Raw genomic sequence first — 57,671 nt, 5'->3', positions numbered from 1 at the left:
CTCGGCCTGTCCGGCGGCCAGCAGCAACGCCTGGTGATCGCGCGCACCATCGCCGTGGAACCGGAAGTGCTGCTGCTCGACGAACCGTGCTCGGCACTCGACCCGATCTCGACGCTGAAAGTCGAAGAACTGATCTACGAGCTCAAGTCCAAGTTCACCATCGTTATCGTGACCCACAACATGCAACAGGCGGCGCGGGTTTCCGACTACACCGCGTTCATGTACATGGGCAAGCTGGTGGAGTTCGGCGATACCGACACCCTGTTCACCAATCCGGCGAAGAAGCAGACCGAAGACTACATCACCGGTCGCTACGGCTAGGAAGCTGTGGTTCTGATTGCACTGACGCTGCGGTTCTCCGCACCTTACCGGACGCTCCAAGGACGCCAACATGATTAGCAAAGAAGGCCTTACCCACCATATCTCCGCGCAGTTCAACGCCGAGCTCGAGGAAGTGCGCAGCCACCTCTTGGCGATGGGCGGGCTGGTGGAGAAGCAAGTCAACGATGCCGTTACTGCGCTGATCGAGGCCGACTCGGGCCTGGCCCAGCAAGTGCGCGAGATCGACGACCAGATCAACCAGATGGAACGCAACATCGACGAAGAATGCCTGCGCATTCTCGCCCGTCGCCAGCCGGCAGCCTCCGACCTGCGCTTGATCATCAGTATTTCCAAGTCGGTGATCGACCTCGAGCGGATCGGCGACGAAGCCACCAAGATTGCCCGCCGCGCCATCCAGCTGTGCGAAGAGGGTGAAGCGCCGCGCGGTTATGTGGAAGTGCGTCATATCGGCGACCAGGTGCGCAACATGGTCCGGGATGCCCTGGATGCCTTTGCGCGCTTTGACGCCGAGCTGGCATTGTCGGTAGCGCAGTACGACAAGGTCATCGACCGTGAATACAAGACCGCCCTGCGTGAGCTGGCCACCTACATGATGGAAGACCCGCGTTCTATCTCGCGGGTCTTGAGCATCATCTGGGTGCTGCGCTCCCTGGAGCGGATCGGTGATCACGCGCGCAATATCTCGGAACTGGTGATCTACCTGGTGCGCGGTACCGACGTACGGCACATGGGCCTCAAGCGCATGAAGGCCGAAGTTGAGGGTTCAGCCGATCAAATCCCTAATGTTCCGGGCGAATCTGACGATAAGTAAGGTTGCCCGAGAAATTAACGCCCGGCCTCTGGTCGGGCGTTTTCGTTTGTGGCGCCTGAATTTTTTGCGAATCGGGTAAAAGAAAGTCCGAACGTGACTACAGAGTTTTGGCAAAATGCCATTAGTCAGGCGTTTTGCGTGCCGAAGTTTTTATAGGATGAAGGGTCGATGAGTAAAGTCAGTGTATTGGTGGTGGATGACGCCTCGTTTATCCGCGACCTGGTGAAGAAGTGCCTGCGCAACTACTTCCCCGGGATCAAGCTTGAAGATGCGGTAAACGGCAAGAAGGCCCAGACCATCCTGATGCGCGAGAGCTTCGACCTGGTGCTGTGCGACTGGGAAATGCCGGAGATGTCCGGCCTGGAGTTGTTGACCTGGTGCCGCGAGCAACCGCACCTCAAGGCCATGCCGTTTGTGATGGTGACCAGCCGTGGCGACAAAGAGAACGTGGTCCAGGCGATCCAGGCCGGGGTTTCCGGTTACGTCAGCAAACCGTTCACCAACGAGCAACTGCTGAACAAGGTCAAGCAAGCCCTGCACAAGGTCGGTCGCCTCGACGCCCTGGTCGCCAGCGCGCCGACCAAGATGAACTCGGCCTTTGGCAATGATTCCCTGAGCGCCCTGACCGGTGGCAAGCCTGAAGCCGTACGTGCAGCCCCCGTTGCTGCGGCTGCGGCTGCGCCAAGCAAAGGCCTGCTTAACAACGCCCCGCCGGTCCAAGCGCCAGGCGCTGCGCCCGCTGGCGGCCGTGGCCAGGGCCAGTTGCGCCTGTCCAGCGGCACCCAGCAATGCGTGATCAAGGCACTGAGCATCAAGGAAGCGCTGCTGGTGGTGCGTCGAGGTGAGGTCCTGCCTCAGGTACTGGAAAGTGCCGTGCTCGACCTGGAACAGGGCGACAACGCCGAGGTGGCGCGTCTGAACGGCTACCTGCACGCCATCGTCGCCTTCGAACCCAAGCCGGACAGTGACTGGCTGCAACTGACCTTCCGCTTTATCGACCAGGATGCGCAGAAGCTCGACTACATCTCTCGCCTGATTGCGCGCGGTACGGCGCAGAAGCATTTTGTGCCGGGGGCCTGACCTTCAGTCCGAAGGGGCGTGCCCCGGGATTGTCATGATCCCTTGCTAGCTTGCTGTTCATTCACTCCGGCAGGTTCGCGCCATGCTCCTTCGCCTTTTGCTGTCCTGCATGTTGGCCCTGGTCGCCAATTCGACCCAGGCCATGACCCTGTACAAATCCACCGATGCCAATGGCATGGTGTTTTTCAGCGATCGGCAAACCCCCGGCGCCCAGGCGTTCGTGATCCAGGAACGTAGGGTCGAGCGCGTACAGCCGCCGGTACTCTACAGGCCAAAACCCGTTTACCCGCAACAAGCCTACCGTTACCCCTTGCCCTGGCGTGGCGGTCCGTTCCGCCTGACCCAAGGCCCCAACGGCAGTTTCAGTCACACCGACGCCAAAAGCCGCTACGCCATGGACATCGCCATGCCCGAAGGCACGCCGATCATCGCGGCACGCAGCGGTGTGGTGGTGAAAATCGAGAATAGCCAGATCGGACGCGGCAACGATGCGTCAGGCAATTTCGTGCGCGTGCAGCACGATGACGGCACCCAGGGTGTGTACCTGCACCTCAAGCAAGGCTCGGTCAGTGTCAGGCCGGGGCAGCGTGTGGCGGTGGGCAGCGCGCTGGGGTTGTCGGGCAATACCGGCAACAGCAGCGGGCCGCACCTGCACTTTGTGGTGCAACAGAGTACCGCGGCCGGGCTGGTGTCGATTCCTTACGAATTCAACCAGCCGGTCGGGACATTGCCCAATTTTGCATTGGGCAATTGAGGGTCAATCCAGCAGCAGGACCTTGGCCAGCACGATCTTCGGCCCTTTCATCTTCTTGATGATGATCCGCAAGCCTTCAACCTCCAGCACTTCTTCCTCTTCCGGCACCCGTTTGAGGGTGTCGTAGATCAGCCCTGCGAGGGTTTCGGCCTCGATGTGGTCCAGGTCGACGCCCAGCAGGCGCTCCACCTTGAACAGCGGCGTATCGCCCCGTACCAGCAGTTTGCCAGGCTGGTAGGCGAGGATGCCGCGCTCGGCCTTGCGGTGTTCGTCCTGGATATCGCCTACCAGCACTTCCAGCACGTCTTCCATGGTCAGGTAGCCGATGATCTTGCCGTCGGCTTCTTCCACCAGGGCAAAGTGCGCGCCGCCTTTGCGGAACTGCTCCAGCAACTGCGACAACGGCATGTGCCGCGACACACGTTCCAGCGGGCGGGTCAGCTCGGCCAGGTTGAACGATTCGGGGATGTGGTCCAGGGCCGCCAGTTCCAGCAGCAGGTCCTTGATGTGCAAAAGCCCGACAAATTCGTTGCGCACCGCGTCATACACCGGATAGCGGCTGAATTTATGGCGACGGAACAGCGCGAGGATTTCCTTGAGCGGGGCGTTGAAGTCCAGGGTCACCAGGTCTTCACGGGAGTTGGCCCAGTCCACCACTTCCAGCTCGCCCATCTCCACGGCCGAGGCCAGTACGCGCATTCCTTGGTCGCTCGGGTCCTGGCCACGGCTGGAGTGCAGGATCAGCTTGAGCTCTTCGCGGCTGTAATGGTGCTCGTGGTGCGGGCCGGGTTCGCCTTGGCCGGCGATGCGCAGGATCGCGTTGGCGCTGGCGTTGAGCAGGTAGATCGCCGGGTACATGGCCCAGTAGAACAGGTACAGCGGCACCGCCGTCCACAGCGACAGCAGTTCGGGCTTGCGAATGGCCCAGGACTTGGGCGCCAGTTCACCCACCACGATGTGCAGGTAGGAAATCACGAAGAACGCGGCAAAGAACGACACGCCCTTGATCACTTCCGGCGATTCGACGCCTGCGGCGCCCAGCAGCGGTTCGAGGATGTGCGCGAACGCCGGCTCACCGACCCAGCCCAGGCCCAGGGAGGCCAGGGTGATACCCAGCTGGCAGGCCGACAGGTAGGCGTCGAGCTGGCTGTGCACGGTGCGCAGGATCTGCCCGCGCCAGCCGTTGGTGTGGGCGATGGCCTCGACCCGGGTCGAGCGCAGCTTGACCATGGCAAATTCCGCCGCAACGAAAAAACCGTTGAGCAGTACCAGGATCAGAGCAAAAAGAATCATGCCGAAATCGGCGAAGAGTGTGGCGAGGGTGATACCAGGGGAAGGGTCCATGATTGGGTTTTGCAGGTTCCGTGTGTTCAATAAGGGGTGACAGAAGGGCCTGAAAGGCAGGCACAAGTCGGCCAATGTAGCGGCTGACGGGGCGCTTGCCTAGTGGTTGCCGCCGGGTGGGGTGTGGAATGCTTTATTCGAAACAGCACAATTCCAATTGTGGGAGGGGGCTTGCTCCCGATAGCAGTGTGTCAGTCAGCATATCTGATACTGATGCACCGCCATCGGGAGCAAGCCCCCTCCCACATTTGGTTTTGTGCTGTGTTTGAGTTATTCGTCATTTCCGACGAGCCGCGAACGGGTCATCTGCCCTGGCGGAAAGTGGCAGGTGAACGTACTGCCATGCCCCAGCACACTGCTGATTTCCAGGCGTGCGCGGTGGCGCAGCAGCACATGCTTGACGATGGCCAGGCCCAGCCCGGTGCCGCCGGTGTTGGAGTTGCGGCTGGAATCGACGCGGTAGAAACGCTCGGTCAGGCGCGGCAGATGCTTGGCGTCGATGCCGATGCCGGAGTCCTGCACGCTCAGGTGTGCGCCTTGCTCGTCGGCCCACCAGCGGATGCGGATAGTGCCCTTGTCCTGGGTGTACTTCACCGCGTTGAACACCAGGTTGGAGAACGCGCTGCGCAATTCGCCCTCGCTGCCTTTGAGCAATACCTGTGGGTCGGCATCCAGGCTGATCTGCTGCCCGCGCTCGCCCGACAGGGCCTTGGCGTCATTCTTGATGGTCTGCAACAGGCTCTGGACGGCCACCGGTTGGTTGTCCGACGGATAATCCGTGGCCTCGAGCTTGGCCAGCAACAGCAAGTCGTTGAGCAGGGTCTGCATGCGTGAACCCTGCTGCTGCATTTGCTGCAGGGCACGGCTCCAGCGTGGGTTGATCTCCTCGACGTTGTCCAGCAGCGTCTCCAGGTAGCCGCAGATCACCGTCAACGGCGTGCGCAGTTCGTGGGACACGTTGGCAACGAAGTCTTTGCGCATCTGCTCCAGCTGATGGATGCGGGTTACGTCGCGCACCAGCATCAGGTGTTCGTTGTTGCCGTAGCGGGTCAGGTACAGCTGGATGCGCACGCGGTCGTTGGTGGGCGAGGGGATCTCCAGGGCTTCTTCGTAGTTGTCCTGCTCGAAGTATTCCTTGAAGCGCGGGTGACGCACCAGGTTGGTTACTGGCTGGCCGCTGTCCTGGGGCGTCTTGAGGCCCAGCAGGGTCTCGGCGGCGCGGTTCCACCATTCCAGGTTGCCGTCGCTGTCGAGCATGATCACCGCGTCCTTGAGCGCAGCGGTGGACTCCTGCACCCGGTCGATCACCGCTTGCAGGCGCCCGCGTACCCGTTGGTCGCGGCGTTGCAGGTGGTAGATGCTGTCGAACACCTCACCCCACAGGCCGTAGCCATCGGGCGGTGCTTCATCGGGTTTGTGCTGGCGCAGCCATTCATGCAGGCGCAGCAATTGCTTGAGGGTCCAGCCCAGGTACAGGCCGATACCGATGGCCAGGCTCCAGCCGTAATAGCCGCTGACCAGGCCCACCAACAGGCAGGCGGTGATCAACAGGAGCATGTGGCGGATCAGGGTGCCATGCCAGTTCTGGTTCACTTAAACATGCGTCCTTGTCAGCTGTTAAGGAAGGAAAGTGACTGGCTCAGCCCTTGGTGGAGAACCGGTAGCCGGTGCCGCGCACGGTTTGTACCAGATTCTCGTAGGCATCGCCCAAGGCTTTGCGCAGGCGACGGATATGCACGTCGACGGTGCGTTCCTCGACATACACGTTGCCGCCCCACACCTGGTCCAGCAACTGGCCACGGGTATAGGCACGCTCCTGGTGGGTCATGAAGAACTGCAGCAGGCGGTATTCGGTCGGGCCCATCTCGGCCGGCTTGCCGTCGATGGTCACGCGGTGGCTGATCGGGTCCAGCAGCAGGCCACCGACTTCGATAGGCGCTTCGCCATCGGTCGGGCCGGCACGGCGCAGCACGGCTTTCAGGCGCGCTACCAGTTCCCGTGGGGAAAACGGCTTGGTGATGTAGTCATCGGCGCCGACTTCCAGGCCCTGGATCTTGTTGTCCTCTTCGCCCTTGGCAGTGAGCATGATGATCGGGATATCCCCGGTCAGCTCATCGCGCTTGAGGCGGCGGGCCAGTTCGATGCCGGAGGTGCCGGGCAGCATCCAGTCCAGCAGGATCAGGTCCGGCTTGCGGTCGACGATAATGGCATGGGCCTGCTGGGAGTTCTCCGCCTCCAGGCAGTCATAGCCGGCCATTTCCAACGCAACGGCGATCATCTCGCGGATGGGCGCTTCGTCGTCAACAATCAGAATGCTCCTGCCAACCATGCTCGAAAATCCTCTTGTCATTTAACTGTCTTGCGCCGCATTAGATAACGGAATTATTGCAGTCGTGTGACAGTAATTTAGTCGCTCGGGCAATTCGGGGCACTCTGGACTACGCTTTGGGTCCGAATCCTGACAACCACAAAAGGAAGGTTCCGATGACTCACAGTACTTTTTCCTGGAAGGCCCTGCTGGTCACGGCGGCATTGACGCTGCCGACACTGGCATTCGCGGCGGAGCCGGCGATGACCCAGAAGGGCCTGTTAGTGGATCACAGCGGGAAGACCCTTTACACCTTCGACAAGGACGCCGATGGCAAGTCAGTGTGCAAGGACCAGTGCGCGACCAACTGGCCGCCGCTGAAAGCGGAGTCTACTGACAAATCAATGGGCGATTGGACCGTGATCACCCGTGATGACCAGACCAGTCAATGGGCCTACAAAGGCAAACCTGTCTACACCTACAAGGATGACCACAAGGCCGGTGACAAGAGCGGTGATGGCAAGGGTGGGGCATGGCATGTGATCAAGCCCTGATTTCGCGGCGTTGCTGAAACCATCGGGGGCAAGCCCCCTCCCACATTTGAATGTGTTCACACATCAAAAGGTGGGAGGGGGCTTGCCCCCGATGATGCCCGACCAGACACCGCAAAAACCTCAGCGAAACGCGTAATCCGCCACAATCCCGACAAAAATCGCCAACCCGGCCCAGTGGTTGTGCAAAAACGCCTTGAAGCATTTCATCCGGTCCCGGTCGCGGGTGTACCAGAACTCCCAGGCAAAGCAGCCTGCCGCCGCCAGCAGGCCCAGGTGGAACCACCCCCCCAGCTCAAACCGTGAGCCGGCCAGCAACAGGCACAGCAGCGCCAGGCCTTGCAGGGTCAGGATGATCACACGGTCGGCATCGCCGAACAGAATGGCGGTGGACTTGACGCCGATCTTCAAGTCGTCGTCGCGATCGGTCATCGCGTAATAGGTGTCGTAGGCCACTGTCCACAGCAGATTGGCTATATAGAGCAGCCAGGCGATAGCGGGCAGGTGGCCGGTTTCGGCGGTGAACGCCATCGGCATGCCCCAGGAAAACGCCGCGCCCAACACCACCTGGGGGTAATAGGTGTAGCGCTTCATGAACGGGTAGCTGACCGCCAGTGCCAGGCCGCCCAGCGATAACCAGATGGTGGTGGCGTTGGTCAGCAGCACCAGCAGGAAGCTGATCAGCATCAGTACCGCAAAGAACACCAGGGCCTCTTTCGAACGGATCCTGCCGCTGGCCAGCGGGCGTTGCGCGGTGCGTTTCACGTGGCCATCGACCTTGCGGTCTGCCCAGTCATTGATGACACAACCGGCAGCGCGAGTCAGCGTCACGCCCAGCACAAAAATCACGATGTTGGCCAGGGACGGCGAGCCCTTGCCGGCGATCCACAGCGCCCACAGCGTCGGCCACAGCAGCAGGTAGATGCCGATGGGCTTGTCCATGCGGGTCAACTGAATGAAATCCCAGGCCCTGGGGTGCAGGCGGTTCAAGGATTTGAGCAGACGTTGATACATCAGCAGTTCTCCGGATGGTCATGCAGCGCGTGCCAGAAAGCCGGCAGGAAGACTTCCGCCACCAGCACGCTCAGCGGCCCGCGATCGAAGCGTGAGCGGCGCGCCCACAGCTCGTCGGCCTGGTCCGTGGTGGGCAACCATTGGCGAGGGTAATGGCACACCTCGATGGCCTGGCGGGTGAACGCGCGGTCGCAAAACAGCAGTTCGCCGAGGGAGCGGCTGCCCAATTCGTCCATCTGCAAGCCGTCGCCCTGCAATGCACTGCGCGCCGCCACACTGCGGGCGAACACCCAGGGTTGGCCATGCCCGCGCAAATACACCTCGCGCACCCAACCGATACTGGCCGGGGGCATGCGCAGCGCCGCGCATTCATCATCGCGCAGCGGCAGCCAGCCTTCGAACAGCGGCGTCACGCTGAAGCCATCGTGGGACAGCCACGTCAGCCGGCGGGTCAGCGAGCCTTCGTCGAACAGCCAGTTCAGGGTCAAGGGCGCGGGCGCAGGGCTCAGGAGGCTCTGGGTCAACCATTGGCAAGCATCGGGAAGGGCGATTGAGTGCGGCACGGTGCGTCAGTATTGGCAGCAAAAGAGGCGGCGAGCTTACCATGGCGTCCTGATCTTTTGCCGGGCCGACCCGGCGCCTTGCGTCGATCGAGCTTGCATCTGTCGGCCCTGATCAGTACAAAACGCCCTGAGCTGCGCGGCAACGCTGGATCCATCGACCGCCGGCCAACCTGCCTGGACCCTGAGGAAGCAAGTAAATGAAGAAGTGGCAATGTGTAGTCTGCGGCCTGATCTATGACGAAAAAGACGGCTGGCCGGATGATGGTATCGCTCCGGGCACCCTGTGGCAGGACGTACCGGAAGACTGGCTGTGCCCGGACTGCGGCGTCGGCAAAATGGATTTCGAAATGATCGAAATCGGCTAATTTTCAGTTTCAGAGACGTACTACAAGGAGAACGGAATGAACGCACCTGTCGTGATCATCGGCACAGGATTGGCCGGTTACAACGTGGCCCGGGAGTTTCGCAAGCTCGACAGCGAGACCCCATTGCTGCTGATCACCGCGGATGACGGGCGCTCCTACTCCAAGCCCATGCTCTCCACCGGCTTTGGCAAGAACAAGGAAGCCGATGGCCTGAGCATGGCCGAACCCGGCGCCATGGCCGAGCAACTCAAGGCCGAAGTGCGCACCCACACCCGTGTCAGCGGCATCGACCCCGGCCACAAGCGCCTGTGGATCGGTGAAGAAGCGGTGGCTTATCGTGATCTGGTCCTGGCCTGGGGCGCAGAAACCGTGCGGGTACCGGTCGAAGGCGATGCGGCTGAGCTGGTTTTCCCGATCAATGACCTCGAAGATTACGCCCGCTTTCGCGCCGCCGCGGCCGGCAAGCGCCGCGTGCTGCTGCTCGGCGCCGGCCTGATCGGCTGTGAATTCGCCAACGACCTGATCCTCGGCGGTTATGAAATCGACCTGGTGGCGCCGTGCGAGCAAGTCATGCCGACCCTGCTGCACCCGGCGGCGGCCGCAGCGGTACAGGCCGGCTTGGAAGGGCTGGGCGCGCGTTTCCACCTGGGCCCGGTGCTCAACCGCCTGCAACGCAGCGCTGACGGCCTCGAAGCGCACCTGTCGGACGGTGAAGTGGTGCACTGCGACCTGGTGGTCTCGGCCATCGGCCTGCGCCCGCGTGTCGACCTGGCCGCCGCCGCCGGTCTGCAGACCAACCGTGGGATCATGGTGGACCGCCACCTCAAGACCTCCCACGCCAATATCTACGCCCTGGGCGACTGCGCCGAGGTCGATGGCCTCAACCTGCTGTACGTCATGCCGCTGATGAGCTGCGCCCGTGCCCTGGCCCAGACCCTGGCCGGCAACGCCACAGCTGTCAGCTATGGCCCGATGCCGGTCACCGTGAAAACCCCGGTCTGCCCGCTGGTGGTTTCCCCGCCGCCTCGGGGCACCGAAGGGGTGTGGAGCGTCGAAGGCCAGGGCGCCGACATCAAGGCCCTGTGCCGCGACGCCAGCGGTCGCCTGCTGGGTTACGCGCTGACCGGCAGCGCCGTGATGGAAAAACTCGCCCTCAACAAAGAACTTCCGCCGTTGCTGGCGTAAATACCGGTCGTTCTGTCGGAATAAGCACGTTTTTCCCCCGAGAAAGGTCGCCGCGAGACTGGCGGAGCGTGCGAGGGCATGCCATCCTCACTCCCGTCTGCCGCAGAGTAGAGCCTGCGGCGCTTTGGGCGCTGCTCCACAGACGAGCAGCACGGACATAACAACAAAAAACCGTCAAAGAGGCTTCACATATGCGTAAACCAGAACTCGCAGCCGCCATCGCTGAAAAAGCGGATCTCACCAAAGAACAGGCCAACCGCGTCCTCAACGCCGTTCTCGAAGAAATCACCGGCGCCCTGCACCGCAAGGACAGCGTCACCCTGGTGGGCTTCGGCACCTTCCTGCAACGCCACCGTGGCGCCCGCACCGGCAAAAACCCGCAAACCGGTGAGCCTGTGAAGATCAAGGCGAGCAACACTGTTGCGTTCAAGCCGGGCAAGTCGCTTAAAGACACCGTTAACGCGTAAGCAGTGCCGTCTCGACAGGGGGCGGGGTGGTAGGAAAATGGGCACGCCGACTGGGTCGGGTGCCCTTTTTTTGTGGACGGATATTGTGTGGTGGGGCAGCCAACCCCTGTTTTTTATCTTTATCTTAACTAATCAAAAAGTGATGGTGGCTGGTGATAGTGACCGGTCTGTTTTTCAGCAGATCGTTAATGATCGAGTGCTGAGCGTCGAATTCTTCCTTTAGCGTACGCTCCCAGACGGGGTCATCTTCTGTTTGCGCGTAGTGATCAATCAGATTAATGATCACCTCAAGGGCGTAGGCAAGGTTCTCCGTGTCGGTTGCGCTGTTAAGTGCAGAATTGAAACCCGCCAACGAATAGGTTTCGTGTGCCTCGGGTTCCTCATAGTTGGCAGCATACTCATCCATTGTGTCCAGCAGGTGTTGAAGTTTGTGCTGATAGGACGAGATGTTGCCTTGAAGAATAGAATCAACAATAGTTTCTTTGCTGTCGCTGATACCCAGTTTTTGCTGAATAACAGCCAGGGTATTTGGCAAGCTGAATAAGCCATTGACACACCAGGCCGATAAAAAAATAGTTTGCTTATCGGACAATTTTTTAAGGCTGTTCTGAATGAAGGCCTGATAGTTGTCTATCTCGTCGACGATATTAAACATCATGATTGTCCTGTAAGTTTTTAATCGAAAATGCCGCCGGAAGCATCCACATGAGGCTGGCAATTTGAACAGGATGCGTTGGTTTGTTTACCACCCCACGACACGCCCCATTTTTCGACTTTTGCACCTTCTGGCAGGTTTCTGATGATAACCCGTTCAGCATGGTTTTCCAGTTTCGCCTGTGTCGGGTCCGCATTACTGCTTCGTACCTTCGTGCCTGACAATATGTTTTCAGGTGGTATACCCATTTCAGCGGCGAGTTTTCTTTGCGCGGGGAGAGTGTGCCGCCGCTGCCAGCCACGTAATGTGTAGTTTTTCCATTGATCGTGACCTCCGCGATGGCGACGGTTGAATTCCGTTTGGCGAACGGATCTCTCGCCACGTCATGTATTTTTCGAGCCTTGGCACTGAGGGAGCAACTTAATCCCAGCGGGTCGATCCAGCCAATCGGATTGGGCGCGTACTGGTAAAGATTGAGTCCGCCTGCCAGCCCGATAGGGTCCCGGGTGGTAAACCGCCCTACATCAGGGTCGTAAAAGCGGAACGTGTTGTAGTGCAGACCGGTTTCTCTATCGAGGTACTGGCCTTGGTATCTCAGGTTTTGCCCTTCGATGTAATACGGTTCTTGCACTTCTTGGAGGGTATTGCCCCAGACTTTATAAGTGGCCTCCCAGACAGGGCTTCCGTCCGCTTCAGTCAGTTGTAGGGGCGATCCATTAACGTCGTTATGGTAATACCTGATTTTTTGCTGGTGACCGCGCCCATCGACACGTGCCAAAGGCTCGTATCCGCTGGTGGCATACAGGTATAAGCTTTTCTGACTGTTATGTTGCTCCTCGAGTAGTTTTAAACCGTCCCATACGAACGTGGTTTTGTTTGTCTGAAACCCATTGCGCCACTCACATTTTTCCTGACGCCTGCCCAAAGGGTCATACTTCATGCAAATCACGGAGTCCCCAGCAGTACCGTGATTTCGAACTTCAATCAGGCGATGCTCAGCGTCGTATCTGAAGCTCTGGAGACCGCGTTGGCTGCTTCTTTTTTCGATCACCCGGCCAAATCCGTCGTAACGGAAGCGCTTGTCTTGATAAGTGATTAATTTGTTGTGTACGACCAGGCCCGCTCCTTGTTGCGACCCATCCAGCAGATTTGCCGCCGCGTCATAAGCAAATATTTCTGCTTGTCCTTGGATATCGCCCTGGCTGGCAATAATCCGCCCCGTAGCGTCGTAATGCAGAAGCTGGTGGCGCTGTCCCTTGGCGTGTTGATCTCGCTTTACGACCAGGTTGTTTGCGAGGTCGTATTCGAAGTTGCTTTGCTCTGCACTGGGCAACAGCGACGCCTGTTGCGTGTATCTGCGTTGACGAGACCTTAACCTGCCACTGCGGTCATACCCCAAGTAAGTACTGATCTGCCCCTGGGTACGCATGACTTCGCGATGCAAGCGGTCGCGCTCAAAGTCACTGATGATGACGCCGTCTAAGTTGATTTGATGGAGGTGGCCACTGCCGTAGAACAATCGATTTAACCAGCGCCCGTCGGGCAATTGGGTTTGTGTCAGGTTACCCAACTCATCGTAATGATGGCGCAAACTCCCAGCTGGGCTGGCCTCCTCCAGAAGTTGGCCGAGTGCATCATACGAAAAGCCCAGCGCTTGCGAATTGCCTTGGTGATCTGTAAACGTCACTGCGAGCAATTGGTTGAGTACGTCATAAACGTATTCGGTCCGGCCATCGTCGGTAACTTTAGCTGTCAGGCGCCCGATTGCATCCCGCTCCAGCCGGTGAACAATAGGTTTAGCCCTGGTGGGCGGTACAACTGAAAGCCCTGTGCCATAAAGTGCGGGCACAGATTCCACGCTGGCCAAGTTATCCAGCGCATCGTAGGCGTAGTACTTGGCACTGCCGTCGAGATCCTGCTGTTTCTCAAGCCGGTCACCGGCGTCCCAGGTAAACAGATAACGTTCGCCATTTTCATTGGTCAGCGCCTGCAGCCTCCCGAAGGCATCGTAGCCAAACTCGACCGTACGACCGTGGGCATCTGTGCGCTGTGACACCTGCCCGCGACGGTTGCGTCGATAGTGCGTGGTATGGCCGGCAGCGTTGGTGTGGCTGACCAATTGCCCGTTTGCATTGCGCTGAAAATAGTCCATCTGCCCGTCGGGTGATTGGCTGGTTAGCAGCCGTCCTTTGGCATCAACACTGAAATGGGAGCGTTCTCCCAGCGCATCGGTAATCGTCTGCAAAAAGCCACGTTCGTCATAGCTGAACCGTGTCGGGTAGCCCGAGCAGTCAATGTACTCAATGAGCTGGCCGAATTGATTCCAGCGCATTCGTTTGCTTTTGCCCGCGGCATCAATGATTTCTACGATCTGCCCATGAGCGTCATAACGGTACTGCGTGCTATAGCCCAATGGGTCAGTTTCTCGGATGCAGTTTCCGCGTGAGTCGTATTGATACGTCCAACTATTGCCCGCCGCATCAATTTGAAATCGAGGCAGCGCCCAATGCGGCAGCCACACGGTAGAGTCACTGCGTCCCAAGGGGTCGTGTTCGCCAATCAGGTTTCCCGAATCGTCATAGCTGAACGCATATCGCCCCCCTTTCGGATCGGTTGCACTGAGTAACTGACGCTCGTCATTCCACTCAAACAGCCACGTCTGGCCCAAGTTGTCGGTGTAAGAGACAATTTGATGTTGGCTATTCCACAACCGGGTGCTGACACGCTGCAGGCTGTCGGTGATCCGAGTAATGCCCGCTTGCAGGTCATATTCAAATCTGTACTCGTCCCCTTCATCCGTCCAATGCCGGATAACCCTCCACTCCATCTGGTCAATCAACGCCCACTCATAGAAACAACGCAACCCTGTGGGCAACTGGTGTTCGACCATTCGCTGGCTGCTGTCATAAGCGAAACGTCTTTGAGTCTGGCCGGTAGCATCGCTGACGTGCGCCAGATCACCGGCTGCATCGAAGCTATAAAGGGCAAGGGGTTCTCGCCGGTGGTCGGGGTACACGCGGACAATCTGACAGACACGATTACGTTCGCGCGTCAGTTCAATCTGTATCAAGTCAAAGGTATCTCGCAGCCGAACCAGTTGACCTCGCTCGTCATAATCAAGATAAATCCGGTTGTCATTGCGGTCGCCCAATTGACTCAGGCGCAGAAATGCCGAGTCTCCAGGGGCGCTGTCGAACAGGCGGTACAGCCCGTCTTCACTCTCGATCAGCACCTGCCCGTTACGGTGACGTCGAATGCTCAAGCCCTCGCCGGCACTGAACATCGCAGTACCCAGCGGCATAGCCCCCAGATGGATGCGTCGTGCCTGTTCGTCGGTGTAGACCAGGTCTTCGCCGCCATCTGGGTGAGGCAAGATTTCGATGCAGACCTCATACGAAACGCTCCATCCTGCGCCAAACATCCCGTTGCGACGTTTATCCCGGCTGTTGTAAAAGCGTTGCCAAGTGATCGGCAGTATCCCTGGCAGTACGAAATCCATTTCGGTATTACCGCCCAGCACCTTTGCTCCCGTCGCCGCATGTACCGGATTGGGCGAGCCCATCGTTGCATTTGCCGCTGCCCCCATAGCCTGGCTGACCGCATAGGACGTGACTCCGCTAAGCAACATGCAAGGCAGGTCGCTCAGCGTCTTGCCCTTCGCTCCCTTGAGCATCATCAGCACTTCAATCGCCAACCCAACGCCTGGGGTTTTCCCGCTGCGAATCTCCTGTACCACCACCGTACCGCCGCCAATCGTGACATTCGGCGAGATCAGGCCCGAGGACACTACCGTCGCGTCGCACATGCTGCGGTCACCACTGCGCACGGCGGGCTGGCCGTTGATGGTGACTTTGTCGGAACCCTCCGCCAGAAGTTGCGGGGGCATCGGCGGATGACGGGCGCACAGGACCATATCGGTGAGGGCTGGAACGACACCAGGCGCGGGCGTGGCGACGGTCGGCCGCCATAGCTGCGAGAAGAAGCCCTCGGCCATATCCAGGAAGCCAGGCTCGGCTTGTGGCGCGGTGTCGGGTTCCGGCGGCGGGAGTTCAAGCTCCGTGCCTGCGGGCGCCACATGCGAGGGAATGGAGCCTGCCGCACGCGCAGCGGGGATGCTATTGACGAAAGTGTCGGCCGAGCCTACCGCAATCGTGGCTTCCACCACCGGAGGAAACAGCGCGTTGGCGAAACTCTCGCACATTTTACTGAGGCCCTTGTCGGCCCCCGTCTTGCTCATGGCCATGCCGACGACAATGCCGACTACCGCGCCGAGGATGCAGCCACCAATGCCGGCAGTAGCGACCGTCACACCAATCGCCGCCGCCACCGCAGCAGTCGCCAGAGCAGTGATCGCCACGTTGGCCGCCACCTCCAGCACACCGCCAAGAATGTCGGCCATCATGGAGGTGTGGGTCAGCGCATCGCCCATCCGGGCAGCCCATAACGCGTCAGACATACAAGCAACTCATCAGGAAATAGCGTCGAACGACAGCGAATTTTTAATCAACGCCCAATGCGCCGCCTCGGCATCCCCAAGCTTCTCCGCCTTCACATAACTCAAGGCGATCATCTTGCGCGTGCCCGGTATCACCAAGGCCAGCTGGTACTGAAATACCTTGTCATTGCCCTTGTTGAATTGGCTGCGCAGCTCGATGCCTTCCACCTCCTGCGCGGCGCCCAAACGCACGTCCACACCCGGTTGATAGCGTAAATCCTGCACCTGTTTTTCCAGGCGCTGGAGCTGGTCGTTGAAGTTGCTGTGCAGGGTTTCGCCGTCAGCCAACAGGCTGCGGCTGACGATCAGGGATGTGCCCAACTCCGGGAACTTGAGGATATTGATCGTCGCGTCCTGCAACTCACTGGCGGGCAATTGGAACTGGAATTCGTTGATTCGGTACGTCATGGCAAACGGGTCTCGTCAGGAGCTTTTAGGCGCGGGGAAGGCGGCTTTGATATTGGCGTCGATGGCGCCTTTCTGGCCCTGGCCGTCGGGCGTGGCGCCAGGGCCGCCGCCGTTGTTCAGGTGCAGCACGCCGCCGGTATTGAACTCGGCATCGCCGCTGGCGTAGAAGCTGATTTGCACGCCGGTCAGGTTGATCTGCCCACTGGCGTTGAGCTCCAGGATGCTTTCACCGCAGACCAGGCGCAGGTTTTCGCCCACTTCGATGACGTAGCTCTGGCTGATGCTGTCGGTCTTTCTCTGGCCCACCGAGAGGATGTCTTCCTGCTTGACGATGCGCAGGCGGTTGTTGCCGATGGTCACCGTCTCGTTATGGCCGATACTTTTATTGCGGTCGTGCCCGACGGAATGACTTTCATCCACCTCCACCACAATGTCCTGGTTACGCTCGGCATGGATATACAACTGCTCCAACCCCTTCTTGTCCTCCATGCGGATTTCATTGAAGTTGGCCGGCGTGCCGCCCTTGCTCGATCGACTCTTCATGCCGCTCTGGGTCGCGTTCTCCGGCAGGTCGTACGGCACCGTCTGCTCGGCGTTGTACACCCGCCCGGTGATGATCGGGCGGTCCGGATCACCTTCCAGAAAGCTGACAATCACTTCCTGGCCGATCCGTGGAATCTGCATCGAGCCCCAGTTCTTGCCGGCCCAGGACTGCGACACGCGGATCCAGCACGAGCTGTTTTCGTTGGATTGGTCGTGGCGGTCCCAGTAGAAGTGCACCTTCACGCGGCCGTACTGGTCGGTCCAGATTTCCTCGCCTTTGGGGCCAACCACCAATGCTGTCTGCGGGCCTTTGACGATGGGGCGGTGGGTGGTGGCCAGCGGGCGGAAGCTTTGCTGGGCGTCGATGCAGGTCAGGCTGCTTTCGAACTGCGCCGAACCCGAACCGCCGCCGCTTTCCAGGCTTTCCTGGACGATGTAGTAGCGGCAGCCGACGATCAGGTATTCGCGGTTCTGGTCCTGGCGGCTGAAGCCGGTGAGGCTGAACAGGTGGCCGGAACCCAGGCCACGGGCATTGCCGGCGAACTCGATCTGTTCATGCAGGGTTTGCAGGGCTTCGATGCGGGTGCGCGCGTAGTGTTCGCCGTCGGCGCTTTGCACGTAGGTACCGGGGTAGTCGTACAGCGGATAGTCGCCGGCGGTGTGCGGGCGCGGCATGGCCGAACGCACGTCGATGCTGGCGCTGGGGCGCTGGAAGTCGTAGTCGTTGAGCTCCAGCGAGCCCGGCTGAACCTCCTGCGCCAGGTGCCAGTTGTGCATGTGGTCGCGTTCGCGCTGCTGCTCGTCCTTGGGGTAATACGGGATCGACGCATAGCCCGGCACCGTGGTGTGGGCGCCATAGGCGTCGGCCAGCACCAGCACATGGCGGTCCTGTTCATGGCGGAAGAAGTAGTAGATGCCTTCCTGTTCCATCAGGCGGCTGACGAAATCGAAGCTGGTCTCGCGGTACTGCACGCAGTATTCCCACTCGCGGTACGGCCGGCTCAGGGCGTCTTCGAAGTCGGAAAACCCCAGGTCGCGGAACACCTGCTTGATGATCTGCGGGATGCTCAGGTTCTGGAAAATCCGGCAGTCCGAGGTGCGAGTCAGCAGCCAGAACCACGGGCGCAGCGTCACCTGGTAACTGGCGAACTGGCCCTGGTCGATGTTCTGGCTGCAGCGCGCGACGATGCCGTGGAAGTGACGCTCACCGCCGTCCGCCAGTTGCACACCCACGCTCATCGGCTTGCCGAGCAACTGGTTGAGGTCGATGTTGGCGTCCAGGGACGTCAGTTGCAGCTCATAGGTGAACAGGCGGCCCAGCTCTTCGCCGCCGCCCATTTCATTGAGCAGCAGCACATCCGGCCCGAGGGGGCTGGTGATCTTGGCCAGGCGTGAGGCTTGGTTGAATAGCATCGGTTAACCTGTAAATGACTAAATAACTGACGGAACCGGTTCGAAATGCGGGAGGGGGCTTGCCCCCGATAGCGATGGGTCAGCCAGAAATTTCTAACCTGATACAACCCCATCGGGGGCAAGCCCCCTCCCACATTTGATTGCATTCCTTCAGTTCAATCGGCGTCGCTGAAGTCGTAGTGCAATTCATTATCCCGGCTGCTGATCCGCACACCCGCCAATGCCTTGCCTTCGAGCATGCGCGTGAGGAATTCACGGCTCATGTCCGGCAGCAGGCTGTTGGTGAGGATGGTGTCGATCATGCGCCCGCCGCTTTCGGTCTCGGTGCAGCGCGAGACGATCAGGTCGACCACCGCGTCGTCGTACTCGAAGGCGACCTTGTGGGTCGTCTCCACGCGCTTCTTGATGCGGTTGAGTTGCAGGCGGGTGATCGCCTTGAGCATCTCGTCGCTCAGCGGGTAGTACGGGATCGTCACCAGGCGGCCGAGCAAGGCAGGCGGGAAGATCTCCAGCAGCGGCTGGCGCAGGGCCTTGGCGATTTCTTCCGGCTCGGGGATGTTCGCCGGGTCCTTGCAGACCTGGGAGATCAGCTCGGTACCGGCGTTGGTGGTCAACAGGATCAGGGTGTTCTTGAAGTCGATCACCCGGCCTTCGCCGTCTTCCATCACGCCCTTGTCGAACACCTGGAAGAAAATCTCATGCACGTCCGGGTGGGCTTTTTCCACCTCATCCAGCAGCACCACGCTGTAGGGCTTGCGCCGCACCGCCTCGGTCAGCACGCCGCCTTCGCCGTAGCCGATATAGCCCGGTGGCGCGCCCTTGAGGGTGGACACCGTGTGGGCTTCCTGGAACTCGCTCATGTTGATGGTGATCACGTTCTGCTCGCCGCCGTACATGGCTTCGGCCAGGGCCAGGGCGGTTTCGGTCTTGCCCACGCCGGAGGTGCCGGCCAGCATGAACACGCCAATCGGCTTGCTCGGGTTGTCGAGGCCGGCGCGGGAGGTCTGGATGCGCTTGGCGATCATCTGCAGGGCATGGTCCTGGCCGATGATGCGTTTCTTCAGGTGCTGGTCGAGGTTGAGCACGGTTTCCAGTTCGTTGCGGGCCATGCGGCCCACCGGGATACCGGTCCAGTCGGCGACCACCGAGGCCACGGCCTGGTAATCCACGGTCGGCAGGATCAACGGGGTTTCGCCTTGCAGCGCGGTGAGGCGCTGTTGCAGGTCGACCAGTTGTGCACGCAATTCATCGTTACCGCTGTCCACGACGCCGGCCTTTTCGCGCAGGGTTGCACGGGTGGCGAGCAGCTCATCCACCAGGGTTTTTTCTTCGGCCCAGCGGCTTTCCAGGGTCGCCAGGCGCTCACGCTCGGCGCTTAACAGGGCTTCGCTGTTGCTCTGGCGCGCACCAATGGCAATGCCGATGGCATGCTCGCGGGCGATGATTTGCAGCTCGGTTTCCAGGGCTTCGATGCGGCGGCGGCTGTCGTCCACTTCGGCCGGCACCGCGTGCAGGCTGATGGCGACGCGGGCACAGGCGGTGTCCAGCAGGCTCACGGATTTATCCGGCAACTGACGCGCCGGGATATAGCGGTGGGACAGCTTCACCGAGGCTTCCAGGGCTTCGTCGAGGATCTGCACCTGGTGGTGCTTTTCCATGGTCGAGGCCACGCCGCGCATCATCAACAGCGCCTTGTCTTCCGACGGCTCGGCCACTTGTACCACCTGGAAGCGGCGGGTCAGGGCCGGGTCTTTCTCGATGTGCTTCTTGTACTCGGCCCAGGTCGTCGCGGCCACGGTGCGCAGGGTGCCACGGGCCAGGGCGGGTTTGAGCAGGTTGGCCGCATCACCGGTGCCGGCAGCGCCACCGGCACCCACCAGGGTGTGGGCTTCGTCGATAAACAGAATGATCGGCTTGGGCGAGGCCTGGACGTCTTCGATGACCTGGCGCAGGCGCTGTTCGAACTCGCCTTTCATGCTCGCGCCGGCTTGCAGCAGGCCCACGTCGAGGCTGCGCAGTTCCACATCCTTGAGTGCGGGCGGCACGTCACCGGCGACGATGCGCAGGGCAAAACCTTCGACCACGGCGGTCTTGCCCACACCGGCTTCACCGGTGAGGATCGGGTTGTTCTGGCGGCGGCGCATGAGGATGTCCACCAGTTGGCGGATCTCTTCGTCACGGCCCACGATTGGATCGAGCTTGCCGCTGCGCGCTTGTTCGGTGAGGTCGACGGTGAAGCGCTTGAGGGCTTCCTGCTTGCCCATCGCACTCGGTGCCATGGCGCCGCTGGCCTCGCCCGGCACGGCGCCGGCATTGAAACCGTCGCTGGCAGTCAGGGCGTTTTCCGGCGAATCACCGACGTATTCGTCAAACCGCTCGCTCAGGGCTTCGGCCTTGATCTTGTCGAACTCCGAGGACAAGCCCAGCAGCGCATGGCGCAGGCTTGGCGTCTTGAGGATGCCCAGCACCAGGTAGCCGGTGCGCACCTGGCTTTCGCCGAACATCAGGCTGCCGTACACCCAGCCGCGTTCCACCGCCTCTTCCACGTGGGACGACAGGTCGGTGATCGACGTCGAGCCACGCGGCAGACGGTCCAGGGCTTCGGTGAGGTCTCGGGCCAGGCGCGCCGGCTCGACGTTGAACTGGCGGATGATGCGGTGCAGGTCCGAGTCCTGCAGTTGCAGCAACTGGTGGAACCAGTGGGCCAGTTCCACGTACGGGTTGCCCCGCAGCTTGCAGAACACGGTGGCGGCTTCGATGGCCTTGTAGGCCACGCTGTTGAGTTTGCCGAACAGTGCGGCGCGACTGATTTCACCCATGCTCTGGATTCCTTGAGGTGGTGGCTTGATCGGCGTAATGCCGGGCCAGGATTAGGTCGTTGGCATCAACCGCAGGGCAGCCGAGCCAGGTGTTGAAGCCCAGGCGGAACTGGCCATTGAGTTGCAGCGCCGGTACTTCGGGTTGTTGCAGAACCAGGTTCAAGTCCCAGTCCAATTCATGGCCCAGGTACTCGGCCACCCACGCCACCAGCTCGTTGAACGGCTGGCTGCCGGGCAGCATGCCCATGTAGTCGTCCAGCTTGAGCGGGCCCAGGCGGATACGGAATTTATGCTGGCGGTCCCATACGTGGCTGCCCAGGCAGAAGTCCACGCCGAGCTGGTTGGCGCTCACGCCCACGCGGCTGCGCTCGGGCAGTTCCAGCCATTGGCCGACGTATTCTTCGATCTCCACCGGCAGGCCGAAATACTCGCCGAGGATCGCCTTCAAACCGTCCGGGTAGCGGGTTTGTGCCGACAGGTGGCCGCTGTAGTGCAGCTTCGCCGTGTCGGGGATCAATCCCTGGTTAAGCAGGCTCGGCATGCCCCGGCCACTCAAGGCCGCGAGGCGTGCGGACCAGTAGTCATCGTCCGGGCGATCGTGGCTGACCGTCGGCCGCGCCTCGGCCCAGGCCCGGTAAAACAGGCTCAGCAGGCGGTGGTGGAACACGTCCAGGAACTGCTTGCTGGTGCTGTCGGCGTTGTTGCGCTGGCGCTCGCGTACGTACTCGGTGATATGCAGCGGCAACGGACCGTTGGGGCCACCCAGGCCGAAGAAGAACTGTTCCAGCCGCGCCGGTTTGCCGTCGCCGCCGGGATCGACCGAGGCCAGGGTGGCCGGGGCGAAGGTGCAATCGGCCTGTTGCCCCAGGCGCAACGGGTCATCCGCCAGGCGCAGGGAGTGGCCCAGGCGCGGCAGTTCGGGCGATTCGCACTCGATACGCCGCAACGCCTGGAAGAAATCGTATTCCCAGGGCTCCTGATGCATCGCATCCAACGTACTCACAGGGTCGGACGACGCCCGGGCTTGGCTTTCCATCGCATGATCTCGCCGCGTTCGGTGGTACGGATCACCGTCTCGGTAAAACTGTTGATCGACACGTAGCGTGCCAGGAAGCGTTCCAGCACCGCACCGAGCAGGAACACACCGGTGCCGCGAAACGCGTTTTCATCGAACTCCAAGGTAATTTCCAGGCCGCGGCCAAACACAATCGGGCCGGGCATCGGCAGGCGCCGGGTAACGGCCTTGCTGCTGACATCGCGCAAGCCTTCGATCTGCAATTGCAGCGCCGCGTCGTTGCTGTCGCCATACAGGCGCAGCAGTTCGCGCAATGCCGCCGCGCCCTGGCCTTGCTCGCTCAGGGACAAATAGTTGAGCGACAACTGGCTGATCAGGCGCCAGGCCTTGGCGTCATGGGCATGGCTGGCGCGTGGGCGGCTTGGCCCGGCGACGCAACGCACGGATAACACCGGCGCGCTGTCGGCCAGGGTGAAGTCGGTCTTGCCGTTGCCCACGCTCATGAACAACGGCAGGTCGCGGTTGGTGCACAGCGCGGTCACGCCGAGTTGGCGCAGATCATGGCGATACGGCGCCTGGCGGCTGTCGACCAGGCTGACAAAGGTTTCGCTGCCCACGTAGGTGGAGCGCGGGCCGTTGCGGCGCTGGTCGCTGGACAACACCCGCGGCTCGCGGCGCACGGTGTAGTACGCCTGGTCGCGGCCATAACGGGATGGGTCGCGGACCGCATAGAACGGCAAAAAGGGCTGCTCTGGCCCGGTGCCGTGGCCGGTGATGCCGCTCAACGAATGAATTTCGAAATCCATCGGCCGCGTGCGGTCGGCAATCACGTGGTGCTCGTTGACCCGGTCGGACAAGTGGATGCGGTCCACGCGCTTGGGGAACAGGTTGATCGCCGGGGTGCAGAACGGCAGGAACTGCGCCGCGCCGACGCTGCCTTCCAGGCTTGGCTCGTGACGGTCGAACAGCACGATCAGTTCCAGCTCCTGGCCGTCGCAACGCTTGACCGCGCGGCTCAGCTCGGCGAATTCGACGAACAGGAAACGGTGGGGCAGGGCGAAGTATTCCTGCAACAGGCGATAGCCCTGGAAGGCCCGCGCGACCACCGGCATGGCCGCATCGGCGTCGTCGAAACCCCGCGAGCGCAACGCGTCCTGGGGCAGGCGCTCGACCCAATCGCCACCGGGCTTGCGCGCAAACACCGCGCAGGCGTTGCCCAGCAGTTGTTCGTAAAGGCGGAACGGCTGCTCGTCGGCACCGCTGAGGTACAGCGGCAGGTTGTCCAGGTCGAGGCTGTTGAACGGCAATTCGGCGCCGGTACGCAGGGTCAGGCGCAGGCCGGCCTTGGCTTTCGGCTCGCTGGCGGCCAGGCGCCCGAGCACGGCGGCGGGGTTGCCGAAGTACTCGGCGTTGCTGACCTGCAACGGCCACAACGTCACCGGGTGCGCGGTGCGGTACTCGCAGCAGGTCTGGGTTTCGCGGCCCAGGGCGGCGCGCAACACGGTGTCGCGCGGCAGAGGGAAGCCGCTGGCCAGGGAGCCTTCATCGGGGTCGGTGTGCAATTGCACCACGGTCATCGACGGCGTCGGCGCCAGGTAGTGCGGGTAGGCGATTTCCAGGAGGTTGTGGGTGAAGGTCGGGTACTCGGCGTCGAGTTTGAGCTGTACGCGGGCGGTGAGGTAGGCAAAGCCCTCAAGCAGGCGTTCGACGTACGGGTCGGCGCAGTCCATACCGGACAGGGTCAGCCGACTGGCGATCTTCGGGTATTCCTTGGCGAACTCCGCCGCGCTTTCGCGCACGTGGTGCAGTTCCTGGTTGTACAGCTCCAGCAGGCGCGGGTTCATGGGCGCCTCCGCTGGTCGGCATTCACCACGCGCACATGGCCGGATTCCAGGTCGAGGTCGGTTTGCAGCAACAGGCGCAAGGGCACCGGCTGCGCCCACAGGTCGCCTTCGATCTCGAAACTCAGGGCGTTGTGATTCATCTCGCCATGGCCGACGCGGGCCTTCACCCGCAGGGTATGGCGCAGGATGCGCGGTTCAAAGGTGGCAATCGCCTGGTAGATCAGGGCTTCCAGGGCCTTGATGTCGACGCTGGAAACGCTGTTGCCCGCCAGCGCCGGCAGGCCGTAATTGACCACCGAGGTACCGGCCTGTGTGTGCAGCGTGGCATCGGCATCGAGCAACGACGTGGTATTGAGCAGCCACGCCAGGTCGCGCAGCACCGAGGCTTTCAATTGGGTCAGGGACAGCACGCGTTTATCGGCGCTTTCCTTGGGATTGGTTGGGTCGTCGTCGGTCAACCGGTCCAGCAGGGACGGTTGCAGACGGTCGCGGGAAGCGATTTCAGTTACCACCAAAGCAGCTCCACGGACGGGTTGCGAGAGGGACAAAAGGCTTGTGGCCGTGGCGTAAAGCCACGGCCACAAGCGCTATCAGTGCTATCAGCGCTTGGTGTTGGAACGGATGTTCCAGCCAAACTTGATCGCGCCGCCGTCTTTGGTGCCGTCGGCTTTCTGCGGCTGGTAGTCGACCATCACTTGGGCGAAGTTCAGGGTGACGTTTTCAGTCAGGCGGTCATCGCCGCCCGAACCGCCGGTGCTCAGGGACGTTACCAGCACTTCTTCCAGGTTGATCACCATGTACTCGACCTGGCTTTCGCCACCGGCCTTGCGCACGGTCAGCTTGACCTTGTCGATGTGCTTGCCGCTGGCGCAGTGCATCATCAGGTTCGGCGAGGCCTTGTCGACGTACTTGGTCAGCGACAGGTCCTGGATGTTCACCTTGCCCGCGCCGCCGCCACCGCCAACGTGCATGTTGCCGGACTGGGCCATGCCCCAGCTCCAGTTCAGCACGTCGATTTCGTCCTTGTGGGCCTTGTCCATGGACTCGCCCTTGATGTCGCCGATCTTGATGAAAATATCAACAGCCATGTTTTCTCCCTGTGTGGTCTCAGCCACTGTATTTGTTAACGCCGCCGACCCCTGTAGGAGCGAGCTTGCTCGCGAAGGTCGTCAACGGTGACGCGGGCATCCTGGATGAACGCAGCGCCTTCAAGTTTTTCGCGAGCAAGCTCGCTCCTACAGGGAGCGAGCCAGTCCCGATTTTTTACGCGCTTTTCGCCGAAGGCAGCTTCGATACCAGACGCAACGACACGGTCAGCCCTTCGAGCTGGTAGTGCGGGCGCAGGTAGAACTTGGAGTTGTAGTACCCCGGGTTGCCCTCGACATCTTCCACGATCACCTCGGCGGCGGCCAACGGGTGCTGGGCCTTGGTGGTCTCGGTGGAGTGCGCCGGGTCACCGTCGACGTAGTTGAGGATCCAGTCCTGCAACCAGCGCTGCATCTCGTCCTTCTCTTTGAAGGAACCGATCTTGTCGCGCACGATGCACTTCAAGTAGTGCGCGAAACGGCAAGTGGCGAACAGGTACGGCAGACGCGCGGCCAGGTTGGCGTTGGCGGTGGCGTCCGGGTCGTCGTATTCGGCCGGCTTCTGCAACGACTGGGCGCCGATGAACGCGGCGAAGTCGGTGTTTTTCTTGTGCAGCAGCGGCATGAAACCGTTCTTCGCCAGTTCCGCTTCACGGCGGTCGCTGATGGCGATTTCGGTCGGGCACTTCATGTCCACGCCACCGTCATCGGTAGGGAACGTGTGGGCCGGCAGGTTTTCCACTTCACCGCCGGACTCCACGCCACGGATGCGCGAGCACCAGCCGTAGTGCTTGAACGAACGGTTGATGTTCACCGCCATCGCGTAGGCGGCGTTGGCCCAGGTGTACTTGGAGCTGTCGGCGCCGTCGGTGTTTTCTTCGAAGGCGAAGGCTTCCACCGGGTCGGTCTTGGCACCATAGGGCAGGCGCGCCAGGAAGCGCGGCATGGTCAGGCCGATGTAGCGCGAGTCTTCCGATTCACGCAGCGAGCGCCAGCCGGCGTATTCCGGGGTGGTGAAGATCTTGGTCAGGTCGCGCGGGTTCGACAGTTCCTGCCACGAGCCCATGCCCATCACGGTCGGCGATGCCGCAGCAATGAACGGGGCGTGCATGGCGGCGCAGACTTTCGACAGCTCGCCCAGCAGTTCCACGTCCGGTGGCGACTGGTCGAAGTAGTAGTCGCCTACCAGGCAGCCGTACGGTTCGCCGCCGAACTGGCCGTATTCTTCTTCGTACATCTTCTTGAAGAGCGGGCTCTGGTCCCACGCGGTGCCCTTGAATTTCTTCAGGGTCTTGTGCAGGTCCGGCTTGGAGATGTTGAGCACGCGAATCTTCAGCTGCTCATCGCTCTCGGTGTTATTGACCAGGTAGTGCAGGCCACGCCAGGCGCTTTCCAACTGCTGGAAATCCTGGTGGTGGATGATCTGGTTGACCTGGGCGGTGAGCTTGGCGTCGATGGCGGCGATGATCGATTCGATCGATTTGATCGCGTCGTTGGACACCAGGTCGGTTTGCGCCAGTGCCTGTTCGGCCAGGGTGCGCACGGCGGTTTCCACAGCTTCGCGGGCACGCTCGGTCTTAGGCTTGAATTCCTGCATCAACAAGGATGCGAACTCGCTGGTTTCCTCGGTTGCACCCAGGCTCTGGGTGCCTTCGCGGGCGGTATTGTCAGTCATGATTACTGGTCCCCTGCAGGCTTAGGCGCACTGGCAAGTGCCTGGAGCAGTGCCGGGTCCTTGATCGCCTTCATGATGATTTCTTCAGCGCCAGTCTTGCCGTCCATGTAGGTCAGCAGGTTGGCCAGCTGGGTGCGGGCTTCGAGCAGCTGCTTGAGCGAGTCGACCTTGCGGGCCACGGCGGCCGGGCTGAAGTCGTCCATGCTTTCGAAGGTGATGTCCAGGCTCAGGTTGCCTTCGCCGGTCAGCTCGTTGGGTACGTGGAACGCCACGCGCGGCTGCATGGCCTTGAGGCGCGAGTCGAAGTTGTCGACGTCCACTTCAAGGAACTTGCGGTCGGCCACCGGCGCCAGAGGCTCGGCAGGCTTGCCGGCGAGGTCGGCCATCACACCCATCACGAAGGGCAGCTGGACCTTTTTCTCGGCGCCGTAGAGCTCGACGTCGTACTCGATCTGCACTCGAGGCGCGCGGTTGCGCGCGATGAATTTCTGAGAACTTTGCTTCGCCACGTTGCTGCTCCTGGTCGCTTGAGCGACGGTGTTGTTACTGCGCAGTCGAGCGGCTTACTCGCCGTCCGGGCCGCGCAGGTTTTCAAATTGGGACATCCCATCGGGAATCAGATTGCGCACGATGGCCGCGAAGTCGGCGTGCACAAGGTGCTTGGCCCGGTTCAGCAACACCGGCAACGGGCTCGAAGGCTCGTGCCGGGTGTAATACGCAAGGATCTTGTCGAGGCTGCGCAGCACGTCATCACGGTTGCTGATGTCGCCGCTGGGGCGAGGTGCGGCGGGGGCAGCGGCGAAGTCCACCGAGGGGGCATTGTCGTCACTGACGGCCTCGGGTTCGCTGCTGGCAGCGCTGTTCGGAACAAACTGGTTAAGCACCTGCAGCGCCTGCTTGAGCGGTTGCTTCAACAGGCTGAGGTCCACGCCTTGGGCGGAACCCACCTGGTCGCTGACCTGCTGCTCGATGGCTTCGCAGGCGGCGCGTGCGGTGCTCAAGGCGTCTCGGGTGGCTTGCAGGTGTTCGGGGTCGCTGTCGAGGAACGCGGCGTTGAGCTGCTGGGCGCCGAGCTGTTCGTCGGGGAAACTCATCAGGCCGCTGGCGTTCAGCGCGGCGCGCAGGCTCACAGGGCCGAAGGTGCGCGAGCGCGTGAGGATGCTTTCGCGCAGCAGACGAATGGTCGCATCGCTGGTCAGGCCGGAGAGGGCGTTGATGCGTACGGTGGGGTCGTTATCGTCGTCGGCATCCAGGCGCGGGTGCAGGTCGGCCCAGTATTCGCGCAGCAGCGCATTGATCAACGTGAGGACTTCAGCCAGCCCGGCCGCACCCTGGAGGGCGAGGGAGCTTTGCAACAGGAAATGGGTGATGCGCAGGTCTTTGCTGCGCTGCAGCAAGTCGAGGCTCTGCTGCTGGATGCTGCGCCATTCCGGCGGCTCGGCGGGCAGGATCGAATCGCCCATGCTGCGCTCGGGTTGGCCCTTGGCATCACGCTCCAGCTGGAGAAAATCCGCGTCATATTCCATGTCTTCGCCACAGGGCGAAGTCGCGGAAACGGCGGTGAGCAGCAACGGCACATCCACTGAAATTGATCTCCCTATCAGCCCGTTACATGGCGGGCAATGCATGCATTAGTTGCGCAAGGAACTTTGCATGTTTTCTTGGTCATATAAGAAGATGCCACTAATGTGCCATCACCGGTATTCAAGAAGTTGTGCATTTTTGGTGTAGTACTTATGCCTTGTCAAGGTAAGCTATTCGCCCTCTGTGACAGATGTGCGGTGCTTAACAACCTGCGCGACTGGTGGGTCGAACGACGCACCGGCATAGGATTTTTGTCATGGAGCCCAGTTAAGATCAGCGATCATGCTGGCATCAGCAGGTTTTGAACGGTCGATTGCACGACCTGATGGGGATCTCCCGGGCGTCGCTGTTCCTGGGGTCGACTGCGCGCGAAGTATCAGCAAGGAGGCAAGATGTCGCTGTGTTTGACTATCACTAGTTATCACAAGATTACCCCCGGGCAATGCTCGGAAAAGTCCATGAACCAGGGCTCGATGGCTATCGGCCGCAGCTCGGATAATGACTGGGTATTGCCTGATCCCGAGCGCCTGGTGTCTTCGCAGCACTGCGTTATTCAATACAAAGATGGTCGTTATTATTTAACCGATAACAGTACAAACGGGGTGGAGTTGGTTAACGCCGGCATCCGTTTGCGCAGGGGTAACAGCGAGCTGTTGCAGGATGGCGAGCTGATCCGCATCGGCGATTACGAGATCCAGGCGCGGATCGACTTCAATGTGCAGGCCATCGACAGCCAGCCGTTCGCCGGTGATTCGCCGAACAGCTTTGAGGCCCTGATGGGCGCCGTGGCGAACAAGCCCGCGCCGACGCCGGTGATTGCCCCGCAATTCCAGGGCGCTTCGTCGATGGACACGCTGCCGGACCTGTTCGACTTCCTCAGCCCCACCACCGTGCCGCCGCCCACCGTGGCCGACCATGTCCCCAGCGAACAACACGACTTCCGCCCGCCGACCCCGGTGGCGGTACCCGTGGTCGAGACGCCTGTGGTCTCGGGTTCAGTGATTCCCGAAGACTGGGATCTGTTTGGCGACACGCCGGCGCCGTTGGCCAGTGCGCCGCCACCTCCGCCACCGCCACCCGCACCGATCATCCAGCCGTCGCCCGTGGTCGAGCCAGCGCCCCCTGTAGCCGACACGCGGCAGCCCGATCTCTTGCAAGCCTTCCTGCGCGGTGCCGGCCTGGACCAGTTGCGCCTGGACAAGGCCCAGGCGGAGGCGCAGATGGAAAACATCGGCCGCAGCTACCGCCTGATGGTCGAAGGCCTGATCGACGTATTGCGTGCCCGCGCCAGCCTCAAGGGCGAGTTCCGCATGCAGCAGACCATGATCCAGCCTGCCGAAAACAATCCGTTGAAATTCGCACCGAATGCCGACGAAGCATTACTGCTTCTGCTTCGCCACGGCAACCAGGCGTTTATGGCGCCGGACATTGCCGTGCGCGACAGTTTTGATGACCTACGCGCCCACCAACTGGCGGTGATGGCCGGGGTGGAAGCAGCGATCAAGCACCTGCTCACGCGCTTTGAACCGGCGCAACTGGAAGAGCGCATGGGCAAGCCCGGCGGGCTGTCGAACCTGTTCGCCGGCTCGCGCCAGGCCCAGTACTGGCAGCAGTTCACCGAGCTCTACAGCAATATTTCCCGCGAGGCCCAGGAAGATTTCCAGGACCTGTTCGGCCGTGAATTCAGCCGGGCCTACGAAGAACACAGCGCGCGACAGCGTCGGTAAAACCGCGCCGCAACCTATGGATTAACGGATAGCTAAGTACGTCATTGAGGACGCAGGATGATTCCCAGGTTTTTACTCGCAGTCGCCACCGCGCTGCTGCTGACCGCGTGTAGCAAGGATGCGGTCAAACCCGAAGCAGCCGCCGAGGCTGAAGTGGACACCGCCGCCGTCGAGCTGCACTTCCACGCGATTGCCGGGCTTAACCCCGGCGCCAACGGCCAGGCCGCGCCGGTGCGGGTGCGCATTTTCGAACTGAAGAACGCCGCCACCTTCGCCCGCTCCGATTACTTCGCCCTGGCCGACCGTGCGCAATCGACCCTCGGCCTGGACCTGCTGGACCAGGACGAAGTCATGGTGCAACCCGGCCAGCAACTGAGCATCCAGCGCGACCTCGACCCCTCCACGCGCCAGATCGGCTTGCTGGTGGGTTATCGCGAGTTGGACCGCGCGCAATGGCGCACGGTGATCAACGTGCCGGCGCGCCAATACACCGAATACCAGATCAGCCTCGATGTGCGTGCCGTGCGCGCCGACGTCGTGGTCACCCCATCCAGCCCTGCCCAATAAGAAGCAATCGGAGCTCCCCATGTCCTGGAACAATCGCGTGGTCTGGTCGGAAGGCATGTTCATCGGAACGCAGCACTTCCAGCAGCATGACCGTTACCTGGAAAACCTGATCGACGCCCGCAGCCGCCCGTTGTCCGCCGGCGCCTGGGGGTTTTCCGAATTGCTGATCGACCAGGGCCTGCTGGCCCAGGGCAAGCTGGCCATCGTCTCGGCGCGCGGCCTGTTGCCCGACGGCACGCCGTTCAACATTCCCCAGGATGACCTGGCGCCCAGCCCGCTGAATATCGACGACAACCTGCGCGATGGCCTGGTCTACCTGGCCTTGCCACTCAAGCGTGCGGGGGCCCGCGACACCGTGGATGAGGGCGAACCCCTGGAAGCCGCGCGCTACGTGAGCCAGGTGCGCGAAGTGCGGGATGACAACGCGCCGTTCGAAAACCGCGCGCCGGTGGCCGTGGGTTTCCGGGCCCTGCGCTTGCTGACCGCCCAGGACGGCATCAGTGACTACGCCGCCGTGGGCCTGGTGCGCATCAAGGAAAAGCGCGCCGACCGTGCGCTGGTTCTCGACGACGGCTACATCCCGCCCGTGCTGGACGTGGCCGCGAGCAAGCCGTTGAGCGCGTTTCGCAGCGAACTGCTGGGCCTGCTGCACCAGCGCGGCGAAGCCCTGGCGGGCCGCGTGGTTGCCTCGGGGGCAGGCGGTGCGTCGGAGATCGCCGACTTCATGCTGCTGCAACTGGTCAACCGCGCCCAGCCGCTGATCCAGCATTTCAGCCAGTTGAGCCCGCTGCACCCGGAGCGCTTTTTCAGCGAACTGGTCAGCCTGGCCGGTGAGTTCTCGACCTTTTCCACCTCGGGCCGTCGTCCCCAGGAATACCCGCAATACCAGCACGACGACCTGGCCCTGAGCTTCGCCCCAGTCATGGCGGCCCTGCGCGAAGCCCTGTCGATGCTGATCGACAGCAAGGCCACGCCGATCCCGATTGTCGAGAAAGCCTACGGCGTCCACGTGGCCATGCTGGCCGACAAAACCTTGCTCGACAGCGCCAGCTTCATCCTCGTGGTCCGTGCCGATGTGCCCGGCGAAACCCTGCGTGCGCGCTTCGGCCAGCAGAGCAAGGTCGGTTCGGTGGAGCACATCCGCGACCTGGTCAACCTGCAACTGCCGGGCATTACCTTGCTGCCGTTGCCAGTGGCGCCGCGCCAACTGCCGTACCACGCAGGCTCGACGTACTACGAACTGGACCGTGGCAGCGAGCATTGGCAGCAACTGGGCAATTCCGGTGGTTTTGCCTTCCATATCGCCGGGCAGTTCCCGGGCTTGAACCTGGCCTTCTGGGCGATCCGAGGATAATCCGCGATGCATCCCAATGATGACGACCGCACCCAGTTCATGCCGCGCCCGGGTGGCCGCGCGCCGGAACCCGCGCGTGCCGAGCCGGCCCCGCTGTCGATGCCGGCCGCGCCGATTCTCACCGGCAAAAGCCAGGGCCTGAACCCGCTGGAAAGCGCCGCCGGCCCGCTGTTGGCGCTGTTGACGCGCCTGCGCAACACCATCGCGCACCCGGCGCCGGCCAGCCTGCGCGCGCAGTTGCTGGCCTACCTGCGCCAGTTCGAAGAGCGCGCCGAAGCCGCTGGCGTGGCCCGCAACGAGGTGCTGCTGGCGCGCTACGCGCTGTGCACCGCCCTCGATGAGGCGGTGTTGAGCACGCCGTGGGGCAGCACCAGCGATTGGGGCAAGCAGAGCCTGTTGATCACGGTGCACAACGAAGCCTGGGGGGGCGAAAAAGTCTTCCAGTTGCTCGACCACTGCCTGCAAAGTCCACGGGAGCGCCTCTACCTGCTGGAGCTGTTGTACCTGTGCATGTGCTTGGGGTTCGAAGGCCGCTACCGCGTGATGAACGACGGTCGCAGCCAATTGGAAGCCTTGCGTGAGCGCACGGCGGCGGCGATTCGCAGTGCTCGCGGTGACCACGAGCGCGAGCTGTCGCCCCATTGGCGCGGCGTCACCGTGGCGCGTGATCGGCTGGCGCAGTTCATGCCGCCGTGGATCGCCGTGGCGATTGGCCTGGCGTTGTTGCTGGCCTTGTTGTTCGCCTTGCGCCTGCTGCTGGCGGCGCAGGCCGAGCCGGTGTTCAAGAACATCCATGCCCTGGGCGAGATCCCGGTGCAGGCCATCGACCGTCCGGTGGCGCAACCCAAAGTGATCGAGCGTCCGCGTCTGGCCGGTTTCCTGGCGGAAGACATCAAGGCCGGTCGCGTCGCGGTGGAAGACAAGGTCGACCGCTCCGTGGTCACCATTCGTGGCGATGAGCTGTTTGCGTCCGCCAGCTCCAGCATCGTCGATGACTACCAGCCGCTGATGCTGCGCATCGCCGACGCCATCCGCAAGGTCAAGGGCCAGGTGCGCGTCACCGGGCACAGCGACAACCGCCCGATTGCCACGCTGCGTTTCCCATCCAACTGGGCCTTGTCCGAAGCGCGGGCCAAGTCGGTATTGGAGATCCTCGCGGCCAAGACCGGCCAGGCTGATCGCTTCAGTGCCGAGGGCCGCAGCGACACCGAGCCGTTGGCGACCAACACAACTGCCGAAGGCCGTGCCCGCAATCGTCGGGTTGAAATCACCGTATTGGCGGAGGGCGTCGAGTGAAGGCGTTTTTCAGTTTCATGATTCGCTGGGTGATCCCCGTGCTGGGCCTGATCGCCCTGAGTCTGATCATCTGGTTTGTGGGGCCGTTGCTCGACGTGCTGGTGCCGGAAGGGCGCCGTTGGGCGCTGATCATCCTGGTGTTTGCGGTGTGGATCGCTTACCGCGTGTTCCGCATCATCCAGGCGCGGCGCCAAGCGGCCGAAGTGATGCGCAGCCTGGCGGCCGAAACCCCGGCCGACCCCAACAGCGTGGCCACCGCCGAAGAGCTCACTACCTTGCGTCAGCGCATGGACGAAGCCCTGGCGCTGCTGAAAAAGGCCAAGCTCGGTGGCGACGAACGCCGCAACCTCTACGAGCTGCCGTGGTACGTGATCATCGGCCCGCCGGGTTCGGGCAAGACCACGGCGCTGGTCAACTCCGGGCTGCACTTTCCGCTGGCGGCCCAGTTGGGCGCCGGGGCGGTGCGCGGTGTCGGCGGTACGCGCAACTGCGACTGGTGGTTTACCGATCAGGCGGTATTGCTCGACACCGCCGGCCGCTACACCACCCAGGACAGCAATTCGACGGTGGACAAAGCCGCCTGGCTGGGCTTTCTCGACCTGCTAAAAAAGCAGCGCTCGCGCCGGCCCATCGATGGCGCCTTTATCGCCATCAGCCTGTCGGATCTGCTGCTGGGTACCGATGCCGAACGCGCGGCCCATGCGGCGGCGATCCGCCTGCGTATCCAGGAGCTGTACACCCAATTGGGCGTGCGTTTCCCGATCTACCTGATGCTGACCAAGCTCGACCTGGTGCCGGGTTTCATGGAGTTCTTCGACAACCTGAGCAAGGAAGAGCGTGCCCAGGTGTGGGGCATGACCTTTGCCCTGGACGACGGCAAGAACAGCGACAGCCCCCTGGCGCACCTGCAAAGCGAATTCGCCGGCCTCGAGCAGCGCCTCAACGAACGCCTTGTGGAGCGCCTGCAACAGGAACGCGACCCGGCGCGGCGCGACCTGATCTACGGTTTCCCGCAGCAGTTCGGCGCATTGAAGGACTGCCTGCAAAGCTTCCTCGAAGGCGTGTTCAAGCCCAATGCCTTTGAAGAGCGCGTGTTGCTGCGCGGCGTGTACTTCACCAGCGGCACCCAGGAAGGCAGCCCGATCGATCGCCTGATCGGCGCCATGGCCCAGAGCATGAACCTGGACCGCCAGCACCTGGCGCGCCAGAGCGGCACCGGGCGCAGTTACTTCATCGAAAAACTCTTCACCGCCGTGGCCTTTGCCGAACGTGGCCTGGTGGGCGTTAACCCGAAAGTCGAGCGTCGGCGCACGTGGATCGCACGCGGTGTACTCGCGGCCACCGTGGCCTTGGTGATCGTGGTCAGCAGCCTGTGGTGGGTGAGTTATCGCGCCAACCAGGCGTATATCGCCCAGGTCGACCAGAAGGTCGCGCCACTGGGCCAGACCGTCCAGAACCTCAGCCCGGCGCAGCGCGAAGTGCTCGCGGTGCTGCCGCTGCTCAATGCGGTGAAGAACCTCGCGGGGGATTCGCCGAGCTGGTCCGAAGGCCTGGGGCTGTATCAGGGCGATATGCTCGAAGCCGAGTCCGCCAGCGTCTATCGCAAGCTGTTGATCGCCGTGTTCGCGCCGCGCCTGGTGACGCGCATCGAGGAGCAACTGCACGGCGGCGGCAACTCCGACTTCCTCTACGAAGGCCTCAAGGCCTACCTGATGCTCGCCGACAGCGAGCATTACGATCCGGACTTCATCAAGGCCTGGATCGCCCTCGACTGGGACCGCAACCTGCCGCGCGACCTGCCGGCCGATCAGCGCCAGGCGTTGACCGGGCACTTGCAGGCGCTGTTCGAGCGCCATCCGCCAAGTGCGCGCCTTGACCCGCGCTTGATCGACGATCTGCGGCGCCAGTTGCAACAGCTGCCGGTGGCCCAGCGCGTCTACGACCGGGTCAAGCGCCAGAAACTGCCCGAAGGCATCCCGGACTTCCGTATCAACGAAGCCGCTGGCCGCGATGCCGCGCTGGTGTTCAGCCGTAAAAGCGGCAAGCCGTTGGGCGAGCCGTTGAGTGGCTTTTTCACCGCCAAGGGCTATCGCCAGGCGTTTTTGCTCAGCAGCCTGAACCAGACCGGCACCCTGGCCGAAGAGCAATGGGTGCTGGGCCATGAGCAGGCCGATCAGCAGAACGTGGTCAGCCTGGCTGCCGATGTGCGTCGCCTGTATTTCCAAGACTACCAGCGCCAGTGGGATGCGTTGCTCGCCGATATCGACTTTGTACCGATCACCAGCGTGGCCCAGGCAGCCGATGTGCTGCGGGTGATTTCCGGCCCGAGTTCGCCGCTGAAAAAACTGTTGGTGGCCGTGGCCAAGGAAACCGATCTGCAAGCCGAAGAGCGCCAATTGGCCGCCAAAGGCGTGCCGGTGGAAGGTGGCGTCGACAAGCTCAAGGAGCGCCTCGGCAGCCTGCTCGGCCAGGAGCAACCGACGGCCAATGCGCCAGCGGCGGCGGATGATCCGGTGACCGCGCACTTTGCCGAACTCAACAGCATCGTCAGCAAGAACGAAGGCGAACCGGCGGCCATCGACGGCCTGTTGTCGGACATGAACGCGCTGTATGTGCAGGTCAGCGCCATGGTCGGGGCCAGCGGCGATGCCTTGCTTGGCGAGGCGAAGAACCAGGCCGCGGCTGCGGCCACGCGGGTCAGCCTGAACGCCGAGCGCCAACCGCCGCTGGTGCAGGGCATGGTCAAGTCGGTGGTCAACTCCACCACCAACAGCATGATGGGCGGGGTGCGTAACCAACTGAACGCGGCGTGGGTCAGCGAAGTGGTCAACGTGTACCGCCAATCCCTGGCCGGCCGTTACCCGATGTCGCCGGGCAGCACGCGGGATGCGACCCTGGATGACTTCGGCCAGTTCTTCGGCGTGGGCGGGGTGATGGACAACTACTTCCGCAAATACCTGCAGCCGTACGTGGACACCTCGGCACAGACCTGGCGCTGGCAGCCGGGCGCGGCACAGAAACTCGGGATTGCGCCGGGCGTGCTGCAAACCTTCCAGCGCGCGGCGACGATCCGCGATGCGTTTTTCCGCTCCGGGGGCACCCAACCGATCGTACGTTTCGAACTCAAGCCGGTGTCGATGGACCCGACCATCACCCAGTTCCTGCTTGACCTCGACGGCCAGCAATTGAGCTACGACCACGGCCCGAGTCGCCCGGTGGCGATGCAATGGCCGAACCCCGGCAGCATTGGCGTGGTGCGTATCTCGATCATGCCGCCGTCGGCCAGTGGCCGCTCGGGCGTGACCCTCGACGGGCCGTGGGCCTGGTTCCGCCTGCTGGAACAGTCGGACCTCACCGCCGGCAACTCGCCGGACCGCTTCAACCTGCGCCTGCGGGTCGACGGTGCGAGCATCGCCTACGAGTTGCGCGCCAACAGCGCCTTCAACCCGTTCAAGAGCCGTGTGCTCAGTGGCTTCAGCCTGCCGGAGCGGCTATGACGACGCTGGGTTTCTACGGCAAGCTGGCCAGTCGCGGAGACTTCGTCAGCCGTGCCTTGCCCCAGAGCTTTATCGGTCCGTGGGACAGCTGGCTGGCGGCGGGTTTGCTCGCCAGCCAGAGTAGCCTCGGCGCCGACTGGCTCAATGCGTACCTGGTCAGCCCACTCTGGCGCTTTGTGCTGGCGCCCGGCGTGTGCGGGCCGGACGCGGCGGCGGGCGTGGTGATGCCGAGCATTGACCGGGTCGGGCGCTATTTCCCGCTGGCGGTGGTTACCTTGCTCGATCACGACACCAACCCGGCGTCCCTGGTGGGCGGGCCGGACAACTGGTTCGAACAGGCCGAAGAGCTGTTGCTCGGCACCCTGGATGCCGGCGCCACCTTCGAGAGCTTTAACGCTGGCCTCGACGCCCTCGGCCTGCCGACGAGCGAGCCGCGTGCGGTGGACAGCCGTTTCGCCGGCCTGCAGCGCGTGGCGGCCAGCATGCCGCACCAGCGCATGACCGCGCTCGCCGAACAGGCCTGCGACGGGGCGAGCCTGTGGTGGGGGCGTGGTTCGCAGACGATTTCCCCTGGTTTATTGCGGTGTCAGGGCCTGCCTGCCGCCGGCGATTTTGCGCAGTTTTTGCTCGGACAAGAAGGTGTGGTGTAGATGGGGTCGACGTACAAATCCGCGAGCAAAAGCCATGTGGGCATGGTCCGCCAGGTCAACGAAGACGCGTGCCTGGACCTGCCGGAAAACCGCCTGTGGGTGGTGGCCGACGGCATGGGCGGGCACGCGGCGGGGGATTATGTCAGCAGCCTGATCGTCGACAGCCTGCGCAGCGTGCCCATGGGCCGTTCCCTCGACGAGTACTCGGCAGCCCTGCGCAATGACCTGATCCGCATCAACGCCGCCGTGCGTGAAGAAACCGCCAACCGTGGCGTGACCATGATGGGCAGCACGGTGGTGGTGCTCGCCGCGCGCGGCTTGCGCGGTGTGTGCCTGTGGGCCGGCGACAGCCGCCTGTACCGCCTGCGCGACGGCGTGCTCGAAGGGATCTCCCGCGACCACAGCTACGTGCAGGACCTGCAGGACAGCGGCCTGCTCAGCGAAGCCGATGCCCGCGTGCACCCGCGCGCCAACATCGTCACCCGCGCCATTGGCGTGGAAGCCCAGCTGGAGCTGGCGGTGGTCGACCTGCTGATCGCCCCCGGCGACAGTTACCTGCTGTGCAGCGATGGCTTGAACAAGACCGTCGAAGACCATGAGATCCGCGAAGTGCTCAGCCACGACGCGCCGGATGAAATCGTGCGCAGCCTGGTGCACCTGGGGCTCAACCGCGGTGCGCCGGACAACATCACCGCCATCGTCGTGAAGGTATCGGCATGAACATTGTGATTCCGGGCTATGACATCGACGGCGAAATCGGCGAAGGCGCCATGGCCAGCGTGTACCTGGCGACCCAGCGCTCCCTGGAGCGCAAGGTGGCGTTGAAGGTGATGGCGGCGGCGCTGGCGGCCGACCCGAGCTTCTGCGAACGTTTCCTGCGCGAGGGCAAGACCCTGGCGCGGTTGTCCCACCCGCACACGGTGACCATCCATGACATCGGCAATGTCGGTGAGCTGTACTACATGGCCATGGAATACCTGCCCAACGGCACGCTCAAGGAGCGCATCGCCGCCGGCCTGACGCCGGAGCAGGGCATTACGCTGATCCGCCAGATCGCCTCGGCGCTGGGCTATGCCCATGCCCAGGGGCTGGTGCACCGCGACGTCAAGCCGGCAAACATCCTGTTCCGCGCCGATGGCACGGCGGTGCTGTCGGACTTTGGCATTGCCAAGTCCCTGGACGACCGCACCCAATTCACCCAGGCCGGTTTTGCCGTGGGCACGCCGAGCTACATGAGCCCGGAGCAGGCGCGGGGCCAGGAGATCGATGGCCGTGCCGACCTCTACGCGCTGGGCGTGGTCCTGTATGAAATCCTCGTCGGCAAGCTGCCGTACAACGGCAACGATGCGCTGTCCACCGCGCTGGCGCACCTGACCGAACCCTTGCCGGAATTGCCGGTGCACCACGGCCGTTATCAGGGTGTGTTGCGCAAGCTGTTGGCCAAGGACCCGGCGGAGCGTTTCCCGGATGCGGCGGCGTTGCTGCAGGCGCTGGATAATCTGCCTGCGGAGTCGCCGGAGGCCACGCTGGTGCGGCCGTTGCCGATCCCGCTGAGTTTTGATCTGGCGGGCATGACGCCGGTCACCATCGACATCCCGACCGACAGACCCCAGCCGCAACCGGTGCGCCAGCCGGTGGTGACGCCGACCCAGCATAAGGCCGTGTCCGAGCAGCGCCGTGGGCCGGTACTGGCACTGGCCGCCGTGGCGGTGGCCGTCGCATTGGCCATTGGTGGCGGCAGTTACTGGTGGTTGAGCGGCAGTGATGAGCCGGCCAAGCCGCCGGCTGCCGTCGTGCCTCAGGCCAAGCCTCCAGCGGCGGTCGCCGACGTGCCCCCGGCAACGCCCACTGCGGCCGCCGAAATGGACGGCGGCCAACGGCCGTTGTTGATGGCCGGTAAGAAGACTTTGTTCCAGCGCGTGCTCAGCAAGCCCGGCGCCAAACTGGCGAATGACGCCGGCGGCGCGCCGGGCAAGGCCCTGCCGGCGTTCTCCGTGCTGTATGTGTACCAGCGCAAAGATGTCGACGGCAGCCCGTGGGTGCGCGTCGGTGCCGCCACCGATGGCCGCAGCGACGGCTGGTTGCCGGCTGCCCAGGTCAGCGACTGGAAGCAAAGCCTCGTGCTTAAATTCACCGAGCGCTCCGGCCGGGCGCCGGTGATGTTCCTGCGCCAATCCGGCGAAGTGGAAAAGTTGCTCGCCGATCCAGCCGCCGCCAAAGGCGTGCTGGCCAAGGCGCAGAAGAACAGCGACGACAACGGCCAGGTCCTGGCCCTGGAGCCGGCCGCCAGCGCGGTGCCGCAGAACCAGTTCTACCTGTTGCCGATCTTCGACGCCAAGGAGAGCTTCGACGAAAACGGCCAGCCGGTGCAGTTGCTTAACGTCGCCTCCATCGACCCGGGCAGCAACGCTGCGGCCAAACCATCAACCCCGGTGATCAACGCCAATGCCGACGCCTTCCGCACTGCCGTGGTGCTGGTGGTGGACACCACGGTCTCCATGCAGCCCTACATCGACCAGATCCGCGATGTGGTGCACGAGCTGCAAACCCGTATCGCCGAGCGTGGCGAGCTGGACAGTGTCAGCTTCGGCATGGTCGGTTTCCGGAGCAGCATCAAGAAAACCCCAGGCCTGGAATACGTGGCCAAGACCCTGATCAGCCTCGACCAGGGCCGCGACCCGCAACGCTTCCTCGACATGGCGCGGCAGGTCAAGGCGTCTACCGTGTCCAGCCACTCCTTCAACGAGGACGCGTTTGCCGGGGTGATGCAGGCCGTGGACGGCATGGACTGGTCCGGCTACGGCGGTCGTATCATCCTGCTGGTCACCGATGCCGGGGCGTTGCGCAAGAACGACCCGTTTGCCGCCACCCAGATGAACGAAGCCGAAGTGCGCCAGGCCGCACTGGGCAAGCAGATCAAGATCTACGCGCTGCACCTGCGCACCGACGCGGGCAAGAAAACCCACGCCGGCGCCGAGAGCCAATATCGCATCCTCACCGCCGACGCCAACCCGCAGATCGGCGACCTGTACACGCCGGTGCCGGGTGGCGATGTGCGCAAGCTGGGCGAGCGTGTCGACGAGATCGGCAGCGTGTTCGCCAACCTCGTGCACCAGGTGCGCAGCAATACGCCGCAAGCGGTGCCGCTGCTGAGTGCCGCGCCGAGCCTGGCGGACAAATCCGCAGCGGTCGGCTATGCCATGCACATGGACTTCCTCGGTCGCCGGAACGCTAGCCAGGCGCCGCAGCTGGTCAGTGCCTGGACCGCCGACCGCGACCTGACCAACCCCGCGCTGCCGGCGTTCCAGGTGTGCGTGATGCTGACCAAATTGCAGCTCAACGACCTGCAACAGTCGCTGAAACTGATCGTCGATGCGGCGCGCAAGACCCAGACCTCGCCCAAGGATTTCTTCCAGGAAATCGCCAGCGCCTCGGCCTATATGAGCCGCGACCCCCAAGCCCTACGCAAGGGCGGCAACCTGGCCGACGGCGGCATTCTCGGCGAATACCTGGAAGGCCTGCCGTACCGCAGCAAGTCGCTGAACATGACCCAGGACCTGTGGTTGTCGTTGAGCGTGGCCGAGCAGGAAGACTTTATCGACGAGCTGGATTCGAAAATCCGCCTCTACGAAACCTTCCACAATGACGTGGCCAACTGGGTCCGTTTCGGCGATGCCGAGCCGGGCGATGCGTTGTACCGCGTGCCGTTGTCGACGCTGCCGTAATGCTGAACCTGAGCGCGGTGCACAAGAGCCGGGGTGTCGGCAGCCAGCGTTACAGCCTGGTGATCCCGGCGCTGCACCTGCGTGCCGGGGAGCAGTTGGCGATTGTCGGGCCAAGTGGATGCGGCAAGAGCACCTTGCTGGATCTGTTGGCGCTGGTACTGGCGCCGGATCAGGTGGGCCGGTTCGAATTCAACCGGCAGGACATTGGCGGGCTGTGGCGTGCCGATCAGCAATCCACCCTGGCCGCGCTGCGCAGCCAGCACTTGGGCTATGTGCTGCAAACCGGCGGGCTGCTGGGCTTTCTGGATGTGCACAGCAATATCGCGCTGTCCCGGCAACTGCTGGGGTTGAAAGACGATGGCAGCGTGACGCGCCTGGCGGAACAGCTGGAGATCAGCGACCAGTTGGCCAAGAAGCCGGCCGCGTTGTCGGTGGGCCAGCGCCAACGTGTGAGCTGCGCCCGCGCTCTGGCCCATGCACCGCAACTGGTGCTGGCCGATGAGCCGACGGCGTCCCTTGACCCGCTGAACGCCGAGCGCGTGATGCAGGCCCTGCTGGCCCAGGCCCGCGAGCACCGCGCCGCCTGTGTGATCGCCACCCATGACGAACCCTTGGCCCGTGCCAGTGGCTTGCAGGTGCGGCGCATCAGTTGCCGTCGCGATACCGATGGCGGCGTTACCGCGACCCTTGGGGAGGCGTGCTGATGCGCATCCCTCTGGTGGCGTCCCTGGCCTGGCAGGATTATCGCAACGATGCCTGGCTGTCGGTCTGTTCGGTGTTGGCGCTGGTGGCGGTGATCGCGCCGTTGCTGGTGTTGTTCGGCCTGAAATTTGGACTGGTTAGCAGTTTGACCGAACGTTTGGAGACCGATCCGGCCACCCGTGAAATTATTCCGTTGGGCGGTGGTCGATTCAGCAGCGCATTTGTCGAACAGCTCGGCCAGCGCAGCGATGTGGCGTTCGCCTTACCGCGCACGCGGCAGATTGCGGCGACGGCGCAGGTGGGCACGCTGACCCTGGAAATGCTGCCGACCGCTGCGGGTGATCCGCTGCTCAGCGGCCTGCCGATGCCCAGGGGCCTGGACCGGATCGTGCTGAGCCACACCGCTGCCGAGAAGCTTGCGGCGCGGCCTGGGGATTGGCTGGAGACCAGCTTTGCGCGGCAAGTGGCGGGGCGTGTAGAAGCCCAGCGCACGCGCTTGCAGGTACTGGCGGTGCTGCCGCTGGAAGCCTTCGCCCGGGATGGGTTGTTTGCCGATTTGAGATTGCTGGAAGCGGCGGAAGATTACCGCGATGGCCGTGCGGTACCGGCGTTGGGTTGGGCCGGTGACGAGGTGGGTGTGAGCGAGCAGCGGGTGTATCCGGCGTTTCGCTTGTATGCGCGCAGCCTGGCCGATGTGGAGCCGCTGCGGGTATTTTTCGCCGGGCAGAATCTGTTGGTATCGACCCAGGCACAGACGATCGCCCAGGTGCAGTCGCTGAGCCGCAACCTGTCGATCGTCTTCTGGATCATCGCCGGGTTGGCCTTGGCGGGCGCGTTTGCGGCGATCTTCGCCGGGGCGTTGGCCGCTGTGGCGCGTAAGCGCCGGGAATTGTCGGTGTTGCGCCTGTTGGGGTTTTCCACCGGCGCGCTGTTGTTGTTTGTGGTGCTGCAGGCGCTTTACAGCGCAGGGTTTGCCGCTTTACTCAGCGTTGGGCTGTATGGCCTGGCCGAGGCCGCGTTGAACAAGTTATTCGTGCAGGTGCCGGGCGAACACGCCAGCCACCTGCTGGCGCGTCACTATGGCCTGGCCCTGGTTGCAGTCCTTGGCGTCAGCGCCGTGGCGGCAGCCTGTGGCGGTTGGCGAGTGGCGCGTATCCAGGCTTCTGAAGGAATCAGAGATGTATAAGTTACTGGGCGCCGTTGTGGCGCTGAGCCTGGCCTCGCTGGCCATGGCCGATGAAGCGAGCGACAAGCTCGACAACCCCAAGCCGTTGCCCGACGACGTCAGCCTGCCGCTGCCGTGCGAAGGCACTATGGTGTTCCGCTACGCCTATGTGCTGGCCCAAGGGACCTTGGATGACCGCGAGATCAGCCTCGGCTACCCCTTCGCCGAAGGCGAGGCGGGTTACCAGCAGTCATTTATCTCCGGCTACCGCCGCGACTTTATCAACGGCCAGTTCACCCTCAAGGACTTGCCGAAAGACTGGAGCAAAGTCATCGCGCCGTTGATGCCGAAGACCGACGCCAAGACTCCGCTCAAGCCCATGCTGTACTTCATCGGCAAGTACGAAGTGACGGCCCGCCAGTACGCCCAGGTGATGGCCCAGGCGCAATCCCTGGCCAGTGGCGAACCGGCACCGGCGTGCGATGCGCCCACCGGCATGGCCGGGCGTTTGCCCAAGGTGAAGCTGTCGCGCTTTGAGGCTGAGCGCTTCTCGGCGGTGTACAGCGCCTGGCTGATGAAATACCACCGCGATTTGCTGCCGGTGAGCGGTCGTGGGTCGTCGGCGGAAGACGGCGGCCTGGGTTTCGTGCGCCTGCCCACTGAAGTGGAGTGGGAGTTCGCCGCACGCGGTGGCCAGGCGGTGAGCCGCCAGGACTTGGAAGGGCGCCTGTTTCCACGCCGCACCGAAGGCAGTGAAAGCGATGGCCCGCTGGGTGATTACGCGGTGTTCAACCAGGTCGCCGGCGGTACTGGCCAGGCCGCGCGCTTGATGCCTATCGGTACCAAGCTGCCCAACCCCATTGGCATGTTCGACGTGATCGGCAACGCCGCGGAAATGGTCCAGGAGTCCTTCCAGCTGGTGCACGCCGGTCGTCGCCAGGGCACCTACGGCGGCTTTGTGGTCAAGGGCGGCAATTATCTCGAAGGCGAGGGTACGTTGTTTACCGGCATGCGCCGCGAATACCCGCTGTTCGCCGCCGACGGCACCGAGCAGAGCAACGAGACCACGGGTTTTCGCGTGGCAATCGGTGCGTTGTCGGCGCCGCGCTCGCGTTACAAGGAGTTGTTTGCGCAGTGGCAGAAAGAAGGCCGCCTGGCCTCGCTGACCGACGCCATCGACGATGCCCAGGACCCGACCAAGCGCCTGGACAGCATCATCGCCGCCAGCGTCGACCCCAAGCTGCAGGCTGAGTTGGGGCTGGTCAATGAAGAACTCAAGCGCAATGTCTCGCTGATCGCCCAGCAACGCGAAGAAGCGGCGGGCAACCTGATTCAGTCGGCCGCGCTGGTGGCCGAGACCATCAGCAACTACAACATCCGCCTGGCCAACCTGCAGAAGAGTCGCCAGCAGGCCCTGGACAACAAGGAAGAGGCCAGCGCGGCATTGTTTGCCACGGCCATCGAAAACGGACGCAGCGCCCTCGATGGCGCGGTGGCGATCTACATCGACAACCTGGCCACCGGCACGCGTTACACCGATGCGGTGATCCAGGCGCAGTTTCAACGGATCAAGGAAGAGTTGGATCGCAAGCCTGTGCTCGGCAAGAGCCTGGTGACGCGCGCAACACTGTTCGTTCGCCATGTCGGCAACTACCGCAAGCAACAGCGGGCCGACCCGGCGACGATCTTGAAGGAATTGCTCGCAGCGAGCGGTCAGCGCTGATCGCTGGCTGTATGGCGAGCTTGGAAGGGACTCAGGCGGCAGTGGCCGTGCTGGGCAAGTCAAACTTAGAAGAGAACACAACCTATGCTTTTTTCCCGTAAGGCGGTTTCCAAGCGTCACTTGCTGCTGATCGCGGCCGGCTTCAGCACTGTGCTGACCGGCTGCGCCACGTCGCCGGCCTCCAAGGTCGCGTCGAGCACCAAGGTCGAGTACTACCCCAACTGCTACGAGCCGGTGCAGCACTTGCGCGCCACCGATTCGAACATGACCAAGTCGGTGGTGACCGGTGCGGCCATCGGCGCGGCCGGCGGTGCCCTGCTCGGCGCCCTGACCGGCGACAAGGAAAAACGTGGCCGTAACGCCGCCATCGGTGCAGCGGGCGGGGCCCTGGCCGGCGGCGCAGCGGGTTACTACACCGAGCGTCAGAAGCAGATCGCCGATGACAACCAGCGCATTGCCTCGTATGCGGCTGACGTGAACAAAAGCGCCTCCGATATCGACCGCAGTACCGCGTACGCCAAGGCGTCCCAGCAGTGCTACCAGAGCGCATTCACCAAGTTGGTGGCTGATCGCAAAGCCAAGACCGTCAACGACACCGAAGGCCGCAAGCGCCTGGCGGAAATCGTCTCGGGCCTGAAGGAATCCAATGACCTGATCGTGGCGGTCAACGGCAAAGCCGCCGAAGACCTGAACAACTACACCCAGGCCTACGAGAAAGACCTGCAGCAGGTTGGTGTACAGCGTGCCGACGTGGTCACCGTGGCCAAGGCCGATGTAACGCCCGTTGTGACGCCGGGCAAGAAGAAAGGCACCGGCACCAAGCCACCGAAAAAGCCACCGCTTCCAACCGTACCAACAGAAGCAGTGAGCACCGAAAAAACCTTCCAGACCGCCCAGACCAAGCAGGATGAAAGCAAGAAGGTCGCCAGCGCCGGTAAAGCGCAGATCGAAGGCACTTGCCGCGATCCGAACCTGGTCGACTGGGCTCCGGTGCCTTGCCCTAACGTTTAAGTAACATGCTGCTATAAGCGTCAAACGCCAGCCGATCTTCCGCTAATGCGCAAGATCGGTAGCGTTCTTTTTGCAATTGGTTAAACTGCTGCGGCCACTCAATAATTACACCGAGGCCGTGTGCATGAAATTTCGTCTTCTCCTGTGGGTGCTGGGCCTGATGATGGGCAAAGCCAGCCGCACCAATCCTGCCTTCCAGCAACAGCTGGGTGACAAAGACCTCGCGTTCCAGTTGCAGACCCTCGACGGCAAGGTTGCCCGTCACTTCATCGTCAAGGACCAGCGCATCACCAGTCGCTCGGGTGTCCACCCGGCGCCGGCGTTTGCCATTGCGTTCAAGGATGCGGCCTATGGCTTCGCCACGATGCAGGCGAAGAACAAGCAACTGGCGTTCATGACGGGGATTCAGGACAAGTCGATCCAGATCAAGGGCAACCCGGCGCTGGTGATCTGGTTCCAGGGGTTGACCAAGTATTTGAAGCCGAAGAAAAAGAAGTAGGGCTTTCAGGTCGACCGAGTTGGATAGCTATCTGACAGGCGCCAGATTCAGCCCTGGCTGAACTGCGAGGCCAATTCGCGCAGCAGCACCTCAGCATCCAGCACCTTGGCCACGACTTCATCAGCCTTGTCACGGCTCAAGCCCAAACGCTCAAGCAGTTCGTCCGGGATGGTCTCGTCCGGCCCGGACCCAATCCCCCGGCTGCGCAGCAGGCGCACGGCCAGGCACACCAGGTTCGGGTATTCGGCGTATTGCCCATCGTAGGTCGGGTCGTGCTGGAAACGCAGGGCAGTGGACAGCTCGTCCGGCATGTCCCAGTAGCGCATCAGCCAGGCGCCGATCTGCTCGCGGCTGATGCCCAGCAGGTGTTGCTCCACAAAGCTGTGGCACAGGTGCGGGTTGACCTCCAGGTGGCGGCAGATCAGTGAGAAGTGCGGCGGGAACACATGGGCCAGCAACAGGTAGCCGAAGTTGTGCAGCAGGCCGGCGAGGTAGGTCAGGCCGGCTTCCGGGCGCTGGGCGCGGGGCATGGCGCGGGTCAGGCCTTCGATCACGGCGGCGGTGTAGATGGACTGGTGCCAGTACGGCGTGGCCTGGTGCGGGTGGTCCTTGGGCAGGCTCAAGGTCTTGCCCAGGGCCAGGCCCAAGGCGAGGTTGATCACCAGATCAAAACCCAGCACGCGCACGATGGCGTCTTCCACCGAGCGGATCTTGCCCGGCGATGCGTAGTACGGTGACGCGGCCCAGCTCACCACCTGGGCGGCCAGGGCCGGGTCGGTTTCGACCACGCCGGTGATGTCGTCGATGGTGGCATTGGGGTCGACACGCAGCTTGATGATCTTCTGGGCGGTGTCGGCCAGCGGTGGAATCTCGATGGTCGCTTCCAGGCGTTGCTGGATGCGGCGGGCGGTAAACGCCTGCATCGCCTGGGTGATTTCCTCACGGTCATCATTCGGGCGGTCGAGGTTCGGGCGGATGTTGCTCAGTGGCTCACCGAACTGGGCGGCGCTGGCTTTGGTGAGCATGGTCTTGAAGGCGTCGCTGGCGATTTCCAGCAGCAGCCCGGCTTCGCCTGAATGCACCAGCAGGCTCGGCTCGTTGAGCAGGCTGCCTTCGTACAGGCACGGCGAACTGGTGAGTGCCGGCAGGCCCGGCAGTAGGCTCAGGTCGTGCTTGCCCAGCATGCGCGCGACGCGATCCGGTGACACGGCCGTAAGGCGGCGACCCGTGAGTTCGGTGAGGCGGTTGAGGTCCAGCAGCTGGTTCTGCGGGAACAGCACCATCAGGGCGCCCACCGCGTCTTCCAGCAAGACGGCCTGGACTTTTTGCGCAGGATTCAGGCCCGGATGTTCGGTGACTTCCGTGTAGCTGATGGCGAGTTTTGCGAGCAAAGCCCGAATGACCGGTGGGGCGGTCAGTGGGGCTGTGGCGTGGGCAACTTCTGACATGGCCTGATCCAATTTCTTACAGTCACCGAAGTATAACCAGCTTGATACACCTGTAGGTCGGATAAGTGCGTCAGGCGTCACACTTGGCCGTATTGCTGCCCATGGCGCAGCCAGCGATCCAGCAGCGGGCTGACGTGATCCGGCCAGCGCTCCAGCAACGCCTGCGCCGCATCGCGTACGGCAGGCAGCAGGTCGGCGTCGCGCATCAGGTCGGCGACCTTGAACTGCAGCAGGCCGGTCTGGCGGGTGCCGAGCATTTCGCCGGGGCCGCGCAGTTCAAGGTCTTTTTCGGCGATGACAAAACCGTCGTTGGTCTCGCGCATGATGCCCAGGCGCTGGCGGCCGATCTGCGACAGCGGCGGGTGGTAGAGCAGCACGCAGTGACTGGCGGCGCTGCCTCGGCCCACACGGCCGCGCAATTGGTGCAGTTGCGCCAGGCCCAGGCGCTCGGGGTTTTCGATGATCATCAGGCTGGCGTTGGGCACGTCCACGCCCACTTCAATCACGGTGGTAGCGACCAGCAGTTGCAGGTTGCCGGCCTTGAACTCAGCCATCACCGCGGCCTTTTCCGCGGGCTTCATGCGCCCGTGGATCAGCCCGACCTTGAGTTCCCCCAGGGCGCTGGTGAGGTCTTCATAGGTGGTCTCGGCGGCCTGGCAGGTCAGCTCCTCGGACTCTTCGATCAGCGTGCACACCCAGTACGCCTGGCGGCCTTCGGCGCAGGCGCCACGCACACGTTCGATCACTTCGACGCGCCGGGTGTCGGTGACCAACACGGTGTTGACCGGTGTGCGGCCGGGGGGCAGTTCGTCGAGGATCGAAGTGTCGAGGTCGGCGTAGGCGCTCATGGCCAGGGTGCGTGGGATCGGGGTGGCGGTCATGATCAACTGGTGCGGGTTCATGCGCCCTCCCACGCCTTTCTGGCGCAGGGCCAGGCGCTGTTGCACGCCGAAGCGGTGCTGTTCGTCGATGATCACCAGGGCCAGGTTCTTGAACTGCACTTCGTCCTGGAACAGCGCATGGGTGCCCACCACCATCGGTGCACCGGCGGCGATCTGTTCCAGCGCGGCCGCGCGCGTCTTGCCCTTGAGCTTGCCGGCCAGCCACGCGACTTCCAGGCCCAGGGGCTCGAGCCAGCGCTTGAACGTGATGAAGTGCTGCTCGGCGAGGATCTCGGTGGGTGCCATCAGCGCCACCTGGTAACCGGCTTCCAGGGCTTGCAGGGCGGCGAGGGCGGCGACCACGGTCTTGCCCGCGCCCACGTCGCCCTGGATCAGGCGCAGCATCGGCTCGTGCTGGCTGAGGTCGTAGGCGATTTCATTGCCCACGCGCTGCTGGGCACCGGTCGGCGCAAAGCCGAGGTTGGCCAGGTATTGCGCAGGCAGGCGCGTGGCCTTGGGCATGGCCGGCGCACGCAGGGAGCGCATGCTTTCGCGCAGGCGTTGCTGGGACAGTTGGTGAGTCAGCAGCTCTTCGAAGGCCAGGCGGTGCTGGGCCCAGTGATGACCGAGGGCCAGTTCGTCGACATCGGCGTCCGCAGGGGGGTGATGCAGGTAGCGGATCGCATCGGCCAGCGGCGCCAGTTGGTAGTCGCGGGCCAGTTCCAGGGGCAGCCAGTCGGGCAGGCTCTGCGGGCCAAGCATGCCCAGGGTCTGCATGCACAATTGGCGCAGGCGCTGTTGGGTCAGGCCTTCGGTGAGCGGGTAGATCGGCGTGAGGGTGGTGTCCACCGGCGGCGGTTCGTCACCGGTAATGGCGCGGTATTCCGGGTGGTAGATCTCCAGGCCCGAGGCACCGGGGCGTGCTTCGCCGTAGCAGCGCACGCGGGTGCCGCGCTTGAGGCCTTCCTTCTGTGCGTTACTGAAATGGTAGAAACGCAGGCTCAGGCCGCCGGTGCCGTCCTGCAGACGCACCACCAGACTGCGGCGCTTGCCCATCACCACATCGGCGCCGCTGACGGTGCCTTCGACCACGGCATCCTGCCCGGGACGCAGTTGGCCGATGGGCACCACGCGAGTGCGGTCCTGATAGCGCAGGGGCAGGTGGAACAGCACGTCCTGGAGGTTTTCCAGGCCGACCTTGGCCAGCTTCTCGGCCATGGCCTCGCCGACACCCTTGAGTGCCGTCACCGACACCTGCGACAGCTCAGTCATACGTTTGCTTAGCTCGCAGCAGGCGGCTTGGCCACCGAACACAGGCGGATCGAGTCGGCGAGGATCTCAATGGCTTTGGGCCGTGGGAAGCTGGCGCGCCAGGCGATCGCCACGGTACGGAACGGCACCGGTGGCGTGAGTGGACGCACTTCGATCACGCCGGGGGCGTAGTGATGGCTGTCCACTGCCGACAGCGGCAGGATCGAGATGCCCAGGCCGGAAGCGACCATATGCCGGATGGTTTCCAGGGAGCTGGATTCCACGGTGGTGTGCTTGGCGCCGTCGTTGCCTTTGGTCAGGGTCGGGCAGGCTTCCAGCACCTGGTCGCGGAAGCAGTGGCCTTCGCCGAGCAGCAGCAGGCTCTTGTCGTTGAGCAGGCCGGCGTCGATGGTGTCTTTTTGCGTCCACGGATGGGAGGCGGGCATCAGCACGTAGAACGGCTCGTCGTAGAGCGGCAGGGTCAACACATCCGCTTCGTTGAACGGCAAAGCGATGATGATCGCGTCCAGCTCGCCGTTGCGCAGTTTGTCGCGCAGCACGTGGGTGAAGTTTTCTTCGATATACAGCGGCATCTGCGGCGCGACGCGGTGCAGTTGCGGGATCAGGTGCGGGAACAGGTACGGGCCGACGGTATAGATGGCGCCGACTTTCAGCGGTGCGGTCAGCTGGTTCTTGCCGGCCTGGGCCAGTTCGCGAATGCTTTGCGCCTGTTCCAGCACCTTCTGGGCCTGGGCCACGATGCCTTCGCCCACCGGGGTGAGGCGCACGGCGCTTTTGCTGCGCTCGAAAATCAGCACACCGAGTTCGTCTTCAAGCTTTTTCACGCCCACCGACAGCGTCGGCTGGCTGACGTGGCAGCGTTCGGCCGCGTGGCCAAAGTGCTGCTCTTGGGCGAGGGTAACGATGTAGCGTAATTCTGTAAGAGTCATAGCGGGCGTCCATGAGGTTGCGGGCCAAGCATACCGGCTGCAATCGATAGACGCACGTTATCAGAACTTTGCTGGGGATTGAGCGGGGAATGCGCGGGATTTTGCTGAGAGTGGCGAGGGGTGTCCCTCGCCACCATCATTTTCAGCGACGACGTTTCTCGATGTTGTACACGAACGGTGCAACGATCTCGATGCTGCCGCCCTTGAGCATGTCGGCCGGCGGCTTGGGCAGCGGCTGGGCACGACGGATCATGTCCAGGGTGGCGCGGTCAAGGTCGGCGTTGCCGGAACGGCCCACCAACTCGTAGGACAGCACGTTACCGTCGCCATCCACCACGAACTTCAGGCGGTTCAGGCCTTCCTTGCCACGGGCCTGAGCACCTGGCGGGTACTTCTTGTACTTCTGCAAGTGTGCCAGCAGGGTGCCTTCCCAGGACGCTTTGGCGGCGATCTGTTGCGGCGACGGGCCAGGTACGGGCTGGGCCGATTTTTCAGCCGGTGCCTTGGTGGGCGGAGCGTCGCTCGGCGGGTCCTCGGAGGGTTTCTCCTTGGGCGGCTCGATCTTTTTCTCCACCGGCTTGGGCGGCTGCGGTTTAGGCTTGGGCTTGACCGGCTTGGGCACCTGGATCGTTGGCTTGGGCGCCTCGGCCAGTTTCGGCAGGGGCAGCTCTTCCACCGGTGCAGGCGGTTGCGGCGGCGTTACCACTTTCGGCGGCGCCGGAGGCGGCGGTGCAGGCATCGGGGCCAGGTCGATGACCATGGCTGCCGGCGGCAACTGCACCGTGCGCGGCGCTGACCAGTGGAGCGCGATGGCAATCGCGACGGCATGCACGCCCAGCACGACGGCGAGGCTGGTGCCATAACGCGTCAGTTTGTGGCGCGTCGTGATCATTTCTTGGCTGCCGTCTCAAGTCCGACCAGGCCTACCTTGAGGTAGCCGGCTGCCCGCAGGGCATCCATCACGCTCATCAGGTCACCGTAGTCCACGCCCTTGTCGGCCTGGAAGAAGATCGTCGTGTCCTTCTTGCCTTGGGTCTTGGCATCGAGCACCGGCCCCAGGGTTTCGGCCTTGACTTCTTCTTCGCCCAGGAACAGGCGTTGGTCCGCCTTGACGCTGAGGAAGATCGGTTTCTCCGGCCGCGGCGCCGGCTTGGCGCTGGAGGCGGGCAGGTCAACCTTGATGTCCACGGTGGCCAATGGAGCGGCCACCATGAAGATGATCAGCAGCACGAGCATCACGTCGATAAACGGCGTGACGTTGATTTCGTGGTTCTCGACGAGTTCATCGTCGCCTTGATTCAAATGCAGGCCCATGGCCGATTACCCCACTTTCACCATGTGCGGTTGCGAGCTGCGCTCGGTAGGCAGGTGATCGAGGTCGCGGCTGACCAGCAGCAGGACTTCTGCCGACGCGTCCGATACCTGGGCCTTGTAGCCGGCAATCGAACGGGCGAAGACGTTGTAGATCACTACCGCAGGAATCGCGGCGACCAGGCCCAAGGCGGTTGCCAGCAGGGCTTCGGCGATGCCGGGGGCGACGACGGCGAGGTTGGTGGTCTGGGTTTTGGCGATGCCGATGAAGCTGTTCATGATGCCCCAGACGGTACCGAACAGGCCGACGAACGGCGCGGTGGAGCCGATGGTAGCCAGCACGCCGGTGCCGCTGCTCATGTTACGGCCGCAGGCTGCAACCAGGCGTTCCAGGCGGAAGGCCACGCGCTCCTTGATGCCTTCTTTTTCACGGGTATTGGCCGACAGGCGCATTTCTTCCAGTGCGTCGTGCACCAGGGTGTTGGCCAGGGTGCCTTTCTTGGTCGCGCTTTCGCTGGCTTCCTTGAGGGTGGTGGCTTTCTTCAGGTGGACGATTTCAGTGCGCAGACGGCGCTTGGCACCCAGCAGCTCGAAGCCTTTGGCGATCCAGATGGTCCAGGTAATGATCGACGCGATGGCCAGGCCGATCATCACGGCTTTCACCACCACGTCAGCATTCTGGTACATGCCCCATGGCGACAGGTCGTGGGCCATGCCCAGGGTGTTGTCTTCTTCCAGCACGACACCGGTTTCGTCGGCGGCGGCTGGGGTTGCAGCCTGGGCCGGGTCGGTGGCCGCGGGGGCAGCAGCGGGTGCGGTTGGAGCCGCAGCATTGTGCTCGGCGGCGGCCGGGGTAGCCGGGGCGGTGGCATCAGCGAATGCGGCGGTCGGCGCCAGCAGTACGCTGAACAGCATCGCAGCAATCGCACGCCAGGCGCGGGATGGGCTGTGAAGCTTGGTTGGCGAAGCGGGGGTTGTATTACGTGTCATGCTGGCCGGACCTGAGAGAAGAAAATGAGTGATCGTCCTTCCAGACCCAAAGGGGGCGAGGACAAATGGGCGGTTATTATTGCAAGTAATTCTTGTTAACAGAAGTAATACAGTAACTTTATTTGCCCTTTTTCTGGCCGCCGGTCTGCTGCGAGGGCTAATCTAGACCTTTAAGAACGGAGTTTTATGATGTCTGTGCCTTCTGTTGTGATTGCCGGATGTGGCGATGTGGGTAGTCGGCTGGCTAGCCAATTGCTGGCCTCGGAATGGGAGGTTCATGGCCTGCGGCGCGATATTTCACGCCTGCCCGACGGGGTGATCGGCATTGCCGGCGACCTGTTCAACAAGGATTGCCCTGACACCTGGCCGATCGGCGGGGTGGATTACCTGGTGTACTGCGCCGCCGCCACCGACCACGATGAGGCCGGTTATCGCGCCGCTTACGTGCAAGGGTTGCAGCATGTGCTGGAGTGGCTGAAGGATTATGGCCAGGAGCCCAAGCACCTGCTGTTTGTATCCAGCAGCAGTGTGTACGGGCAGCAAAATGGCGAATGGGTCGACGAAACGTCCGAGACCCAGGCGAAAGGTTATTCCGGGCAGGTGATGCTGGAAGCCGAGCACGTGGCGCTCAATAGCGGTATCCCGGCGAGCATCGTGCGCCTCACCGGCATCTATGGCCCGGGCCGTGAGTGGCTGCTGACCCAAGTGCGCCAAGGCTACCGTGTAGCCGTCGACCCGCCTCTCTATGGCAACCGAATTCACGCGGACGATGCGGCGGGCCTGCTCGCGTTTCTGCTGCGGCATGTAGAGCAGGGCGGTTCGCTGGATCAGGTTTATATCGGCGTCGACGATGCGCCGGCGCCGCTGGCCGAGGTGGTGGCTTGGTTGCGAGACTACCTGGGCGTGACGGAGTGGTCCGAGGAGGCCAGTGTGCGGCGAGCGGGCAGCAAGCAGTGCAGCAATGCGCGTATCAAGGCGTTGGGCTGGGTGCCGACCTACCCGAGTTACCGCGAGGGGTATGCTGCGATCCTTGAAGGTAAGCGCTGAATGAGTGAGAAGTCCGAGTCGGGCTCCTTTTGACTCACTGTTTTTCCAGCAACCACTGGCGCGGACCTGGCGTGAGATGAGGGATCTGGTCTGGTCGGGATAGGTTGATCGCTTGGAAAATCTCCAGCTGTCTACCGGAACGGACAAAAATCCATCCGTCCGAGGTCTCGTCGTTGCCCAGATAAAGGGTGTCATTACCGGCGCCTTGAGTGGCGCAATCGCCTCCCAGGCAAAGCTCGTATCGGTTGTGCCTTCCCAGCCCTGACACAGCGCCGTCGGCCGCGAACGTGACGAAGTTGCCTGTGCCTTGGCCTTCGAGGATTTTCCATCGGCCGGCCATATAGGCTGAATTCAATGTGAACCTGAAGGTTGTGCCCCATCTGGCGCCAGTATTGGGTGGTTGGGCGGGGCGTTTGAACACCTGGCCTGGGCGTTGTGACTGGGGCTGCTGGATCAGTTGATTATTCGTCAACCGCAGTTCGTCGTAGCCGTGCCCGTCGTAGTCGACGGTCCATGTGCCCGGTGCTTTTGGCAACAATTGACCTTCGCCTGATTCGAAAGCGTTGCTCAACTGCGCCTTGCCGGCACGGGTGTCGATGTTCCACTCAAGATTCAAACCGTGCGCTGCAATGGCGCGCAACAGGGGCCGGCCTGGGGTCGCGGAGTCGATGGCGGCCTGGTTGATCCACAGTCCGTTGATGTCGGCGGGTGGCGGCATCTGTTGGCAGCCGCTCAGCAGGATAAGGCCGAGGGCAACGGGCTTGTGCATAGGACAACCTGCCAATGGGTGAAAAACAGGGGGCAGGCTAAAGAAAAAGGAGCCTGTGGGCCCCTTCGTTCTGTATCACTATTTTTCCAGCAGCCACTGTCGCGGCCCGGGCGTAAACGAAGGCACTTCGTCCGCCTGTGCGGTGTTGACCGCCTGGAAGATCTCCAACTGCTTGCCCTTGCGCACGAAGATCCACGGGTTGCCCACGCCGTTGAGCTGCAGCCACATGCTGTCGTAGCCGCCGCTCATGGAGGCACAGTCACCGGCCAGGCACAGCGAGTACCGATCAACATTGGGCAAACCGGCAACCTTGCCGTCAGGCTGGAACTGGACAGTGGCGCCGCTGCCGAAGCCGTCGGTGATCTTCCAGTCGCCGCCCATATAGGCTGCATACAGGGCGCGTTCGAAGTTGGCGCCCAGCGGCGCACCTTCCGGTGCAGGTTCCTTGGCGCGGGCGAAGAGCTGCTCGGGCTCGTTATCGTTGGCCACTTGCAGCAGTTGCTTGCCTTTGCGCTTGAGTTCAGTGGCGGAGCTGCCGTAGAAGTCGACGCTCCAGGCGCCGGACTGTTCGCCGAGCAACTTGCCTTCGGCGACTTCAAAACCGTTGTAGTAACGTGCCTGCGAAGCCTTGGGGTTAACCTCCCATTCGAGGTTCGGGCCATAGCTTTGCAGCGCTTCACGCAAAGGGCCGCCCTTGGCTGCCGCATCGATGGCGACCTGGTTGATCCAGGTGCCGCTCACATCCTGGTTGGCAGGGTTGCTGGCGCAGCCGCCGAGCAACAGGGCGAGCAACGAAGAGGCTACAAGCGCTTTGCGCATCATGAAATCCTTTTAAAACGAAGTCGGCGCAGCCTGTGGAGGTTGCGCCGGGTGTTTTACTCGATGACCAGAATTGCGTCCATCTCAACCTGCGCGCCCTTTGGCAGGGCGGCCACACCAATGGCGGCACGGGCTGGGTAAGGTTGTTCGAAGTACTTGCCCATGATCTCGTTGACCTTGGCGAAGTGGCTCAGATCGGTGAGGAAGATGTTCAGCTTGACGATATCCTTGAACGAGCCGCCGGCAGCTTCGGCCACGGACTTGAGGTTTTCGAAGACCTGTACGGTCTGGGCTTCGAAGCCTTCCACCAGTTCCATGGTCTTTGGGTCCAGCGGGATCTGGCCGGACATGTAGACGGTGTTGCCCGCCTTGATGGCCTGGGAGTAAGTGCCGATGGCGGCTGGGGCTTTATCGCTGGTGATTACGGTCTTGGTCATGAATGACTCCTTGTAATGGATAGGCTACGCACGCATGCGGGTGATGCGGATCACACCGGTCAAGGCGCGCAGTTTCTTGATCACGCGGGCCAGGTGCACGCGGTCATGCACGCTGACCACCAGCTGGACCACGCTGATGCGACCATCGCGCTCGTCCATGCTGATTTTCTCGATATTGCCGTCGGCCGCATTGACACTGCTGGCCAGCAGGGCGATCAGGCCGCGCTGGTGTTCCAGCTCCACGCGCAGCTCGACGTTGAATTCGCCGGTGACATCCTTGGCCCACGAGAGCTGGATGCACTTCTCCGGGTTGTGGCGGATCTCGGTGATGTTGCGGCAGTTGTCGAGGTGAACGACCATGCCCTTGCCGGCCGACAGGTGGCCGACAATCGGGTCGCCAGGGATCGGCGTGCAGCATTTGGCATAGCTGAGCACCAGGCCCTCGGTGCCGCGAATCGCCAGCGGGCCTTCCGGGCTTGGCAGTTGTTCGCCTTCACCCAGCAGGCGGCGGGCGACTACGTAGGCCATGCGGTTGCCCAGGCCGATATCTTCCAGCAGGTCCTCGATGGTTTCCTGGCGATACTCGTGGAGCATCGCTTGCACGCGCTCCTGCGCGATCTTGTCCAAGGCGCTGTCGAAGCCGTTGAGCACTTTGTTCAGCAGGCGCTCGCCCAGGCTGATGGATTCGGAGCGGCGCTGCAGTTTCAGCGCGTGGCGGATGTGCGTGCGCGCCTTGCCGGTGACCACGAAGTTCAGCCACGCCGGGTTCGGGCGCGCGCCCGGTGCGCTGACGATCTCCACAGTGGAGCCGCTTTGCAGCGGTTCCGACAGCGGGGCCAGGCGCCGGTTGATCCGGCAGGCAATGCAGCTGTTGCCGACATCGGTGTGCACCGCGTAGGCAAAGTCGACCGCAGTGGAGCCTTTGGGCAGCTCCATGATCCGGCCTTTGGGCGTGAACACGTAGACCTCGTCCGGGAACAGGTCGATCTTCACGCTTTCGATAAATTCCAGGGAGTTGCCGGCACGTTGCTGCATTTCCAGCACGCCCTTGACCCACTGGCGGGCACGGGCATGGGTGCCTTTGGGCTGCTCGTCGCCGCTGGATTTGTACAGCCAATGGGCGGCGATGCCGTTGTTGGCCATCTCTTCCATTTCCCGGGTGCGGATCTGGATCTCGATCGGCACCCCGTGCATACCGAACAGCGTGGTATGCAGCGATTGATAGCCGTTGGCCTTGGGAATGGCAATGTAGTCCTTGAAGCGCCCCGGCAGGGGTTTGTACAGATTATGTACAGCGCCCAGCACGCGGTAGCAGGTATCGACCTTGTCCACGATGATGCGGAACGCGTACACGTCCATGATCTCGTTGAAGGCCCGGCGCTTGCCGCGCATCTTCTTGTAGATGCCGTAGATGTGCTTCTGTCGGCCGCTGACCTCGCCCTCGATCTCGTCGATCGCCAGGCAATGGCTCAGGGATTCTTCGATCTTGTTGACGATTTCCTTGCGATTGCCCCGGGCGCGCTTGACGGCCT

49 protein-coding genes (2 of these 49 cut by a window edge) are annotated in these 57,671 nt (G+C 62.6%); 22 read left to right on the top strand and 27 right to left on the bottom strand.

Features of this window, described 5'->3' with window-relative positions; genetic code table 11:
• The 4 genes from pstB to NIBR502773_RS14800 all read left to right on the top strand — a co-directional run.
• Positions 1-321, top strand: the end of a protein-coding gene (gene pstB, locus NIBR502773_RS14815; protein WP_027608247.1) for a phosphate ABC transporter ATP-binding protein PstB. It extends 513 nt beyond the left edge of the window; the window shows 321 of its 834 coding nt (coding positions 514-834); its start codon lies beyond the left edge, outside the window; it ends in the stop codon at positions 319-321.
• Between the two features lie 70 nt (positions 322-391).
• A complete protein-coding gene (gene phoU, locus NIBR502773_RS14810) occupies positions 392-1,153 on the top strand; it encodes a phosphate signaling complex protein PhoU (RefSeq protein ID WP_065937962.1) in 762 nt (253 codons plus the stop codon).
• Positions 1,154-1,321: 168 nt separating this feature from the next.
• The gene (locus NIBR502773_RS14805) at positions 1,322-2,233 is read left to right on the top strand and encodes a response regulator (protein WP_065937963.1); all 912 of its coding nucleotides are present in this window, start codon (positions 1,322-1,324) and stop codon (positions 2,231-2,233) included.
• 82 nt (positions 2,234-2,315) lie between these two features.
• Positions 2,316-2,987, top strand: coding sequence for a M23 family metallopeptidase (locus tag NIBR502773_RS14800; protein WP_065926746.1), 672 nt, complete (start codon positions 2,316-2,318; stop codon positions 2,985-2,987).
• A gap of 3 nt (positions 2,988-2,990) precedes the next feature.
• Here NIBR502773_RS14800 and NIBR502773_RS14795 read toward each other — a convergent pair whose 3' ends face one another.
• The 3 genes from NIBR502773_RS14795 to phoB form a co-directional block, all read right to left on the bottom strand.
• Positions 2,991-4,331 (bottom strand): hemolysin family protein, encoded by a 1,341-nt coding sequence (locus NIBR502773_RS14795; protein ID WP_027608251.1) that lies wholly within the window; start codon positions 4,329-4,331, stop codon positions 2,991-2,993.
• Between the two features lie 270 nt (positions 4,332-4,601).
• Positions 4,602-5,888 (bottom strand): phosphate regulon sensor histidine kinase PhoR, encoded by a 1,287-nt coding sequence (gene phoR / locus NIBR502773_RS14790; protein ID WP_222935532.1) that lies wholly within the window; start codon positions 5,886-5,888, stop codon positions 4,602-4,604.
• A gap of 82 nt (positions 5,889-5,970) precedes the next feature.
• Positions 5,971-6,660, bottom strand: coding sequence for a phosphate regulon transcriptional regulator PhoB (gene phoB, locus NIBR502773_RS14785; RefSeq protein ID WP_003176964.1), 690 nt, complete (start codon positions 6,658-6,660; stop codon positions 5,971-5,973).
• Positions 6,661-6,815: 155 nt separating this feature from the next.
• On the opposite strand from phoB, the gene NIBR502773_RS14780 reads away from it, so the two are divergent.
• Entirely contained in the window at positions 6,816-7,193 is a 378-nt protein-coding gene (locus NIBR502773_RS14780) for a hypothetical protein (RefSeq protein ID WP_141156325.1), read from the top strand.
• 120 nt (positions 7,194-7,313) lie between these two features.
• Here NIBR502773_RS14780 and ubiA read toward each other — a convergent pair whose 3' ends face one another.
• Positions 7,314-8,204 (bottom strand): 4-hydroxybenzoate octaprenyltransferase, encoded by an 891-nt coding sequence (gene ubiA, locus NIBR502773_RS14775; RefSeq protein WP_141156324.1) that lies wholly within the window; start codon positions 8,202-8,204, stop codon positions 7,314-7,316.
• Positions 8,204-8,767: a chorismate lyase gene (locus tag NIBR502773_RS14770; RefSeq protein WP_141156323.1), complete on the bottom strand. Its 564-nt coding sequence runs from the start codon at positions 8,765-8,767 to the stop codon at positions 8,204-8,206. Before NIBR502773_RS14770 ends, ubiA begins: the two co-directional genes overlap by 1 nt.
• Before the next feature lie 197 nt (positions 8,768-8,964).
• On the opposite strand from NIBR502773_RS14770, the gene NIBR502773_RS14765 reads away from it, so the two are divergent.
• The 3 genes from NIBR502773_RS14765 (at position 8,965) to NIBR502773_RS14755 (ending at position 10,784) form a co-directional block, all read left to right on the top strand.
• Positions 8,965-9,132 (top strand): rubredoxin, encoded by a 168-nt coding sequence (locus NIBR502773_RS14765; RefSeq protein ID WP_003213373.1) that lies wholly within the window; start codon positions 8,965-8,967, stop codon positions 9,130-9,132.
• A 36-nt stretch (positions 9,133-9,168) separates the two neighbouring features.
• The gene (locus NIBR502773_RS14760) at positions 9,169-10,317 is read left to right on the top strand and encodes an NAD(P)/FAD-dependent oxidoreductase (protein WP_141156322.1); all 1,149 of its coding nucleotides are present in this window, start codon (positions 9,169-9,171) and stop codon (positions 10,315-10,317) included.
• Positions 10,318-10,508: 191 nt separating this feature from the next.
• Positions 10,509-10,784: an HU family DNA-binding protein gene (locus NIBR502773_RS14755; protein WP_003176958.1), complete on the top strand. Its 276-nt coding sequence runs from the start codon at positions 10,509-10,511 to the stop codon at positions 10,782-10,784.
• Between the two features lie 124 nt (positions 10,785-10,908).
• On the opposite strand, the gene NIBR502773_RS14750 is transcribed toward NIBR502773_RS14755, so the two are convergent.
• The 12 genes from NIBR502773_RS14750 to tssA all read right to left on the bottom strand — a co-directional run bounded on the left by NIBR502773_RS14750 (position 10,909) and on the right by tssA (position 28,319).
• Positions 10,909-11,442, bottom strand: a complete 534-nt coding sequence (locus NIBR502773_RS14750; protein WP_141156321.1) for a hypothetical protein — start codon at positions 11,440-11,442, stop codon at positions 10,909-10,911.
• Positions 11,432-15,895, bottom strand: a complete 4,464-nt coding sequence (locus tag NIBR502773_RS14745; protein WP_141156320.1) for an RHS repeat-associated core domain-containing protein — start codon at positions 15,893-15,895, stop codon at positions 11,432-11,434. The genes NIBR502773_RS14750 and NIBR502773_RS14745 overlap by 11 nt, the downstream gene beginning before the upstream one ends.
• Positions 15,896-15,907: 12 nt before the next feature.
• Positions 15,908-16,342, bottom strand: coding sequence for a DcrB-related protein (locus NIBR502773_RS14740; RefSeq protein ID WP_027608258.1), 435 nt, complete (start codon positions 16,340-16,342; stop codon positions 15,908-15,910).
• A gap of 15 nt (positions 16,343-16,357) precedes the next feature.
• Entirely contained in the window at positions 16,358-18,298 is a 1,941-nt protein-coding gene (locus NIBR502773_RS14735) for a type VI secretion system Vgr family protein (protein ID WP_141156319.1), read from the bottom strand.
• Positions 18,299-18,453: 155 nt separating this feature from the next.
• On the bottom strand, positions 18,454-21,117 hold the full coding sequence (gene tssH / locus NIBR502773_RS14730) for a type VI secretion system ATPase TssH (RefSeq protein ID WP_141156318.1): 2,664 nt from the start codon (positions 21,115-21,117) through the stop codon (positions 18,454-18,456).
• The gene (gene tssG, locus NIBR502773_RS14725; protein WP_053127603.1) at positions 21,110-22,153 is read right to left on the bottom strand and encodes a type VI secretion system baseplate subunit TssG; all 1,044 of its coding nucleotides are present in this window, start codon (positions 22,151-22,153) and stop codon (positions 21,110-21,112) included. Before tssG ends, tssH begins: the two co-directional genes overlap by 8 nt.
• Complete coding sequence (gene tssF, locus NIBR502773_RS14720; RefSeq protein WP_065937972.1) at positions 22,117-23,976, bottom strand: type VI secretion system baseplate subunit TssF; 1,860 nt, start codon at positions 23,974-23,976, stop codon at positions 22,117-22,119. Before tssF ends, tssG begins: the two co-directional genes overlap by 37 nt.
• Complete coding sequence (gene tssE / locus NIBR502773_RS14715) at positions 23,973-24,488, bottom strand: type VI secretion system baseplate subunit TssE (RefSeq protein WP_027608263.1); 516 nt, start codon at positions 24,486-24,488, stop codon at positions 23,973-23,975. The genes tssF and tssE overlap by 4 nt, the downstream gene beginning before the upstream one ends.
• Before the next feature lie 87 nt (positions 24,489-24,575).
• On the bottom strand, positions 24,576-25,064 hold the full coding sequence (locus NIBR502773_RS14710) for a type VI secretion system tube protein Hcp (protein ID WP_015886558.1): 489 nt from the start codon (positions 25,062-25,064) through the stop codon (positions 24,576-24,578).
• Positions 25,065-25,239: 175 nt separating this feature from the next.
• Positions 25,240-26,736: a type VI secretion system contractile sheath large subunit gene (gene tssC / locus NIBR502773_RS14700; protein WP_027608264.1), complete on the bottom strand. Its 1,497-nt coding sequence runs from the start codon at positions 26,734-26,736 to the stop codon at positions 25,240-25,242.
• Positions 26,737-26,738: 2 nt separating this feature from the next.
• The gene (tssB, locus tag NIBR502773_RS14695; RefSeq protein ID WP_017135823.1) at positions 26,739-27,245 is read right to left on the bottom strand and encodes a type VI secretion system contractile sheath small subunit; all 507 of its coding nucleotides are present in this window, start codon (positions 27,243-27,245) and stop codon (positions 26,739-26,741) included.
• A gap of 54 nt (positions 27,246-27,299) precedes the next feature.
• A complete protein-coding gene (tssA, locus tag NIBR502773_RS14690) occupies positions 27,300-28,319 on the bottom strand; it encodes a type VI secretion system protein TssA (protein WP_115485457.1) in 1,020 nt (339 codons plus the stop codon).
• A gap of 393 nt (positions 28,320-28,712) precedes the next feature.
• Between tssA and tagH the strand changes: the two genes are divergently transcribed.
• The 13 genes from tagH (at position 28,713) to NIBR502773_RS14625 (ending at position 46,236) form a co-directional block, all read left to right on the top strand.
• The gene (gene tagH, locus NIBR502773_RS14685; protein WP_141156317.1) at positions 28,713-30,047 is read left to right on the top strand and encodes a type VI secretion system-associated FHA domain protein TagH; all 1,335 of its coding nucleotides are present in this window, start codon (positions 28,713-28,715) and stop codon (positions 30,045-30,047) included.
• 57 nt (positions 30,048-30,104) lie between these two features.
• Positions 30,105-30,614, top strand: a complete 510-nt coding sequence (gene tssJ, locus NIBR502773_RS14680; protein ID WP_115485459.1) for a type VI secretion system lipoprotein TssJ — start codon at positions 30,105-30,107, stop codon at positions 30,612-30,614.
• Between the two features lie 19 nt (positions 30,615-30,633).
• Entirely contained in the window at positions 30,634-31,968 is a 1,335-nt protein-coding gene (gene tssK / locus NIBR502773_RS14675) for a type VI secretion system baseplate subunit TssK (RefSeq protein ID WP_141156316.1), read from the top strand.
• A 6-nt stretch (positions 31,969-31,974) separates the two neighbouring features.
• Positions 31,975-33,264, top strand: coding sequence for a DotU family type VI secretion system protein (locus tag NIBR502773_RS14670; protein WP_141156315.1), 1,290 nt, complete (start codon positions 31,975-31,977; stop codon positions 33,262-33,264).
• Positions 33,261-36,761: a type VI secretion system membrane subunit TssM gene (gene tssM / locus NIBR502773_RS14665; RefSeq protein WP_141156314.1), complete on the top strand. Its 3,501-nt coding sequence runs from the start codon at positions 33,261-33,263 to the stop codon at positions 36,759-36,761. The genes NIBR502773_RS14670 and tssM overlap by 4 nt, the downstream gene beginning before the upstream one ends.
• Positions 36,758-37,411 carry a type VI secretion system-associated protein TagF gene (gene tagF / locus NIBR502773_RS14660; RefSeq protein ID WP_141156313.1) on the top strand — a complete coding sequence of 218 codons (654 nt, stop codon included), beginning with the start codon at positions 36,758-36,760 and terminating at the stop codon, positions 37,409-37,411. The genes tssM and tagF overlap by 4 nt, the downstream gene beginning before the upstream one ends.
• On the top strand, positions 37,412-38,131 hold the full coding sequence (locus tag NIBR502773_RS14655; RefSeq protein WP_065937979.1) for a PP2C family serine/threonine-protein phosphatase: 720 nt from the start codon (positions 37,412-37,414) through the stop codon (positions 38,129-38,131). It begins immediately after the preceding gene.
• On the top strand, positions 38,128-41,136 hold the full coding sequence (locus NIBR502773_RS14650) for a serine/threonine-protein kinase (RefSeq protein ID WP_141156312.1): 3,009 nt from the start codon (positions 38,128-38,130) through the stop codon (positions 41,134-41,136). Before NIBR502773_RS14655 ends, NIBR502773_RS14650 begins: the two co-directional genes overlap by 4 nt.
• The gene (locus tag NIBR502773_RS14645; RefSeq protein WP_141156311.1) at positions 41,136-41,840 is read left to right on the top strand and encodes an ABC transporter ATP-binding protein; all 705 of its coding nucleotides are present in this window, start codon (positions 41,136-41,138) and stop codon (positions 41,838-41,840) included. Before NIBR502773_RS14650 ends, NIBR502773_RS14645 begins: the two co-directional genes overlap by 1 nt.
• Positions 41,840-43,024, top strand: coding sequence for an FtsX-like permease family protein (locus tag NIBR502773_RS14640; RefSeq protein ID WP_115485465.1), 1,185 nt, complete (start codon positions 41,840-41,842; stop codon positions 43,022-43,024). The genes NIBR502773_RS14645 and NIBR502773_RS14640 overlap by 1 nt, the downstream gene beginning before the upstream one ends.
• A gap of 43 nt (positions 43,025-43,067) precedes the next feature.
• Entirely contained in the window at positions 43,068-44,726 is a 1,659-nt protein-coding gene (locus NIBR502773_RS14635; RefSeq protein ID WP_242001056.1) for an SUMF1/EgtB/PvdO family nonheme iron enzyme, read from the top strand.
• 84 nt (positions 44,727-44,810) lie between these two features.
• On the top strand, positions 44,811-45,737 hold the full coding sequence (gene tagQ / locus NIBR502773_RS14630; RefSeq protein ID WP_141156310.1) for a type VI secretion system-associated lipoprotein TagQ: 927 nt from the start codon (positions 44,811-44,813) through the stop codon (positions 45,735-45,737).
• Between the two features lie 124 nt (positions 45,738-45,861).
• Entirely contained in the window at positions 45,862-46,236 is a 375-nt protein-coding gene (locus NIBR502773_RS14625; protein ID WP_003195530.1) for a hypothetical protein, read from the top strand.
• Between the two features lie 47 nt (positions 46,237-46,283).
• Here the strand turns inward: NIBR502773_RS14625 and NIBR502773_RS14620 are convergent, their stop codons facing one another.
• From NIBR502773_RS14620 to exbB, 6 genes are all read right to left on the bottom strand, one after another.
• Positions 46,284-47,684 carry an aminoacyl-tRNA deacylase and HDOD domain-containing protein gene (locus NIBR502773_RS14620; RefSeq protein ID WP_141156309.1) on the bottom strand — a complete coding sequence of 467 codons (1,401 nt, stop codon included), beginning with the start codon at positions 47,682-47,684 and terminating at the stop codon, positions 46,284-46,286.
• Positions 47,685-47,761: 77 nt separating this feature from the next.
• Complete coding sequence (gene recG, locus NIBR502773_RS14615) at positions 47,762-49,837, bottom strand: ATP-dependent DNA helicase RecG (protein ID WP_027608279.1); 2,076 nt, start codon at positions 49,835-49,837, stop codon at positions 47,762-47,764.
• Between the two features lie 8 nt (positions 49,838-49,845).
• Complete coding sequence (locus NIBR502773_RS14610; RefSeq protein ID WP_015886540.1) at positions 49,846-50,766, bottom strand: hydrogen peroxide-inducible genes activator; 921 nt, start codon at positions 50,764-50,766, stop codon at positions 49,846-49,848.
• A gap of 142 nt (positions 50,767-50,908) precedes the next feature.
• Positions 50,909-51,658 carry an energy transducer TonB gene (locus NIBR502773_RS14605; protein ID WP_027608280.1) on the bottom strand — a complete coding sequence of 250 codons (750 nt, stop codon included), beginning with the start codon at positions 51,656-51,658 and terminating at the stop codon, positions 50,909-50,911.
• Positions 51,655-52,080 (bottom strand): TonB system transport protein ExbD, encoded by a 426-nt coding sequence (gene exbD, locus NIBR502773_RS14600; protein WP_003195519.1) that lies wholly within the window; start codon positions 52,078-52,080, stop codon positions 51,655-51,657. The genes NIBR502773_RS14605 and exbD overlap by 4 nt, the downstream gene beginning before the upstream one ends.
• A 6-nt stretch (positions 52,081-52,086) precedes the next feature.
• Positions 52,087-53,067 carry a tonB-system energizer ExbB gene (exbB, locus tag NIBR502773_RS14595; RefSeq protein WP_141156308.1) on the bottom strand — a complete coding sequence of 327 codons (981 nt, stop codon included), beginning with the start codon at positions 53,065-53,067 and terminating at the stop codon, positions 52,087-52,089.
• Positions 53,068-53,256: 189 nt separating this feature from the next.
• Between exbB and NIBR502773_RS14590 the strand changes: the two genes are divergently transcribed.
• Positions 53,257-54,114 (top strand): SDR family oxidoreductase, encoded by an 858-nt coding sequence (locus NIBR502773_RS14590; protein WP_141156307.1) that lies wholly within the window; start codon positions 53,257-53,259, stop codon positions 54,112-54,114.
• A gap of 34 nt (positions 54,115-54,148) precedes the next feature.
• Here the strand turns inward: NIBR502773_RS14590 and NIBR502773_RS14585 are convergent, their stop codons facing one another.
• The 4 genes from NIBR502773_RS14585 to spoT all read right to left on the bottom strand — a co-directional run.
• Positions 54,149-54,883: a hypothetical protein gene (locus NIBR502773_RS14585; RefSeq protein ID WP_141156306.1), complete on the bottom strand. Its 735-nt coding sequence runs from the start codon at positions 54,881-54,883 to the stop codon at positions 54,149-54,151.
• Between the two features lie 78 nt (positions 54,884-54,961).
• On the bottom strand, positions 54,962-55,702 hold the full coding sequence (locus NIBR502773_RS14580; protein WP_141156305.1) for a hypothetical protein: 741 nt from the start codon (positions 55,700-55,702) through the stop codon (positions 54,962-54,964).
• Between the two features lie 56 nt (positions 55,703-55,758).
• On the bottom strand, positions 55,759-56,139 hold the full coding sequence (locus NIBR502773_RS14575) for a RidA family protein (protein ID WP_003176922.1): 381 nt from the start codon (positions 56,137-56,139) through the stop codon (positions 55,759-55,761).
• Positions 56,140-56,163: 24 nt separating this feature from the next.
• A protein-coding gene (spoT, locus tag NIBR502773_RS14570; protein WP_005792489.1) for a bifunctional GTP diphosphokinase/guanosine-3',5'-bis pyrophosphate 3'-pyrophosphohydrolase crosses the window boundary here: on the bottom strand, positions 56,164-57,671 show its 3' portion. Its footprint extends 598 nt past the window's final position; only the last 1,508 of its 2,106 coding nucleotides appear in the window; its start codon lies off the right edge, out of view; the stop codon is at positions 56,164-56,166.

The organism is Pseudomonas sp. NIBRBAC000502773 (genome assembly GCF_006517195.1).
Taxonomy (GTDB): domain Bacteria; phylum Pseudomonadota; class Gammaproteobacteria; order Pseudomonadales; family Pseudomonadaceae; genus Aquipseudomonas; species Aquipseudomonas marginalis.
Note: the sequence above shows the minus strand (reverse complement) of the source record. Positions and strands in the feature narration are given on the sequence as shown.

Bases quoted from the DNA above. Each gene is read 5' to 3' on its own strand.
- NIBR502773_RS14610 (WP_015886540.1), bottom strand. From the start codon at position 50,766: ATGACTCTTACAGAATTACGCTACATCGTTACCCTCGCCCAAGAGCAG.
- phoU (WP_065937962.1), top strand. From the start codon at position 392: ATGATTAGCAAAGAAGGCCTTACCCACCATATCTCCGCGCAGTTCAAC.
- tssJ (WP_115485459.1), top strand. From the start codon at position 30,105: ATGATTCCCAGGTTTTTACTCGCAGTCGCCACCGCGCTGCTGCTGACC.
- tssG (WP_053127603.1), bottom strand. From the start codon at position 22,153: ATGGAAAGCCAAGCCCGGGCGTCGTCCGACCCTGTGAGTACGTTGGAT.
- NIBR502773_RS14635 (WP_242001056.1), top strand. From the start codon at position 43,068: ATGGCCGATGAAGCGAGCGACAAGCTCGACAACCCCAAGCCGTTGCCC.
- exbB (WP_141156308.1), bottom strand. From the start codon at position 53,067: ATGACACGTAATACAACCCCCGCTTCGCCAACCAAGCTTCACAGCCCA.
- NIBR502773_RS14805 (WP_065937963.1), top strand. From the start codon at position 1,322: ATGAGTAAAGTCAGTGTATTGGTGGTGGATGACGCCTCGTTTATCCGC.
- NIBR502773_RS14650 (WP_141156312.1), top strand. From the start codon at position 38,128: ATGAACATTGTGATTCCGGGCTATGACATCGACGGCGAAATCGGCGAA.
- NIBR502773_RS14645 (WP_141156311.1), top strand. From the start codon at position 41,136: ATGCTGAACCTGAGCGCGGTGCACAAGAGCCGGGGTGTCGGCAGCCAG.
- NIBR502773_RS14575 (WP_003176922.1), bottom strand. From the start codon at position 56,139: ATGACCAAGACCGTAATCACCAGCGATAAAGCCCCAGCCGCCATCGGC.
- NIBR502773_RS14580 (WP_141156305.1), bottom strand. From the start codon at position 55,702: ATGCGCAAAGCGCTTGTAGCCTCTTCGTTGCTCGCCCTGTTGCTCGGC.
- NIBR502773_RS14670 (WP_141156315.1), top strand. From the start codon at position 31,975: ATGCATCCCAATGATGACGACCGCACCCAGTTCATGCCGCGCCCGGGT.
- NIBR502773_RS14585 (WP_141156306.1), bottom strand. From the start codon at position 54,883: ATGCACAAGCCCGTTGCCCTCGGCCTTATCCTGCTGAGCGGCTGCCAA.
- NIBR502773_RS14640 (WP_115485465.1), top strand. From the start codon at position 41,840: ATGCGCATCCCTCTGGTGGCGTCCCTGGCCTGGCAGGATTATCGCAAC.
- NIBR502773_RS14745 (WP_141156320.1), bottom strand. From the start codon at position 15,895: ATGTCTGACGCGTTATGGGCTGCCCGGATGGGCGATGCGCTGACCCAC.
- tagQ (WP_141156310.1), top strand. From the start codon at position 44,811: ATGCTTTTTTCCCGTAAGGCGGTTTCCAAGCGTCACTTGCTGCTGATC.
- NIBR502773_RS14740 (WP_027608258.1), bottom strand. From the start codon at position 16,342: ATGACGTACCGAATCAACGAATTCCAGTTCCAATTGCCCGCCAGTGAG.
- tssH (WP_141156318.1), bottom strand. From the start codon at position 21,117: ATGGGTGAAATCAGTCGCGCCGCACTGTTCGGCAAACTCAACAGCGTG.
- phoB (WP_003176964.1), bottom strand. From the start codon at position 6,660: ATGGTTGGCAGGAGCATTCTGATTGTTGACGACGAAGCGCCCATCCGC.
- phoR (WP_222935532.1), bottom strand. From the start codon at position 5,888: ATGCTCCTGTTGATCACCGCCTGCCTGTTGGTGGGCCTGGTCAGCGGC.
- NIBR502773_RS14605 (WP_027608280.1), bottom strand. From the start codon at position 51,658: ATGATCACGACGCGCCACAAACTGACGCGTTATGGCACCAGCCTCGCC.
- tssF (WP_065937972.1), bottom strand. From the start codon at position 23,976: ATGAACCCGCGCCTGCTGGAGCTGTACAACCAGGAACTGCACCACGTG.
- NIBR502773_RS14750 (WP_141156321.1), bottom strand. From the start codon at position 11,442: ATGATGTTTAATATCGTCGACGAGATAGACAACTATCAGGCCTTCATT.
- NIBR502773_RS14620 (WP_141156309.1), bottom strand. From the start codon at position 47,684: ATGTCAGAAGTTGCCCACGCCACAGCCCCACTGACCGCCCCACCGGTC.
- tagH (WP_141156317.1), top strand. From the start codon at position 28,713: ATGTCGCTGTGTTTGACTATCACTAGTTATCACAAGATTACCCCCGGG.
- tssC (WP_027608264.1), bottom strand. From the start codon at position 26,736: ATGACTGACAATACCGCCCGCGAAGGCACCCAGAGCCTGGGTGCAACC.
- NIBR502773_RS14755 (WP_003176958.1), top strand. From the start codon at position 10,509: ATGCGTAAACCAGAACTCGCAGCCGCCATCGCTGAAAAAGCGGATCTC.
- NIBR502773_RS14780 (WP_141156325.1), top strand. From the start codon at position 6,816: ATGACTCACAGTACTTTTTCCTGGAAGGCCCTGCTGGTCACGGCGGCA.
- tagF (WP_141156313.1), top strand. From the start codon at position 36,758: ATGACGACGCTGGGTTTCTACGGCAAGCTGGCCAGTCGCGGAGACTTC.
- NIBR502773_RS14800 (WP_065926746.1), top strand. From the start codon at position 2,316: ATGCTCCTTCGCCTTTTGCTGTCCTGCATGTTGGCCCTGGTCGCCAAT.
- NIBR502773_RS14795 (WP_027608251.1), bottom strand. From the start codon at position 4,331: ATGGACCCTTCCCCTGGTATCACCCTCGCCACACTCTTCGCCGATTTC.
- ubiA (WP_141156324.1), bottom strand. From the start codon at position 8,204: ATGTATCAACGTCTGCTCAAATCCTTGAACCGCCTGCACCCCAGGGCC.
- NIBR502773_RS14710 (WP_015886558.1), bottom strand. From the start codon at position 25,064: ATGGCTGTTGATATTTTCATCAAGATCGGCGACATCAAGGGCGAGTCC.
- NIBR502773_RS14765 (WP_003213373.1), top strand. From the start codon at position 8,965: ATGAAGAAGTGGCAATGTGTAGTCTGCGGCCTGATCTATGACGAAAAA.
- recG (WP_027608279.1), bottom strand. From the start codon at position 49,837: ATGACTGAGCTGTCGCAGGTGTCGGTGACGGCACTCAAGGGTGTCGGC.
- tssK (WP_141156316.1), top strand. From the start codon at position 30,634: ATGTCCTGGAACAATCGCGTGGTCTGGTCGGAAGGCATGTTCATCGGA.
- NIBR502773_RS14590 (WP_141156307.1), top strand. From the start codon at position 53,257: ATGTCTGTGCCTTCTGTTGTGATTGCCGGATGTGGCGATGTGGGTAGT.
- NIBR502773_RS14655 (WP_065937979.1), top strand. From the start codon at position 37,412: ATGGGGTCGACGTACAAATCCGCGAGCAAAAGCCATGTGGGCATGGTC.
- NIBR502773_RS14760 (WP_141156322.1), top strand. From the start codon at position 9,169: ATGAACGCACCTGTCGTGATCATCGGCACAGGATTGGCCGGTTACAAC.
- NIBR502773_RS14735 (WP_141156319.1), bottom strand. From the start codon at position 18,298: ATGCTATTCAACCAAGCCTCACGCCTGGCCAAGATCACCAGCCCCCTC.
- NIBR502773_RS14625 (WP_003195530.1), top strand. From the start codon at position 45,862: ATGAAATTTCGTCTTCTCCTGTGGGTGCTGGGCCTGATGATGGGCAAA.
- exbD (WP_003195519.1), bottom strand. From the start codon at position 52,080: ATGGGCCTGCATTTGAATCAAGGCGACGATGAACTCGTCGAGAACCAC.